Source organism: Bacteroides faecis MAJ27 (genome assembly GCF_900106755.1).
Classification (GTDB): Bacteria; Bacteroidota; Bacteroidia; order Bacteroidales; family Bacteroidaceae; genus Bacteroides; species Bacteroides faecis.
Map to the genome: position 1 here is coordinate 1 of NZ_FNNN01000025.1, position 57,671 is coordinate 57,671.

29 protein-coding genes and 1 pseudogene (1 of these 30 running past the window's edge) are annotated in these 57,671 nt (G+C 43.9%); 18 read left to right on the forward strand and 12 right to left on the reverse strand.

The window, feature by feature from the left end; genetic code table 11:
* Positions 1-120 precede the first annotated feature (120 nt).
* The 6 genes and pseudogenes from BLW31_RS18515 to BLW31_RS18540 form a co-directional block, all read right to left on the reverse strand.
* On the reverse strand, positions 121-3,717 hold the full coding sequence (locus BLW31_RS18515) for a beta-sandwich domain-containing protein (RefSeq protein WP_022301019.1): 3,597 nt from the start codon (positions 3,715-3,717) through the stop codon (positions 121-123).
* 328 nt (positions 3,718-4,045) lie between these two features.
* The gene (locus BLW31_RS18520; protein ID WP_010536423.1) at positions 4,046-5,197 is read right to left on the reverse strand and encodes a beta-1,2-mannosidase; all 1,152 of its coding nucleotides are present in this window, start codon (positions 5,195-5,197) and stop codon (positions 4,046-4,048) included.
* 431 nt (positions 5,198-5,628) lie between these two features.
* Positions 5,629-6,951: pseudogene (locus BLW31_RS18525) on the reverse strand (glycoside hydrolase family 125 protein); the annotation flags it as partial.
* A 168-nt stretch (positions 6,952-7,119) separates the two neighbouring features.
* On the reverse strand, positions 7,120-8,283 hold the full coding sequence (locus BLW31_RS18530) for a glycoside hydrolase family 76 protein (protein ID WP_022301020.1): 1,164 nt from the start codon (positions 8,281-8,283) through the stop codon (positions 7,120-7,122).
* A gap of 34 nt (positions 8,284-8,317) precedes the next feature.
* The gene (locus BLW31_RS18535; protein WP_010536426.1) at positions 8,318-9,265 is read right to left on the reverse strand and encodes an endonuclease/exonuclease/phosphatase family protein; all 948 of its coding nucleotides are present in this window, start codon (positions 9,263-9,265) and stop codon (positions 8,318-8,320) included.
* A 58-nt stretch (positions 9,266-9,323) separates the two neighbouring features.
* Positions 9,324-11,606 (reverse strand): GH92 family glycosyl hydrolase, encoded by a 2,283-nt coding sequence (locus BLW31_RS18540; protein ID WP_010536427.1) that lies wholly within the window; start codon positions 11,604-11,606, stop codon positions 9,324-9,326.
* A gap of 209 nt (positions 11,607-11,815) precedes the next feature.
* On the opposite strand from BLW31_RS18540, the gene BLW31_RS18550 reads away from it, so the two are divergent.
* The 8 genes from BLW31_RS18550 to BLW31_RS18580 all read left to right on the forward strand — a co-directional run bounded on the left by BLW31_RS18550 (position 11,816) and on the right by BLW31_RS18580 (position 27,025).
* The gene (locus BLW31_RS18550; RefSeq protein ID WP_010536428.1) at positions 11,816-15,856 is read left to right on the forward strand and encodes a hybrid sensor histidine kinase/response regulator transcription factor; all 4,041 of its coding nucleotides are present in this window, start codon (positions 11,816-11,818) and stop codon (positions 15,854-15,856) included.
* Between the two features lie 431 nt (positions 15,857-16,287).
* Positions 16,288-17,652 carry an IPT/TIG domain-containing protein gene (locus BLW31_RS18555; RefSeq protein ID WP_010536429.1) on the forward strand — a complete coding sequence of 455 codons (1,365 nt, stop codon included), beginning with the start codon at positions 16,288-16,290 and terminating at the stop codon, positions 17,650-17,652.
* Between the two features lie 23 nt (positions 17,653-17,675).
* Positions 17,676-20,780: a SusC/RagA family TonB-linked outer membrane protein gene (locus BLW31_RS18560; protein WP_010536430.1), complete on the forward strand. Its 3,105-nt coding sequence runs from the start codon at positions 17,676-17,678 to the stop codon at positions 20,778-20,780.
* A 17-nt stretch (positions 20,781-20,797) separates the two neighbouring features.
* Positions 20,798-22,777 (forward strand): RagB/SusD family nutrient uptake outer membrane protein, encoded by a 1,980-nt coding sequence (locus BLW31_RS18565; RefSeq protein WP_010536431.1) that lies wholly within the window; start codon positions 20,798-20,800, stop codon positions 22,775-22,777.
* Positions 22,778-22,799: 22 nt separating this feature from the next.
* Positions 22,800-23,768 (forward strand): BT_3987 domain-containing protein, encoded by a 969-nt coding sequence (locus BLW31_RS18570; protein ID WP_010536432.1) that lies wholly within the window; start codon positions 22,800-22,802, stop codon positions 23,766-23,768.
* 23 nt (positions 23,769-23,791) lie between these two features.
* Positions 23,792-25,216 (forward strand): LamG-like jellyroll fold domain-containing protein, encoded by a 1,425-nt coding sequence (locus BLW31_RS18575; RefSeq protein ID WP_010536433.1) that lies wholly within the window; start codon positions 23,792-23,794, stop codon positions 25,214-25,216.
* Complete coding sequence (locus BLW31_RS24920; RefSeq protein WP_010536434.1) at positions 25,186-25,428, forward strand: hypothetical protein; 243 nt, start codon at positions 25,186-25,188, stop codon at positions 25,426-25,428. Before BLW31_RS18575 ends, BLW31_RS24920 begins: the two co-directional genes overlap by 31 nt.
* A 19-nt stretch (positions 25,429-25,447) precedes the next feature.
* Positions 25,448-27,025 (forward strand): glycoside hydrolase family 76 protein, encoded by a 1,578-nt coding sequence (locus BLW31_RS18580; protein ID WP_010536435.1) that lies wholly within the window; start codon positions 25,448-25,450, stop codon positions 27,023-27,025.
* A 131-nt stretch (positions 27,026-27,156) separates the two neighbouring features.
* Here the strand turns inward: BLW31_RS18580 and BLW31_RS24515 are convergent, their stop codons facing one another.
* From BLW31_RS24515 to BLW31_RS18605, 5 genes are all read right to left on the reverse strand, one after another.
* Positions 27,157-27,426 carry a hypothetical protein gene (locus tag BLW31_RS24515; protein ID WP_010536436.1) on the reverse strand — a complete coding sequence of 90 codons (270 nt, stop codon included), beginning with the start codon at positions 27,424-27,426 and terminating at the stop codon, positions 27,157-27,159.
* 484 nt (positions 27,427-27,910) lie between these two features.
* Positions 27,911-29,467: a sulfatase gene (locus BLW31_RS18590; RefSeq protein WP_010536437.1), complete on the reverse strand. Its 1,557-nt coding sequence runs from the start codon at positions 29,465-29,467 to the stop codon at positions 27,911-27,913.
* Between the two features lie 17 nt (positions 29,468-29,484).
* Complete coding sequence (locus BLW31_RS18595) at positions 29,485-31,569, reverse strand: Sip1-related alpha-galactosidase (RefSeq protein WP_010536438.1); 2,085 nt, start codon at positions 31,567-31,569, stop codon at positions 29,485-29,487.
* A 9-nt stretch (positions 31,570-31,578) separates the two neighbouring features.
* Positions 31,579-32,961 carry an alpha-L-fucosidase gene (locus tag BLW31_RS18600; RefSeq protein ID WP_010536439.1) on the reverse strand — a complete coding sequence of 461 codons (1,383 nt, stop codon included), beginning with the start codon at positions 32,959-32,961 and terminating at the stop codon, positions 31,579-31,581.
* Positions 32,962-32,974: 13 nt separating this feature from the next.
* The gene (locus tag BLW31_RS18605) at positions 32,975-34,435 is read right to left on the reverse strand and encodes a sulfatase family protein (protein ID WP_022301025.1); all 1,461 of its coding nucleotides are present in this window, start codon (positions 34,433-34,435) and stop codon (positions 32,975-32,977) included.
* Positions 34,436-34,669: 234 nt separating this feature from the next.
* On the opposite strand from BLW31_RS18605, the gene BLW31_RS18610 reads away from it, so the two are divergent.
* On the forward strand, positions 34,670-38,779 hold the full coding sequence (locus tag BLW31_RS18610; RefSeq protein WP_010536441.1) for a hybrid sensor histidine kinase/response regulator transcription factor: 4,110 nt from the start codon (positions 34,670-34,672) through the stop codon (positions 38,777-38,779).
* Here BLW31_RS18610 and BLW31_RS18615 read toward each other — a convergent pair.
* On the reverse strand, positions 38,769-40,142 hold the full coding sequence (locus BLW31_RS18615) for a sigma-54-dependent transcriptional regulator (RefSeq protein WP_010536442.1): 1,374 nt from the start codon (positions 40,140-40,142) through the stop codon (positions 38,769-38,771). The two genes, BLW31_RS18610 and BLW31_RS18615, sit on opposite strands and share 11 nt — an antisense overlap.
* A gap of 89 nt (positions 40,143-40,231) precedes the next feature.
* Here BLW31_RS18615 and BLW31_RS18620 point away from each other — a divergent pair, with 89 nt between their 5' ends.
* The 9 genes from BLW31_RS18620 to BLW31_RS18660 all read left to right on the forward strand — a co-directional run.
* Positions 40,232-41,071 carry a peptidylprolyl isomerase gene (locus BLW31_RS18620; protein WP_010536443.1) on the forward strand — a complete coding sequence of 280 codons (840 nt, stop codon included), beginning with the start codon at positions 40,232-40,234 and terminating at the stop codon, positions 41,069-41,071.
* A 5-nt stretch (positions 41,072-41,076) separates the two neighbouring features.
* The gene (locus BLW31_RS18625; protein WP_010536444.1) at positions 41,077-42,315 is read left to right on the forward strand and encodes a M16 family metallopeptidase; all 1,239 of its coding nucleotides are present in this window, start codon (positions 41,077-41,079) and stop codon (positions 42,313-42,315) included.
* Between the two features lie 85 nt (positions 42,316-42,400).
* A complete protein-coding gene (locus BLW31_RS18630; RefSeq protein ID WP_010536445.1) occupies positions 42,401-43,759 on the forward strand; it encodes an MATE family efflux transporter in 1,359 nt (452 codons plus the stop codon).
* Positions 43,760-43,779: 20 nt separating this feature from the next.
* Entirely contained in the window at positions 43,780-46,212 is a 2,433-nt protein-coding gene (locus BLW31_RS18635) for a hybrid sensor histidine kinase/response regulator (RefSeq protein ID WP_010536446.1), read from the forward strand.
* 252 nt (positions 46,213-46,464) lie between these two features.
* Complete coding sequence (locus tag BLW31_RS18640; protein ID WP_029425262.1) at positions 46,465-50,976, forward strand: translocation/assembly module TamB domain-containing protein; 4,512 nt, start codon at positions 46,465-46,467, stop codon at positions 50,974-50,976.
* 2 nt (positions 50,977-50,978) lie between these two features.
* Positions 50,979-53,345, forward strand: coding sequence for a translocation and assembly module lipoprotein TamL (gene tamL, locus BLW31_RS18645; RefSeq protein ID WP_010536448.1), 2,367 nt, complete (start codon positions 50,979-50,981; stop codon positions 53,343-53,345).
* 128 nt (positions 53,346-53,473) lie between these two features.
* Entirely contained in the window at positions 53,474-54,385 is a 912-nt protein-coding gene (locus tag BLW31_RS18650; RefSeq protein WP_010536449.1) for a nucleotidyltransferase family protein, read from the forward strand.
* Positions 54,386-54,527: 142 nt separating this feature from the next.
* Positions 54,528-56,483: an ABC-F family ATP-binding cassette domain-containing protein gene (locus BLW31_RS18655; protein WP_010536450.1), complete on the forward strand. Its 1,956-nt coding sequence runs from the start codon at positions 54,528-54,530 to the stop codon at positions 56,481-56,483.
* A gap of 13 nt (positions 56,484-56,496) precedes the next feature.
* On the forward strand, positions 56,497-57,671 hold the 5' portion of the coding sequence (locus BLW31_RS18660; protein ID WP_010536451.1) for a M13 family metallopeptidase. 862 nt of this gene lie beyond the right edge of the window; the window shows 1,175 of its 2,037 coding nt (coding positions 1-1,175); its start codon is at positions 56,497-56,499; the stop codon falls past the right edge of the window.

Below are 57,671 nucleotides of genomic sequence, written 5' to 3' on the forward strand. Positions count from 1 at the left end.
CAAATGAATCAGAAAAAAGCATCATAAGCAAAAGAAAATATAGCAGGACTGTAAAACGTAAAAAAAAGGTTGTGCCAACGTTTTGACACAACCTCCTCTTTTTGGTTGGGTATGGAGGTATTAGTATACCTCCAATTCATAGATTCTTGCAGCCTTCAGACTGTTGTTCTGTGTAGACTGTGTTACCAATAGTCTGACGTAACGTACTGAAGTCGGCTTAAATTGGCGAACTACCGTATTCTTCTTGTTATTACTCAGCTCATCAATTGTTTTCCATTCTTCGTCCGGACTGTTTTTACCTTGTAAGAAACAAGTATGGGTGATGAAGACACTGCCTTCGTTTCCGGCATTCACTAACTTCCATCCACGAATCGTCTGTTCTTTTCCGAAGTCAAAGTCAATGTAGTTGGGAGCCGTGTTTGTGTCGCACCATTTAGTCTTTACATCACCGTCTGTGGCATATTGGGCGGCTTCGTCTGCATTAGTCTCACCGGAACATTTAATCAGCTTGGCCTGTTTCAGCAGATTCGTTTTAGCCGTGGCTTCTTCTCCGTTACCAGCTTTCAGAGCTGTGCGGAACAATTCCGAAGCCGGAGATATGGCAGGATACTTTTCGTTGACCAGTGTTGCGGCAAATAATACGATAGAAGAGTTGTCCGGCAACGTGACTGTAGTAGCTCCTTTAGGAATATCCATACCAAATTTGAACATATATGTGAACTCGTAGGCTTCGTCTTTATCGGCAGAATGGCGATGGGTACCGACATAAGCAATCTCAGCATCTTTCAGGAAACCTTCCGTATGTCCCAGATGTTCCCACTGGCCGATGAATCCGGTGTATGAAGGTACGGTGACTTCCTGCGAGTTGTTACCGATACGGAAAGTCGCAGTAGCATCTTCGCCGGCAGAAGCTGCCAGGAAATAGATACGGTTGTATGAATGTCCGGTCGGTAATTGAAGCACATTGCCTTTACAAGTCAGTCCATTCGCTATTTCTTTCTCTCCCAGGCGGAAAGAAATGCCATCAGCTTCCAGAATGGAGTCGGGGAGAAGTTCTGCTGCGTAACTGTTGCCCGACTCGAAGTTTCCTTCGTGGCGGAAAGCATTCCAACTGAAGCATTTGCGGTCATAATCCAGCGGCAGACAGGCATATTGCGGAGTCTGGACAGTTGCTTTCTTCTTCAGTTTCACTTTAAATGTCTGTATGCTGTAGGGTTCGATAGATACATTCAACTGATTTTTGTTGAAGTCTGCGCTTCCTATTTCTTTTTCCGTACCGTCTGCAAGCACTGCCTGCTCTATTTCACCGGCAAAGGTGATGGCTGCCTGCTGGGCAGTTGCGCCTCCGGTTTCATATACGCGTACTACATATTCATCCGATACTTCCGCTTTTTTCAGTGCTTTGATGACAACCCGGTCATTGCTTGAACGGACGAAAGCGAATTCCTTGCCTAGTGTTCCGGCATGTTTCGGACTGCTGAAAGCTTTGATCGGTTGATTCAGAATTTCCGCTTTAATGGCGGTGGCAGGTTTGTCCAGTGCTCCGTCATGTCCTGTGATACTATAGGTAAATGTATGGAAACCAAAATCCTGACGGTCCTGATAAGCATAATTACCTTTAGTTTCGGGAGTATGAAGCAGAGTCAGGCGGATGGTATTATGATCCGGTTTATCCCATCCATATTTACTGTCGTTCAGGATAGATACGCCGTAACTGTTATTTTTATCTGTCAGGTCTGCCCATTGCTGTGCGTACACTTCATAAGCGGTCTGTACATTATTTCCTCTTTCCACGCTGCCGATTCCCAGATCGTAGGTTGCCTTTTCATTTTCTATATTCAAAGGAAATTCCGCTTTCAGTAAGGTGTTTGTTGACTGCCAGTCTATTTCATTGTAGAAGTCTATGCGGTCGGCACGGCTGCCTTCGTAGAGGCGGATATATTGTTTGAAGAGTGATTTGCCATACTTCTTCTCGATACAAAGCGCTTTCCGGAGTGCTCCGTTTTCCACTAAAGTGACTTTAGCGTCATCTGTGATTGAGACAGGCTCACGATCAATCGTTTCTTTCAGAATTTCCCAGGCCGGCCATGAATACGACTTGTTTTCGGTGAAGAGTGCCAGACGAATCGCTTTTCCGTCTTTCACGAGTTCTTTGTTGTTACGTTTATCGGTCAGCGAGATGATGTCTCCGTTTTTATCCAGTGTAATTTTGTAAACAGAGTTTTCAATGGCAGAAGCAGGTGAGGGAGTTATTGTCTTTTCCGATCCCCCGTTGCGGACATCGTAGACTGCATAACCGTTTGCCGGCAATGATGCTGCAACCAATATGTGAGCGCGTCCGTTTTCGTAGCCGATCAGTTGAGAAGCGACTTTCTTGCCCTGCGCATTGTATACAGTGAATCCTTTCGGAGCTTTGGGTTGTTCAAGGATGATCTCAGTCAGGTCGGATACGGGGAAAGCATTGGCGTTATAAAGAATGACAGGCGTTCCTTTCACACGTGTATCCATCTGTCCGGCAATGGCGTTGACGGAAGAAGTCAGCACTTGTGAGAATTGCTTCAGAGAGATCAGTTCATCGTTCCATGAGAATTCATAGGCACGGGGAATACTCGTTCCTGTCAGGTCATCATGGAATTGATGGAAGATGAAGCGTTTCCATGCTTCCGTCAGTGTATGTTGCGGGTAGCTGGCTGTACCCAACCATTCGGCAGCGACAGCCGCTCTTTCTGCTGCATCGCCCAGCTGTTCGTTTTGTCGGTTGTACAACTTCATGGCTGCCTGCGAAGTGTAGCAACCTGTTCCGTGAACATCCATCAATAATTCTCCGTCGAATACAGGCAATTCGGGGTGGTTATTGAATGGCAGATAATCTTTATACAACTGATCGCTGGTGGCGCTGATCACTTCCACCGGTCCGTCGCCCTTGATTCCTTGCTCTACAGAACGTACCGAACCCAATGTCGGTGAACCGCCGATATCTCCTGTTCCATAGTAGCGATAGACCGTATTCAGCGGAGTACGTTTGGCCAATCCTTCCAGATATTTGTTCTTCGAGAGGTCTTCGTTGTTCCATCTGCGTCCGTAGTCGTACCCGTGGGCTAACATTACCTGTTTGCCATCGATACCCTTCCAGAGGCCGATAGTAAATGGATGTTTGCTTTTTCCATAAAAGGGATGATTGCGCCAGTCCAGTTTCTGTGAAGAAAAACCAATCAGTCCGCAGTGTGCGGCAATGGTAGGAAGTGTCCATCCGAATCCGAAGCAGTCCGGCAGGAAGATGTCCGTTCCTTCTTTTCCAAACTCTTGCCGGTAGTACGTCTGTCCGAGCATGATGTTGCGGATGGAGGCTTCGACGGAAGGAACCAATACATCGCTGGCTTCCCAGCTGCTTCCGGCAATGTGCCAGCGTCCTTCTTCGATGAATTTCTTCATCTCTTCGTACTGCTCGGGATAGTATTCTTTCATCCAGGCATATTTCACTCCCCCTTCAAAGTTGAAAATGTATTCCGGATATTTCTTTAGCAGAAATAAGTTCTGACTGATGGTATTCCATACATATTCGTTGATTGTTGTCTGGATGTCCCAGTTCCACTGGGTGTCGAGGTGGGCGTCCGACACCATATAGGCTTTCACCTTTTTCCCGGAGGCATCGTTTTGTGCATAGCCGCCTCCTGCCAAAACAAGGGCGAGGGCTACGGCAATTACTTTTTTGTTCATCATGGTTTATTTTAACAAGTTTAGTAGTTTACAAATTGGTTCTTATTCAATATGTTTACAAATGTAGTGATTCGGAAATGGATATCTGTTCTCTGTCGTGACAATATTTAAGCAAATGTATATTGGCAGGTCAGAGTACTGGCTGATCAATTAGAGTATGACGTAATTGTTTGTATATCACCGGATAACGTCTCAGTCTGTACAATTGAAGTACATATTGTGGCAGAGATGATAAAAGGAGCTGCAAGGAATGAACAATCCGTATTCATTTTGAATGGTAAATTCCTTGCGGCTCGTATCCAATCAAACAGAAAGAGTTTGTGAAATGTTAGGGCAGCGGATCTGCGGCGGCAGGTTTCTTCGGATTGTAAATGGCCGTACCTACTTTGGAGTCTGCGCAACCATAATACAGATACCATTTATCCTTGTAATAAACCATTCCTTCGATGAACACTGTTCCGTCTACATACTGGCCGCTCTTTTCGAAACTATCCATCGGGCGGAAGAACGGTTCGTCCAGACGGGTGATGAAACGGGTTGGGTCATTGGCATCAAAGAGAGCTTGCCCGGCAGCATATACATTAGCTGTATAGCGTTTGTCACCTCTGCTTGCACTGTTTTTACCATTATACAGAAGCACAATTCCTTTCGGAGTATAGATAGCCGGAGGACCGCATTCGGTCAGATGACTGTCGAAGTATCCGTCACGTGGAGAAAACAACTTTCTCAGGGAGCCGTCTGTATTTACATAAGGAGTCCAGTTGATTAAATCTTCGGAGGTAGCGGCAAACACATGTTCCTCTCCCCAGTACATGAAGTATTTTCCGTCGATTTTCTTGATTACCTGCTTCCCGTCGACAACTTCGGTCAGAATAGAGCCGGACTTACATCCTAAATTAAAGAACTTGCCGTCATAAGCTTTGGCAAAAGCAGGACCGTGTTTCGTCCAGTCTTTCAGATTGCGGGAAGTAGCGATTGCCAGGCGTGGAATGTGGCGGTTCCATTGAGTATACGTCATCACGTATAGTCCTTCTGCTGTGACGGCAATACGAGGGTCTTCGCATCCTCCCGGCCATTCCAGCTCTTTTTGGGTGTCGTTATCCGGATAAAATACCGGAGTCTTTTCCCGCTTGAAGTGAATACCATCACTGGAAGTGGCATATCCGAGACGCGAGGTACGGTGACCGATGCCGACACCGGATTTATCTTCTGCCCGATACAGTACAACAATCTTGCCGTTATAAAGAGTAGCTGCCGGATTGAAAGTGTCATTGGACTCCCATGCAACGTAATCTTGTGTCATCGGACAATAGAATTTCGTACTCTCTATAGGAGAAATCACCGGATTGGCCCCTTGCGGACGTTCAAAACCTCCGAATGCCCAATCGGGTAATACGTTCTTTTTGTCGTTGGAGGACTGTCCCAAAGCGGTACAGGTCATCATGGTTGTAGCAACTAGAAATAAAAAGGTTGATTTCATATTATATAAATTATTATTGGGGGAGTAATATATACTCTCTACATTTAAAATAAAAATAAATATTTGCTGTCATCTGTCACATAAACAAGGGTAAAAGGCTGAGTATGTGTAAGTTTTGAGGTGACGGCACGGTGTGATAGCAGTGTGACAGTATTTCTGCTGTCACTGTGGCGAGAAGAGTTGGTTTCCTCGCCTTGATACCAGAGTTTCATCGGTACGAAACTAAAGTTTCATCGGTGCGAAACCAAAGTTTCATCGGTGCGAAACCAAAGTTTCATGGGCGGGAAACTCTAGTTCCAACGGTGTGAAACTTTAGTTTCAAAGGCATGAAACTCCTTGTTTCATACAATGAAACGATTGGTTCCAATGCATGGAACCATCGGTTTCACCGTATGAAGCAGTTATCTTGCAAGTAAGGGGCGAGGTAGAAACTACTGAATACTGTTCAGTAAGTCTGCCTTTCCTTCATTGACCAGTTTGAGGATGAGTTCTCCGAACAGTGTGTTTTGCCATGCAAACCATGCACGGGTAAAGTTTTTCGGATCGTTTTTGTTGAATGATTCATGCATGAAGCCGGTGCCTGCATCGGTATCCATCAGCATCTTGATACAAGTCTTGATTTCTGCATCATTCTGGCTGGTAAACGCTTTCATCATAATGCTCATAGGCCAGATCATGTCGTATCCGATGTGCGGACCGCCGATACCTTCTCCGGCAGTGCCTTTGAAGAAATAAGGATTGTCTTCGCTCCACACAAACTTGCGGGTATTTTGGTAAATCGGATCGTTCACTTTCACGTCGCCCAGATAAGGTAAAGCGATGAGGCTCGGCACGTTGGCATCATCCATCAGCAGTTGGTTGCCGAATCCGTCTACCTCGAAAGCATAGATTTTACCATATTTCGGGTGGTTGTAGACAGCATATTTCTTCAATGCTTTTTCAACTTCATCCGCCAATGTGGTACATTCTTTGGCCAAAGCCGGTTTCTTGTTCACTGTGTTCAGTATTTCGGCTGCTTTGCGCAGAGAAGTTACGGCAAAGAAGTTGGAAGGAACGAGGAACTGGAAGGTTGTAGCGTCATCCGAAGGGCGGAAAGCGGAAGCGATCAGTCCGACAGGTTTCACCGGATTACCCCAGCCGTCGTTGGTCATGGTGTCGAGTGCGCGTTCGGTTTTGCGTTGGAATCTGTACGGACCTTTCGCATCGTCCTTGCGCTGTTGTTCCTTGAATGTTTTCAGTACGTTTGCAATAGCCTGCAGCCATTCGTCGGAGAAGACGCTGGCATCCCCCGTTGTTTTCCAGTAATGGTAAGCCAGACGGATCGGATAACACAGGGAGTCGATTTCCCATTTGCGTTCGTGAAGTTCCGGTTTCATGTCCGTCAGGTCACTCATCCATTCGCCTCCTTCGGAGTTCATATTGAAGGCGTTGGCGTATGGGTCGATATTGATACATTTGAATTGGCGGTTGATGACTCCTGCCAGCATTTTTTTCAGTTCGGGGTCTTTATTGGCAAGCTGCACATACGGCCATACCTGGGCACCGGAATCGCGAAGCCACATGGCGTGGATGTCTCCGGTGTATACGAAAGTATCCTCTTTTCCGTCAAAATGAACGGTCGTATCCAGTGTGTTCGGGAAACAGTTTTCGAACATCCAGGCCAGTTTCGCATTCGTCAGTAATTGCTTGATGCGGGCAATTTGTTGCTCCACTTCCTGCGATACGAACAGGCGTTTGGATACTTCGGGGCGGTTGGTCTGATAAGTGTTGACCCGCGTGTTGTCTTGTTTGGTGACAAGTTCGCAGTTTTCCATTGCTTGTATGCCGGCAGCGCCCGAAAGTGCCGCGCAAAGGCAAAGTGTTTTGGTTATATTCATGGTGATTGTTTTCTTTAATTCATGTAATGGTTAATAATCAAAGTTTCATTTCTCGATCTCGGCGAATAACTCGATCAGGCAGGCATTATCCAGCAGCCATTTGTAAGGTTCCTCGTTATGTCCCGACCAGTCTCTTCCCAGCAATCCGTTGGCATCCCGGTAATTTCTCCATGCATGGAGAGCATTCTCCGCCATCGCATTGACATAAGTCGGGTTGTGGTCAATCTTCTCCAGCGCCTTGAAGCCTCTGAACAAAATCACATTAAACCATGACATGTCTTTGTGTACCTTGACTGACGGATCTTTCTTATCGGCTTTCGAACGGAAAAAGGCATCGGTCCCTGCGGCTGTCTTCTGGGCATCGCGCAAGTATTGTTCGTCTCCTGTTTCCTCGTACAGCAATACGCCTGCCTGAATCATTTGTCCACTGTTGTAGGCATATTTATCTTTAGAGACGCTTCCTTTCAGGTTGATATTGTCCCAGTAAAGGAAATCGGTGGGATCACATAAGTTCTTTCTGGTCCATGCGTAAGTTTCCTTTGCTTTGTCCAGATACTTTTTGTCCTTTGTTAGGCGGTATAGCTTGACACCGAGTACTGTTGACGGAGCATTGGAACAGGTATGCTTCGCTTCTTTCTGCTGTTCACACCAGAAGATTCCTCCGCCGAGTTCGTCGCTCCATCCGCTGTAGATGTATTCGTACAGTGCGATGGCTTTTTTCAGATAGTCGGCTTTGTGGGTGAGACGATAATAATCACAATAATCCAGTGCAATCCAGATGTTGTCATCGTAGTAGCGTCCATGCTGGCCGTATTTGGCGGGGTATGACTGATAGCATGCCGGAAGGCGTTCCCCGTCCCAGTACTGTTCCAGTCCGGGCAGGATGCGCTTTTCCAGTATCTTCTTGTACTTTTTGTCTCCGGTGGCCTGGTACATGGCCACGCAACCGGACATCATTCCGGAATAGGGCCACAGGAAGGAGGCTTTCAGCGTTCCGTTCTGTTGGGCTCCACCCGCCAGATAAGTGATTTTCTGGTCGGGATTCACGGGATATGTTTCGGTAAGCAGTCCGTCCTCCGTCTGATATAAATTCAGGACATTGTCGAGAATGGAGTCGGCAATGGATATGAAGGGATGATTCTTAGCCGTTTTTCCGGAAGCGGAAACAAGGCACAAGAACATGCAGGCTACAAAACATATATTTCTCATATCAGTATCAGATTATAAAATGAAGTATTCGGGTTTATTTTTGCTGACGTTGGTCAAACTCCAGTTCCACTTTTACAGGGAAATGGTCGGATGGCGTACGTGCTTCATAAGCCTTAATGGTGATCTCTTCCGGACAATCTCTCACGTCCTCCTTTTTACTGTTTTCCCGTACACTCCGATAGGTATCGGTCAGTACACCGTATCTCTTGACGTGGAAAGAAGGGGAAACGAAGATATGGTCGATGCGGCTTTCGGTAAAACTGTTCGGATCGAAATCGTTGAAAGTACCGTTGGTCGCATATCGGTAGTCACATTTCTCATAAGAATCACAAAGTACTCCTTTGCTGACAAATGCATCGTATGACTGGTGAGTCTGGTCGACATTGAAGTCACCCGTCAGGATGACCGGCAGATTTTTGCCTCTTCCCAGCTCCTTCATCTTTTCCTGTACGAGGAAAGCGCTCTCCACACGGGCTTTCTTGCCGATATGGTCCATGTGGAGATTGAAGAACAGGAACTCAAAACCGGTATCTTTGCATTTGAAATGTCCCCAGCTGCAAATACGAGGCAATACGGCATCCCAGCCTTTGCTCGGGACATCCGGAGTTTCCGACAACCAGAAATCTCCTTTCTCTACGATATCGAATTTGTCAGTGCGGTAGAAGATAGCAGAGTGTTCACCTTTATCTTTACCGTCATCGCGTCCTACGCCGATATAATCATAACCGGGGAGGGCTTCTTTCATATCTTTCAATTGGTGAAGGAAACATTCCTGTGTGCCGAAAATATCGAAGTCATGGTATTGCACAATCTGGGCAATCACCGGATAACGCTGTCCCCAACCGTTTCCGCGGGCGGAGTCGGAACCATTGGCATTTCTCAGGTTGTAGGAGGCAACAGTAAGCGAAGTAGGCTGATAGCTCTGGCAGTTGCAGAAGACTATGGCCGCAAGGACGATAAATAAAAGGTTTCTTAGTTTCATGTTTTCTTTAGTTTGTTTGGATTAGATCATTCTTTAAAGCATCCAAAAATACGACATTTTATTCAAATGAGAGGGAATAGGGAATATCTTTTTCAGTCGTTCCCCGTTGTTTGTTCGGAGTCGGACTCATCTGGTACTGGATATTCGCACCCTTCAACAATTGGTCGTGTGTCAGATAATTGCGTGTGAATGTTTTGCCATTTACCTTCATATCCTTCACATAACGGTTGTCGGCGCTATTGTTGTTCGCTTTAATGGTGACGGTTTTCCCATTTTCCAGATGCAGTTTGGCTGACTTGAAAAGAGGAGTTCCCAGAATATATTGATCTGTTCCCGGACAAACGGTGTAGAATCCTAAAGCCGAGAAGACATACCAGGCAGAAGTCTGACCGTTGTCTTCGTCGCCGCAGTATCCGTCGGGACCTGCTGTATACAGCTTATCCATGATTTCGCGTACCCAGTATTGAGCTTTCCAGGGTTCTCCCGAATAGTTGTAAAGGTAAACCATGTGCTGGATGGGCTGATTGCCATGAGCGTATTGCCCCATGTTCATTACTTGCATTTCGCGCATTTCATGAATCATGCCACGGCTTTCCATGCCTAGTTTACCCGGAATGATAAAGACGGAATCCATCATAGTATTGAACTCTTTCTTGCCTCCCATCAGATTGATTAAGCCTTCCGGATCGTGGAATACGCAGAAACTCCAGTGCCAGCTGTTACCTTCGCAGAACTCACCGCTCCAGTCTACTGCATCAAATTTCGGGTTGAATACCCCCTTGTCGTCCTTACCTACCATCAGTTTGCGTTCCGGTTGGTAAACGTTCTTGTAGTTGAGGGCACGTTGCTTGAAGATATCGATTTCGCTTGCCGGTTTGCCCAGTTTCTTTCCTAATGTGTAGATAGTCCAGTCGTTGTAAGCATATTCCAGCGTGCGGGCAACATTCTGACCTACACCGATATTGTTGGGGACATACCCCAGTTGGTTGTATGCTTCGTAAGCTACACGTCCGGAGGCGGTGCCGCGAAGATGGGCGTTTGCATCGTGTTTCAATGCTTCCCAAAGCGTTTCGATGTCATATCCGCGGAGCCCTTTTATATAGGCATCGGCTACAACAGAAGCGGAGTTGTTGCCCACCATGCAGTCACGGTGTCCGGGACTTGCCCATTCCGGTAGGAAGCCGCTTTCTTTATAAGCATTGACCAGACCTTCCTGCATCTTCTGGTTCATAGACGGATACATCAGGTTCAGGAACGGGAACAGGCAACGGAAAGTATCCCAGAAACCGGTATCTGTGAACATATAGCCGGGCAGTACTTTGCCATTGTAAGGGCTGTAGTGCACTACTTGACCTTTGGCATCTATTTCATAGAAACTGCGTGGGAACAGCATGGAACGATACAAGCATGAATAGAAAGTACGCAGGTTGTCGATATTGTCATCTTCTACATCAACTTTGCTCATTTCACGGTTCCAGATATCTTTTCCTTTAGTGACTAACTGGTCGAAGCTGTTGTTGCCCAATTCTTTGAGATTCAGTTCCGCCTGTTCGTAGCTGATAAAGGAAGAAGCTACACGGGCATGAACGATTTCTCCTTTCTTCGTGGCGAATCCGATGATTGCTCCGGTATGATTGCCCTCAACTTCTGTTTCGTTCGGGAGGATGTTATTCTCTTTTACACCGGAAGTAAAGGTAAACGGCTTGTCGAACTTGATGACAAAATAATTCTTGAAGTTCTCCGGCACCCCGCCGCTATTCCTGGTGGAATAACCGATGATTTTGTTCTCTTCCGGAATCACCTTTACATACGAACCTTTATCGAATGCATCGAGAATGACATAAGCATTCTTGGTTTCCGGATACGTGAAACGGAACATAACGGCACGCTCCGTGGGTACAAGTTCCGTAGTAACGTCGTGGTCTGCGAGATACACCTTATAATAATAAGGTTTGGCAACTTCCGCTTTGTGCGAGAACCAACTGGCACGTTGGTCTTGGTCGAATACGAGTCCGCCGGTGATTGGCATGATGGCAAACTGACCATAATCGTTCATCCACGGACTAGGCTGGTGTGTTTGTTTGAAGCCACGGATTTTGTCGGCATTGTAAGTGTATGCCCAGCCGTCGCCCATTTTGCCGGTTTGCGGTGTCCAGAAGTTCATTCCCCACGGCAATGCCGTAGCCGGATATGTATTTCCGGTCGATAACTCAAACTTGGATTGCGTTCCTACCAGCGTACTGACATAGTCTACCGGATTCTTGACGGCAGAAATATGCATGCTGTACAGCACCGCACCCCCAATAAATAACAGGTGTTTAAATGAAAGATGTGTTTTCATGAACAAATGAATTTATGTATAAAATTAGTTTCTGTGACGAAAATAGAGAGAAAAGGAATGCATCTGCAGGAAGTGGAAATACTAAATCGCTCCGTGGCGCTGTAATTAACCAAACTGGCACGCATTTTTACATATATTCTGCGCCAAAAAAGTGCTGGATAGTTTTTTTGTTTACCTTTGTCATATTGCAAATCTAAGGATTCTATGCCATGAAAAAACATTGTATTTTACTTTTCTTCTGCTGCCTTAATATACTGATGAATACAGCCGGCGCCTATAATCTGAAACAGGTTGCTGACAAAGAATATATGTCTAACAGTGCTATAACTTCGCTGTGCCAGGACGACAAAGGACTGATGTGGATTGGCACTTGTGATGGACTCAATGTCTATGATGGCCGGGCGGTCGAAGAGTTTAAGATCTGTGACAAGGAAGGTTACTTGTCCGGCAATCAAATTGATAATATTATCTATACCGGTGACGATACTTATTGGTTTCAGACTTATTATAGTTTGATTCGTCTTGACCGTAAAACGAATTCTATTACACGTTTTTATGAATTTCAGAAACTGTTTCCGATGAATAAGGATAATCATGGTACCTTATTTATTATTAAGGATAGCGACTGCGTTTACTATTTTCATAAAAAGGAAGGGGTCTTTAAAAAAATCAATGTTGCTGGTATTCCGATTTCAGATGTTATTACTTTCTTCTTTGATAATAATAATCGCATGTGGGTAATAATGAGAGGGTATAATCGGTGTTACGATCTTCAGCAGGATTCCGTTACTGGTAATATTACGTTGACGTCACAAAAAAGTGGTTTGGAACACCACACACCGTTGATTTATTGTACTCATGATGACGGGACTATCTATTATGTAGATAAGGAATACAATCTTTATACATTTTATATTGAAAGCAAGCAGAAAGAGTTTGTTGTTAATTTGGGGACGAAAATACAGGCACATGACAGAATTTCCACGATTATTAAATATCATGATAGCTTCTTTGTCGGATTAATGATTGATGGTGTTCTTATATTGGAAAAACCAAAAGGCAGCAATGAATATCAGATTCAGCCGTTACCTATAAACAGCGGAGTGTTCAGCTTGGTGAAAGATCGCTTTCAGGATCTTATCTGGATAGCTACAGATGGGCAGGGTGTTTATCTTTATTCGAATCCTCTTTATTCTATAAAGTCGGTTGTGTTGAGTAACTATACCGAAAAGATAGAACGTCCCGTGCGTGCGCTGTTGCTTGACAAAGAACGTACTTTCTGGATCGGCACTAAAGGAAATGGTATACTTAAGATCTATGATTATGAGGTAGATAAGGATATTTCAGACTGCCGTTCGGAGGTCTTGACAATATCTAACAGTGGTTTGGGTAGCAATGCGGTCTATTGTATCAAGGGAAGTAACCGTAACTTACTATGGATTGGTGATGAGGAAGGATTGAATTTTTATTCGTATCGTGAGCGACGTATTAAGAAAATTCCTCTCTGGATTGATAACGAGGAGATTAAATATATACATGATATTTATGAAACGGAAGATTCGGAATTGTGGTTGGCTAGTGTGGGAATGGGAATAGTAAGAGCGCGTATCGGAGGCACACCGGATCATCCGGTTCTTGAAAATATGCAGCGCTATGTGGCTAATGCCGGAGAGTTCGGTTCCAATTGTTTCTTTACCATTTGCAAAGGAGACAGCTTGGGGTTACTATTCGGCAATATGGGGTCTGGAGTATTTCGTTTCAATGAAATCAGTAATGGATTGGAGCCGTTGACCACTCATAAGTATGAGAATATGAATTTGAACAAGGTAGTGCCCATTGTTAAAGATGACGCAAACAATTATTTGATCGGTACTACTTATGGAGTAATCAAGTATACTTCAGAAAACTCTTATAAACTGTTTAATGCGAAAGACGGTTTTCTGAATAGTACTATTCATGCCATTCTGAGGCACTCACCTGATAACTTCTGGCTGAGTACAAATCAAGGCTTGATTAATTTTGATACCAAAAGAGATGTATTCCGTTCTTATGGTTTTGGTGACGGGCTTAAAGTTGTTGAATTTAGTGATGGTGCTTCTTACAGAGATCCGCAAACAGGCACCTTGTTCTTTGGAGGAATCAACGGATTTGTAGCCATTCAGGCAGACGGACGTCCCGAACAGCTTTATATGCCTCCCATTTATTTTGATAAACTCTCTATCTTTGGAGAACAATACAATCTGGGAGAATTCATCACCCGGAAAAAGGAGAATGAAGTGTTGAACCTGAAATATGACCAGAACTTCTTTGCAGTTTCATTCACTTCTGTCGATTACTTGACCGGAAATAACTGTACCTATTCCTATAAGTTAAAAGGCTTGAGTGACCAATGGATCAATAATGGAAAAGAAAGTTCTGTCTCCTTTACGAATATGGCCCCCGGCGAATATACCTTATTGGTGAAATACTACAATAGTGTATTTGATAAAGAGAGTGATGTCTATTCTTTGTTAATCCGGATAGGTGACCCGTGGTATGCTTCTTGGTGGGCATATCTTATTTATACTTTATGTCTGCTGCTGATGGTCACTCTGCTGGTACGCTCATTTATCCTCCGTACTAAGCGGAAAAAGCAGGAACTGCTCAATGAAATAGAGCAGCGCCATCAAAAGAATGTATTTGAGTCGAAACTTCGTTTCTTCACTAACATAGCTCATGAATTTTGTACTCCATTGACCCTTATCTATGGTCCTTGCGGGCGTATTCTGTCATCGAAAGGACTCAGCAAATTTGTCATTGATTACGTTCAGATGATTCAGACGAATGCGGAACGCTTGAATAACTTGATTCACGAACTGATCGAGTTCCGCCGTATCGAAACGGGGAATCGGGAAGTGCGTATAGAGACTTTGAATGTATCTTCTTTAATGAAAAATACGGCAAAGATCTTTGTTGATATGGCTAAATCCCGAAATATCACTTTCTTGAGTAAGATACCGGAGCAAGTTTCCTGGAACTCAGACAAAGGTTTTTTGAATACCATTATTATCAATCTGATATCCAATGCTTTCAAATACACCCCGGATGGGAAAAGTATTAAAATAGAAGTGGATACCAATGATGAAAACCTGCTGGTCCTCCGGGTTGCCAATGAGGGAAGTACAATCAAGGAAGAAGACTTCCAGTATGTATTCAACCGTTATGCTATTTTGGATAGCTTTGAAAATCAGGATGAAAAGAACTTCTCCCGCAATGGTCTGGGGCTTGCTATCTCTTACAATATGGCCCAACTGCTGAATGGAACGTTGAAAGTGGAAAATACTCCTGACGGCTGGGTTTTGTTTACGTTGTCATTACCTCCATTGAAAGTGAGCACTGGTGTATCATCTTCTAAACGAATAACTTCGGAGTATATCCCTAAGATAGAGTCGCAACTTGCCTTGAAACTTCCTCACTATGAATTTGACAAGATGAGGCCAACGCTACTGGTTATCGATGATGAACTGGAAATGTTGTGGTTCATTGGTGAAATCTTCTCTAACGATTTCAATGTGGTTACTTTGCAAGATCCGGAGCGGATTGAACAGGTCATGAATGAAGTCTATCCCAATGTGATTATCTGTGATGTCATGATGCCGGGAATTGGAGGCATTGAACTGACGAAGCGAATTAAATCAGTGAAAGAAACGGCTCACATTCCTATTATCATGGTATCCGGACGGCATGAAATGGAGCAGCAGATGGCTGCACTTTCTGCAGGGGCAGAGATGTATATCACCAAACCGTTTAATGCGGAATATCTTCGCATTTCCGTCTGCCAGATGCTAGAGCGTAAGGAGGTGCTGAAAGACTATTTCAGTTCAGCGATCAGTTCTTTTGAAAAAACGGACGGAAAACTGACACATAAAGAATCAAAGAAATTCCAGCAATCTGTTTTGAAGATAATCAATGACCATATTCAGGAAAAAGAACTGACTCCTCGTTTTATAGCCGATCATTTGGCAATCAGTGTCCGCAGCCTTTACCGGAAAATGGAAGAAATTGGTGAAGAAAGTCCTACGATTTTGATAAAGGAGTGTCGTTTGCATGTGGCCAAGGATTTATTGTTGAAGACCCAGAAGACGATTGATGAAATAGTCTTTGAATCGGGCTTCTCAAATAAGGTTACTTTCTTTAAAGTATTTCGTGAAAAGTATGGATGTACGCCAAAAGAATTCCGAATGAAAAACTTGGAGGAAGTCCGGAAGTAGACCGGATGATAATATGTCTCCTGTTCTGTTGGAAAGGAAGGGTGAAAAGCCTGAAACGTCTGTAGTAAACGTTGGTGCCAGAAAGGTAAATATGAGGCATAATGCCTTTTCATCATTCCTGTTGATTTAATCTCTGTTTTATTGGCGAGGATTTTGATTCTTTAATTGAGGTAGAAATATTATCAAATCATGCCAAAATAGTAAATATCCCTGCCGTGTGAAGCAAAAGATAATGGTCGAAATATAAGAAATCTGGCAAACATACTAATTTTGCTGCTGCATTAGAAAAGCAAGAATATATAATTTGTATAACTAAATATCTTGAGAACTATGAATCAACCACACGATCCTCCTCCACTCATCTTATCTTTTTGTATGTAGTGTTTTCCTTTATCTTTTATTTTTTTTGTTTGAATTAAATTTAATAACTTATGAAAATTGAATTATTAAAGAAGCGCAAGCTTGAAATCGGATTATCTTTATTTATAGGGATGTCTGTATTTTGGGGGTGTAACAATGATTTGACCCCAATAAATCAAAGTAAAACTTTTCCTCCTGATTTGAATGCACCATCAGTGTTTGAAAGTTTCTCTCCTGACAGTGGTGGTATTGGCACCCAATTGATTATCCGCGGAAAGAATTTTGGTTCGGATCCCAATTATGTGAAAGTTACTGTTAATAATAAGGAAGCGGCTATTGTAGGAATGGACGATGAGGTAATCTATGCCATTGTCCCTGCACGTGCAGATACAGGCTATGTTCGTCTGTTTATAGGTAAAGACGATAATATAGAAGAGTATGCTTCTGAGACAAAATTCCGTTATCAGTTTAAACGTAATGTGACGACTATGGTGGGACAACACGGTATGAATGGCCGTGAAGATGGTAGCTATGCTAATTCTAAGCTGCAAAGGACGTGGTTCTTGCTGACTGATAAAGACGGAACGGTATTTTTTGTAGATGAAGGTCGTGGTCAGACACAGAATGGTGCTTTGCGCCGTGCTCGTAACGGTGAAGTGGAAACATTGGTGCAGTGTTCTAGCGGTCCGTTCCAATCGCCTACATGTTTGGCTTTCAGTCCGGATCAGGATACACTGTATATTTCTCAGTATTCATATACAGATGAGGAAAATACGAAAACAGACTTCAACATTATTTATGTGACACGAGAAGGTGGTTTTGTGGATGTAAGAGGACTTTGTAGAGCAAAGAAAGTCGGAACTACAGGGCTTGCCGTACATCCGAAAACAGGAGAAGTATTCTTTTGCAATAAAGGAACTGGTTATATCTATCGTTATGATGGTCCGGAGTATGAGGATTTCACTCCTCTTTTCAGAATAAACAATGCAATGGAAATAGAAACCCGCATGACTTTTAACTCCGAAGGTACTATTCTTTATGTAGCGGTGTGTAATCGTCATTGTATCTATCAGGTTCCTTATGATGCTTCTACTCGTACTTTCGGTGTACCGGTTCTTTTTGTCGGAGCATGGGACGAGAGTGGTTATGTAAATGGGACAGGAGCTACTGTGCGTTTGAACAAGCCGGAACAAATGGCATTTGATGAGGATGGCAATATGTTTGTACCTGAACGTAATAACCATATCATTCGGAAAATTACTCCTGCAGGTTCTGCTACTTTATATGCCGGGCGACCGGAGCAAAGTGGTTTTGGAGACGGACTGCCAGAAGAGGCAAAATTCAATCAGCCGGAATGTGTAACGGTGTATCCGGATAACTCAATATATGTGGCTGACCGTGATAACCATGTCATTCGTCGTGTGACAGTAGAATAAATAATTTATTAAAAGAATTATCCATGAATAATATTCAAAAATATATCGTATTACTCTTGATGGTAATGCTGTTTGTGCCGAATACTGCATGGGCACAAACGAACAAGCAAGAATTTGTAATCAAGGGTGTAGTAGAAGATAATCTTGGTCCTGTTGCCGGTGCGTCGATTATTGCTAAAAATCAGCCGGGTGTGGGTACGGTTACTAATCTTGATGGAGAGTTTTCTATTAAAGTGGGGCCCTATGATGTGATTCAGGTGACTTTCATTGGTTACCAGACAGTTGAGATTCCTGTATTATCCATTAAAGATCGAAACAATTTAAAGATAAAGATTGTAGAAGATAATACAAAGATCGATGAGGTTGTGATAACATCTAGCGGTGTTCAGAAAAAGAAGACACTGACAGGAGCTATTACTAATGTTGATATCAAACAGCTGAATGCTCCGGGTGCTAATCTTTCCAATGCGTTAGCTGGTGTTGTACCTGGTATTATAGCTATGCAGAGTAGCGGTGAACCGGGTGAAAATATGTCTGAGTTTTGGATTCGTGGTATGAGTACGTTTGGTGCAAAATCGGGTGCTTTGATTCTCGTAGATGGTGTTGAACGTAGCTTTAATGAGATTCCGGTAGAAGATATTGAATCATTTTCTGTTTTGAAAGATGCGTCGGCTACTGCTATTTACGGACAGCGTGGTGCAAATGGAGTGGTTCTGATTACTACCAAGCGCGGTGAAAAAGGAAAAGTAAAGATAAATGTGAAGGCAGGCTTCAACTGGAATACTCCTGTAAAAGTGCCTGAATATGCCAGTGCTTATGATTGGGCGCGTTTAGCAAATGAAGCGAGAGTAGGACGTTATGAGTCTCCATTATATACTGACGAAGAAATGTCTATTATTCAACACGGGCTCGATTCAGATTTATATCCGAATATAGACTGGAGAGATTTGATGTTGAAAAGTGGCGCACCGAGTTATTATGCGAATATAAGTTTTTCAGGAGGTAGTGATAATGTACGTTATTTCGTATCGGGGCAATATACAAGTGAAGACGGACGTTATCGAACTTCCAGTTCAGAAAATAAATATAATACTAATTCTACATACGAACGTTATAACTACCGCGCTAATGTAGATATGAATCTGACTCGTACAACTGTTTTGAAAGTAAATGTCGGTGGATGGCTGGTAAATCGCAATTCTCCTTCTAGCAGTTCGGGAGATATTTGGGAATCTTTTGCTGCTTTTACTCCGCTTTCGTCACCGCGTAAATGGTCTTCTGGTCAGTGGGCAAGTGTGAATGGGGCAAAAACTCCAGAATATCGGATGACGCAAACGGGGTACCGCACCATTTGGGAGAATAAGATTGAAACTAGTGTGGCTTTGGAACAAGACTTAAAGTTTATTACAGAGGGGTTGAAATTCTCCGGGGTCTTTGCATTTGATACATATAACAAAAATACGATAGTTCGTTCTAAGGAAGAAGAACTTTGGGAAGCAGAGTCCTATCGGGATGAGAAAGGCCAGTTGGTTTTGAAAAGATTGCAGAATGCTTCCGCAATGAGTCAAAGAAAAGAGGTGAGTGGGGACAAACGCTATTATTTGCAAGCGTCATTAGACTATAGTCGACTGTTTGCACAGAAACATCGTGTTGGTGCGTTTGCCATGGTTTATCAACAGGAAACTTCAGATATAAACTTTGATGAGAGTGATTTGATAGGGTCGATACCACACCGTAATTTAGCTTATTCTGGCCGCTTTACGTATGCTTTTAAAGATAGATACATGGCTGAATTTAACTGGGGATATACTGGTTCGGAAAACTTTGAGAGTGGTAAACAATTTGGCTTTTTCCCTGCCGTATCTGCCGGATGGGTCGTTTCGGAAGAATCGTTTATAAAGAAGGCCGCTCCTTGGTTGGATATGTTCAAAATCAGAGCTTCTTATGGTGAGGTGGGTAATGATGAATTGCAAGGGCGTCGTTTTCCCTATATTTCTTTGGTAAGTACGGATGATGGAGGTTCTTATTATTTTGGTGAATTTAGAACTAATAGAGTACAAGCTTATCGTATTAAAACTTTAGGAACTCCGAATTTGACATGGGAGGTAGCCAAAAAGTATGATATAGGAGTTGATTTCAGCGTTCTCAATGGGAAATTCACAGGAGCTGTAGACTATTTTGTGGATAAACGTGATGATATTTTTATGCAGCGTAACCAAATGCCATTAACGACCGGACTTGCTGACCAGACTCCAATGGCAAATGTGGGTAAAATGAAATCTTTCGGATGGGATGGTAATATAGCTTTCACTCAGCAAATAGGTCAGGTAAATCTACAACTCCGAGCTAATTTTACTTATCAGACTACTGATATCCTTGATAAGGATGAGGCTGCTAATGAGTTGTGGTATAAAATGGATAAAGGTTTTCAGTTGAATCAAAGTCGCGGTTTTATTGCCTTGGGACTGTTTAAGGATCAGGAAGATATAGACCGTAGTCCATCACAGGCAGGATTGGCAAATAAAGCAGTCCTTCCGGGTGATATAAAGTACAAGGATGTAAACGGAGACGGAATCATTAATGATGATGACATTGTGCCTTTGGGATACAGACAGCAACCAGGACTTCAATATGGTATTGGTCTGAGTGCAAACTGGAAAAACTGGAATCTCAGTATGTTATTACAGGGAACAGGAAAATGTGACTTTTTTGTGGGAGGTAACGGACCGCATGCTTTCCATGATGGTCGTACCGGTAATATTCTGCAAGTTATGGTAGAGGGGAATCGTTGGATTCCAAAAGAAATTTCGGGAACAGAAGCTACGGAAAATCCGAATGCCGATTGGCCACGTTTGACGTATGGCAATAATAAAATGAATAATCGGGCTTCTACATTCTGGTTGCACGACAGAAAATATCTGCGTTTGAGAAATGTAGAACTATCTTATGATTTTCCTCAGTTATGGACACGGAAATTCTATGTAAACAACTTACGTATTGGATTTATCGGACAGAACTTATTGACTTGGGCTCCATTCAAATGGTGGGATCCGGAAGGAACTAGAGAAGATGGAAGTAACTACCCAATCAATAAAACATTCTCATGCTATCTCCAATTTAGCTTTTAATTTTAAAATGTCGAATTATGAAGAAATTATTATATACCATATTGTTGTCCTTAGGTACGTTTTTATTTACTGCATGTACCGATTATATCAATGTGGATAAATATTTTTATGATCAGGTATCATTAGATTCTGCTTTTTCCAAGCGGGTGTATGTAGAAGGATGGCTGTCAAGTGCATATAGTGTAATGGATAATATTGGTGAGTATCGCGAACCGTTTCGCTGGGCAAGCGATGATCTTTATCATCCGGATATGAAAGAGTATGTGGAAGGAAATTACAGTGCCGACCATCAGCTTAGTGATGATGATAGAAATAACTCACGCTTGTGGAAATATTATGAGGGAATCCGTAAAGCGTCTACTTTTATAGATAATGTAGATCGTTGTCCGGAATTGACGATGGATGAAAAAACGGATTTGAAGGGACAGGCACGTTTCCTACGCGCTTATTGTTACTGGGCATTAATACGTGTTTATGGCCCGGTGCCTTTAATCCCGACAGAAGGGTTGGATGTGAATCTTTCCTATGAGGAACTGTCATTACCCCGTGAACCTTTTGATAATGTGGTTGATTTTATAGACGCAGAATTGGCTGAGACTGCCCGCTCGCTGCCAATCAAAAGGACAGTCAACAATTTGGGACGTCCCACCCGTGGTGCTGCATTAGGGCTTCGTGCCAGAGTTTTGCTTTATGCTGCCAGTCCGCTTTTCAATGGAAATATCGACTTTTTTGATGTGAAAGATTGCTATGGAAATCAATTGGTATCTCAAACTTATGATGAGACTAAATGGGCGAAAGCGGCAGCTGCAGCTAAGGATGTGATTGAATTGGCTAAGGCGAGCAATTTGTATGAACTTTATGTTATAGCTCCGAAAGCTACGGTTTTACCTTCTCAGCGTCCACCTTATAATGAACTTTATTCGGACAAGAACTATCCGGAAGGTTGGGCAGATGTCGATCCGTTGCTTTCTTATAAATCAATTTTTGATGGTACGATACTTGGATCGAAAAATCCTGAGTTGATATTTACTAGAACAAGGGAAGGAACTGCGTATATTAATGACTGGGCGTATCAGTCGACTCCTAAAACATTGAGAGGAAATAATCGTTTGGCAGTTACACAAAAGCAAGTCAATGCTTATGCAATGAATGATGGACGTTCAATTACAGAGGCTGCTAGTACGAATGACTATGTGACAGAAGGTTTTACAACACAGGCTTATGCCGCAGAAAATCCATTCTTACCGGCTAAAGTTAATCTGATGTATAATAATCGTGAACCTCGTTTCTACGCATCGATTGCTTATAACGGATCAGTTTGGGAAGCTTCCAGTGCTTCCGAGTCCGATTATCGTGATAAACAAATATTTTATTATCGTGGTTTGAACGATGGTAAGCAGGGATTTAAGGAAGAATGCCCTTTGACGGGAATTACTTTAAAGAAGTTTTATAATTCGGAAGATTCGAGAACGGAAGGCGGATATCTCGTTGATAAGACAGAGATGACAATACGTTATGGTGAAATACTGTTGATTTATGCTGAAGCTTTGAATGAGCTGACTTCCGGACAAGTATATCATCTGACGACTTATACAGGAGCTGATGTTGAAATTCAGCGTAATGTCGATGAAATGCGGTATGCTATAAAGCGTATCCGTATGCGTGCCGGAGTACCTGACTATACTGATGAGACCTATAATAATCCGAATGATTTCCGTGTGAAACTGAAGAGAGAGCGTCAGATTGAGTTATTGGGAGAAAACAGTATGCGTTATTTTGATTTACGACGTTGGAAAGACGCGATGACAGAAGAAAACCAGTTGTTGCAAGGATGCAACATAAATATCAGTGATGACGAAAAGCGTGTAGCTGATTTTTACAAGCCGACTATTATCACTTCGGTGCATAAGGTGTTTGAACAAAGGATGTATTTGTGGCCTTTCCCCACTTATGAACTGAAACGCAATGTAAATATGACACAGAATCCCGGATGGTAATACTTACTAAATTTAGCATGTTATGAAACAAAAAAGATATATATATGGAATCGTGGGATGCCTGCTGATTTCGATGATGTTAGGAATCTCCTCATGTGACGGACTGGAAGACGAATTGTTTCAGAAGAACTCGTATATTGTCCACAATGGATGGCAAGATTATGCTTTAGAAGTGGCTGAGGATAATACGACTATACTTCCGATTTATTTTGGTGTGAATGGCACTTCTGCTAATGACAAGGACATTTGTCTGACCATGGAGATAGACCCTGATACATTACAGAAATATAATTGGGAGAAATATAAAAATCAGTCGGACTTATACTATAAGATATTGCCGGCAGGTACTTATACATTTGATGCAGACTCATGGACTATTCCGAGTGGGGAGCTGAATGCGACGGCTGCTATTAAAATCGATTTGAACAAGATAGAGGAATTAGGAAGCTTGTATGATGATTATGTACTTCCACTTCGCATCACTTCTTCGACTGGTGAACCTATGGGGCAGAACAAATATACCAAAGTGCTGGCACATATCGGGTTTAAAAATGATTATTCTGGTACGTATAGTGGAAAAGGTATTATTACGCAGCAAGGAACTACATATACGACTGAGATTACCAGTACACAGCTTTATGCAATTAACAATGATATTTGCTATATGTTTGTTGGTGAGAAAACTCGTGCAAATACCCCAGACTATTTGAACTATGTGGTTGAAATAAAGCGCGATGAATGGGGAGGTATTACATTATCAAGTGAGGTAGGTAGCTTAGAGTTTAAGTCGTATAATAGTAAACTCAGTCGTAAATATACTTATAATTATAACGACCAGCGATATTATACTGAGATTACCACCGTTGAGCTTGCTTATGAGTATCTGGATAAAACTCAGAGTGAAGATTTGCGAATGACATTCGAAGGATCTTTCTCTATGTCAAGAGATGTGTTGAGAGTGGAATATCCTAATGTAGATGTAGAAGAGTAATTTACCTTAGTTATAATATATATATGAAAGTAATGAAATATTTCGTTTTCGCGTCATTGCTTTGTCTTTGTGCATGTAGCGATGATAACGATAACAAAAATAATGAGATACCCCAAGACCTGGTGGAATTGAAAGTTGACGCCAGTGAAATCAGTATTGCACAGGGGGATACCAGAACTGTAAAAATAACGTCAGGTAATGGCGAATATGTGGTAACTTCGGCAAACGAAGAAGTGGTAACGGCGGAAGTGAATGGCGATCTGGTGACACTGACAGCTGTAGAAGGGCAAAATAATGCTCAGGGAGTAGTGTATGTGAGAGATAAATACTACCAACGTGCTAAAATTTTGGTTAATACGGCAGCAGAGTTCGAATTGAAACTGAATAAGACATTATTTACACTTTATTCGCAAGTGGAAGGCGCAGATGAGGCTATAGTCAAAATCTATACAGGAAATGGAGGTTATTCATTGGAAGTGGTCGACGAAAATAATTGTATTGAGGTCGATCAGTCTACACTTGAAGATTCGGAATCATTTATAGTGAAAGGTATCGCACAGGGAAATGCAGAAGTTAAGATAACAGATCGGAAAGGAAAAGAAGCTTTTGTCAATCTGAATGTGATTGCTCCTAAGCAGATAACGACTGATGCTGATGAAAAGGGTGTGTTGATTAATGCTAATCAAGGTTCTCGGCAAGTGAAGATTCTTACAGGGAATGGAGAATATCAGATTCACGATGCTGGTGACTCGAAAATAATTCGTCTGGAAGTTTATGGTAATATCGTGACTGTTACCGGAAGAAAGGCAGGAGAAACTTCGTTTACTTTAATCGATGCCAAGAAACAGATATCCCAACCTATTCATGTAGTAATAGCGCCGGAAAAGCGTTGGTATATGAATTTAGGCAGAGATTATGCAGTTTGGACTCACTTTGGTGAGATGACCGGTGATGGATTAGAAAGCATCAAGGCTGCTACTAATGATTTCAAATTGAAAAAGATGACCTGGGAGTTGGTAACTCGTATTGATGGAACGAACTGGTTACAGACTTTCATAGGTAAGGAAGGCTATTTCATTCTTCGTGGTGGCGATTGGGAAAACAATAAGGGCAGACAGATGGAACTTGTCGGTATAAGTGATAAACTTAAACTTAGAACAGGACATGGAGCTTTCGAACTTGGAGCATGGACGCATATAGCCTTGGTTGTGGATTGTTCGAAAGGAAAAGATGACTATAATGAAAAGTACAAGCTTTATATTAATGGTAAACAACTTCAGTGGACTGATACTCATAAAACGGATATAGATTACTCTGAGATAGACCTTTGTGCAGGCAATGATGGTGGAAGAGTATCTATCGGAAAAGCTAGTGACAATAGACGTTTCCTTGATGGTGCTATACTCGAAGCACGTATATGGTATGTTTGTCGTACGGAAAACAGTTAAAGGCTAACGCATGGAATCTTGAAGAAGTCAATCCGGAAGGATTATTGGCTCGCTGGGATTTCTCAGCCGGTGCACCGGTTGCTTATATTGAGGATGGCACTAATTCCGACCATGAATTATTAATGCATATCTCTAAGTACGATAGTTGGAATGCTACGGAATTCCCAATGAGCAGATTCGGGGAAGCTCCTATCGAAGTACCTTTTAAGTAATCTCTAAATTTGAAGAAAAATGAAAGCAATATTCAAACTGTTTATATTGAACCTCTTGGCTTTGGCATTACTTCCATCTTGTAGTGATGATGATCAGTCAAACTCAGAACAGAATGATCCGGTCAGTGGCAATATTTCTCCGGTAGGTTCATTTTCCGTAGAAGCTACCAATAACGAGAATGAACTTCTGGTGAAATGGACCAATCCCAGTAATCGCGACGTGGATATGGTAGAACTCTCTTACAGGGACGTGGAAACGAGCTTGTCTCGTGCTACCGACTTCTCACCGGGACATATCATCATACAGGTAGAACGTGATGTTACACAGGAATATCTGTTGAAAGTTCCTTATTTTGCTACTTACGAAGTTTCTGCCGTAGCTATCAGTAAAGCCGGCAAGCGATCGGTACCCGAAAGCCGTATTATGATGCCTTATCATGAAAAGGTGGATGAGCCGGAACTGAAACTGCCGGAGATGCTGGACCGTGCACATTCTTACATGACTTCTGTCATTGGATATTATTTCGGCAAGAGTTCCAGAAGCTGCTGGCGTGGTAATTATCCTTATGATGGAAAAGGTTATTGGGATGGTGATGCGTTAGTTTGGGGACAAGGTGGCGGTCTTTCGGCATTTGTCGCTATGCGTGATGCAACCAAAGAGAGCGAAGTGGAGAATCTTTACGGTGCAATGGATGATATGATGTTCAAAGGAATACAGTATTTCTGCCAGTTGGATCATGGAATTTTGGCTTATTCCTGCTACCCGGCTGCCGGTAACGAACGTTTTTACGATGATAATGTATGGATCGGGCTCGATATGGTCGACTGGTACATGGAAACGAAAGAGATGCGTTATCTGACACAGGCAAAGGTGGTGTGGCGCTACCTGATTGATCACGGTTGGGATGAGACCTGTGGAGGAGGCGTGCACTGGAAAGAGTTGAACGAACATACTACCAGCAAGCACTCTTGCTCTACCGGACCTACTGCTGTGATGGGCTGTAAGATGTATCAGGCAACTCAGGAACAGGAATATCTGGACTGGGCGATCAAATGTTACGACTATATGCTCGATGTATTGCAAGATAAGTCCGACCATTTATTTTATGACAATGTGCGTCCGAATAAGGATGATCCCAATTTGCCGGGTGACCTTGAAAAAAACAAGTATTCCTACAACTCCGGACAACCATTGCAGGCAGCCTGTCTCTTATATAAGATTACCGGCGAACAGAAATATCTGGATGAAGCGTATGCGATTGCTGAAAGCTGTCATAAGAAATGGTTTATGCCCTATCGTTCCAAAGAGCTGAACCTTACTTTCAATATTCTTGCTCCGGGACATGCCTGGTTCAATACGATCATGTGCCGCGGATTCTTTGAACTTTATTCTATAGACAATGACCGTAAATATATCGATGATATCGAAAAGTCAATGATTCATGCGTGGAGCAGTAGCTGTCATCAGGGCAACAACTTGCTGAATGACGATGATCTGAGAGGGGGGACTACCAAGACCAGTTGGGAAATACTCCATCAGGGAGCATTGGTTGAATTGTATGCCCGGTTAGCAGTATTGGAACGTGAAAACCGATAGTTGAATGATTCCCGTTCAGGGAAAATAAGAAAATAAAAAAGCCATCCCCGGAATAGACGAAGTAGGGATGGCTTTTTTGTAGTGTGCTTACTATTGTTCGGCAGACTATGTTCCGTGAGTTTTTGGAAAGGTTATTCCTTGACAGGCTCAGCCGGTTTGTCTTTGGATGCAGTGTCAGTAACGACTGTATCGTTGACAATAGCGGTCGGTGCACTCAGTTCTGTCTTAACAGGTTCCTCGCTCTTGGTTACAGTATCTTTTACTACTGTATCATTAACGATAGCTGTTGCATTAACTTCTGTCAGGGCTGTCGCAGCTTCTGCAGAGTTCTGAGCCTTAACAAGGAATGAACCACCACAAACAAACATAAACATTGCTACTACTAATACTAATTTTTTCATAATCGTTTGCTTTAATGATTATTAAACATATATTTTCAATTCTCTCTTATGTGTTAGGGAATCGGTTGTTACGTTATCTAACGGCTAATTAAAGGTCAAAGTGTGTGCCAAAGACTGATGCATGCTGTTAATGCGTTGATTATAAGTGAAATATGTAGATTGTGTACATTGTCTATAGTGTGGAAACGTATGGGAAATGTGTGGAAAATGGGGCAGGGAGTGTGGAATATTTCTACAGTAATATACTTTGCTAAGTAACGATAAATAATGCGAGAATGGTTATGATACAATCAATAGCTATTCTATTTTTCTTTCGTATCACCTAGGTTGAACAATTGAATCACCTAGGTAATACATTCGTCACCTAGGTACTACGAAATAAAATAACTAATAAAAATGAAAGTTTCGGCAAATAGAATGCTTGTTTAGCGGTAACTTACCCTAAACGGCATGGAAATGAAATACCTGACTAAACAGTTGAAAACTATTCGATTTCATCCGGCCAAGGACAGGGCTTACCTGTGGCTTTGACAGTCGGACGCTGGGCATTTACTTTTCTCAAATAGGTTCCTAATTCTTTAGAAAGGTGTCTGACAATATCCGGATGTTGCGTGCTGAGGTCATGACTTTCGCCTATATCATCGGGAATATTGAATAGCTCTTTTTTGCCTGTGCCATAGTAATAGATCAATTTCCAGTCACCATTGCGTACGGCACAATTAAAGTTGATTCCCGGACCGTCGTTTCCCCAGTTGTTGGGCATGTTCCAAAAGAGGCTGCGCCCTTTGGAAGGATTTCCGGTTTGTTTCAGCAGAGGCAGGAAACTGATACCATCGATAGGCTGAACCGTTTGGTATTTTTTGATACCTGCCATTTCGAGGATAGTGGGATAAAAGTCTTCTATCAGCAGATAATCATTGCATTTGCTGTTAGGCGCTACGACACCGGGCCAGCTGACGATCATCGGCTCACGGATGCCACCTTCATAGGTGGAGCCCTTACCACTATTCAGTGGATGGTTTTGTGTATGGAGTTTGCCGTCACGCCAGTATGATTCGGCGGCAAGTCCTCCGTTGTCGCTCATAAAGATGATGATGGTGTTGTCAGCTTCTCCGCTTTTTTCCAGCCAGTCCATTAAATCACCCAGACTCTTATCCATACCTTCTATCAGCGTGGCATAAGCGGCTTCGTGATCGGTCATGCCTTTTTTCTTGTATTTGTCGTAGAAACGTTTGTCCTTGTCCAATGGGACATGGATGGCGTATTGAGACATATACAGGTAGAAGGGTTGGTTGTACTTCTTGGCTTTGTTCAATGCTTTGATGGCTTCCAAGGTTAATGCTTCGGTAACGAAGGTTTCCGTTCCCCAGTACTTCTCAAGTCCGGGAACGGCCATGAGCGATATCGGTTTTCCGTTTTTGTTGTGACCATAATTTTCTTCTCCCAGATAGCTGGCAAGTCCTCCGGCTGCGTGTCCGGCTATGTTTACTTCGAATCCCCAGTGGTGCGGGTCTTCTCCCGGAGTATCTATGGCGCCGAAATGTGCCTTTCCGCAATGAATCGTATGATAGCCGCTGTCTTTCAGCAGTTGTACGAAAGAAGTTCCTACGAATGTATTGTTGGTGCCAGGCACCTGACTTACTCCGTTATAGTTCCAGTCTGGTACTTCCAGCACTTTATCTTTACGGTCTGTTTTTATATTCTTTTGCAGTGTCCAGTTGGTTACTCGGTGACGTGCCGCGTTCGTTCCGGTGATGAGGCTGCATCGGGTGGGAGAACTGATACTGCTCGCATACGCTTGTGTAAACATCATGCCCTGTTTGGCAAGTCGTTCCATGTTGGGTGTTTCATACAGCTCATTGTAGTCTGTCTTTTGTGTCCAGAAGGGGAGCGAAGTGTCCTGCCATCCCATGTCATCTACCATAAAGAGGATGATGTTAGGACGTTTGTCCACCCGTTGTGTCTGAACGGACTTCTGTGCTTGCAGACTGGTACTAACCAGTGGTATGAGCGTGAGGGGGAAAAGTATTTTTTTGTTCATCGGTTGATTATTTAGTGTTATTTCTTTATTTCAATTCTACCGGTCTTTCTTATGGGTATACTCCGTAATTCCTGCTTTTTGCCGGAATCAGCCCATATTCTCAATGTGCCGGTACAATGGACGTCCAGTATCAATGTATCTGCACTACGTTCAAGTATCTGCACGGTAGCAGGCGACAGATATTTCTCTTGTATGCCGATAACTGCCCAGCCTTTGCGGATAGGACAAAGGTGGAACAGGCAATCTGTGAATCCGGATAGCTTTATTTTTCTTTCGGATGCGGTCAATACTTCTGCGCTTTGTTTTTCCCAGTTGAATGCGAGAATGCTATCGGAAGAAAAACGAGCGGATTCTTCGATATTTTCCCGTAAAAAGTAATCTTCCCGCTTGATGAAGCTTTCTACTTCTTGGTAAGAGGGGGAGGTGTTCAGATTGTAACAAATGACTGAGGTGGCTTCGTCCCCTGTAGGTGCAAATACCCGGTAGGCTTTGCCGCTTTGCAATGGATTGGTCAGTATGCATTCCGGAGTTGGAACGGCTGGGGCTGAGGGACGGAATATCTTTCCGGCTTCATCAATCAGGGGACGGATATTAGCTGCAATAAATTCAGTTGGTGAGTCTGATAGGTAAACAGGTCCACCGGAGATGGCCTTTGAACGTGCCATCAGACTACCGCAAATGGTATCACAAGAGTGAAACATGTCGTGGTCAGGCCAGACGGTTTGTCCCTGCATGAGTGTATTGGTATACGACTGGAACAGATGTGACTTTGCCATATTTTCGTCATATTTCTTGTAATCTATGCTGACACGCGTCACACTGCTGTACAGGGTGTGGTCCATGTTCAGAACATTCTGTGCCATGCAGTTCATTAGTCCCATTTGCAGGCGGTGTGTCTGGTGCTCCAAAGCAAGGTTGCAGTCTTTTGCCTGACGGATAACCTGTGTGCCACCCATGTAGAGTGGGAGAGTGAATGACTGATTGTCTATCTTTAGAAAATCAAATCCATATTCTTTCATCGTACGGATATGATATTCGTACCATGCTTCTATCTTGTCCGTGCTTGTGCCGGGCAGTAGGCTGCCATTGTAGGCATATAAGGTTTGCCGGATTTCCGGTGGAAAGTCATTATCGGCAGAGATTCCCAGCCAATAGCCGGAAAGACTGTACCATAAGCCTATCCATCGGATTTTGTCTGCTTGTTTGCGGTTCATGATACGCATCCATCCGTTAGGGAAACGTTTTTTATCGGGAACGAGACTGGTCAGTTGGCGGTTCTTATTCGCAATGTGACCATCGTCAATTAATATGTAACGTACAGGTATGCCCGATGATTCAATGGCGTCGATATCATTGAGTATTTTTGTTTCATCGATATCAAAATGATAATGTTCCCAAGTACACCACCCCAAATAGTTAAAAGCATCGAAATACTGTTTGTCGGTTCTTTTACGGAGAGTGGGCACTGCTGCATTATCTGCCGTTAACGAATGGTAGGCATCGCTGAATACATGATATACAGATGAAGATTTCCGGATAAGAAGGAGAGGGAGTTGTCCGTTTAGTGCGTCTTCTCCCAACGTGGAGATATACAGCGTGATTGTCCCGTCCTGATTAACTTGAAACCAGCTGAGGCTGTTGTCGCCAGCAATGGCCTTGGCGAATAAGTACTCTCCATCAGAGAGTTCAAAGAGTAGTGCATCACCCGATACGGACGGTAGAGCATTGGAAGGGATACCTTCATAATCGCTTCGTGTAAGGTCTTCCAGGCGGCTGAATACCCAAGGAAGTAACCGGTTCGTGTTATTCGGCCATTGATAGTCGTCGGGACGGGAATCACGACTGAAGAATATTCCACGAACATACAAAGGAAGTGCAACTTTATACGAAAGTGTACCCTGATGTTCCGGTACTTGCTGTTCGTATATTATGGGGGTAGATGGAGTATAGGTATTCAGGTCGATATTTTTTTCCATCCGGTAAGCTGCAACATCTTTGTATGTTTTTCCTTTATGGTAGGTAAACGGGTTCTGGGCAGACAGCGATGCTGTAGCAAAGATGCCCGTCAATGTCCATAAACAGATGTGGATAAATCTTCTCATGCCTCTTGTCTATTTTACAGAATATGCGCTGAAATTAATAATATCCGGCAATGCGATCGATTCGGTTACAGTCAGTTTTAATGCAGTGGCTTCTACCGGTTCAAACTTTTCGATCCGTTTGTGTCCTACCGATTCTCCTGTGCAGACGGTTTGCCATTTTCCGTCCACTTTGGCTTCTATTTGATATTGTCGGATGCGTTCTCCGTTTTTAATGTTTTCCTGGATAATACAATAATTGACCGGTTGCTTCTTTTCAAATTTCAGTGTCAGGCTTTTCTTTTGTCCCGAAATGCGGGCTATCGGAGAGGAAAATCGACGATTGATTTCGTCTCCCATTTCTTTCAGGCGCTGTACATCTCCGACAGGGATTAACCCGGTCGGGCCAGGAGTTAATCCGAGAATGAGGGTAGCGTTTCTTCCTACTGACTTTTCATATTTGTTCATCAGAGTGTTTAGCGGATAGATATTATTTTCGTCATCCGGTTCCCAAAACCATTCATGGCGACCGTTTGCTCCTCGTAGCGGAGTGTCTGCCATTGCAGGTACCCAGTATTTGCCGTTCTTGTCACCGTGCTTTAAGAGTTCGATCTGATCGATGTTACTTTCAATGCGTTTATGATGTGAACAGGGAACGGGAAAGGTAGACCAGCAAGGATATTCTACTGTACCTGTTTCCGAACCTCCCCATCGGAAGTCGGCACGGTCGATGTTATGATAGAAAAGACAGTTGGGCTGATACTTATTAACAATCGGTTCTACGTCCGGACCGTCGCCACGTGGATCATCGGCTCCGCCGTCAAACCATATCATATATAAATCTCCGTAGCGGGTACAGAGTTCTGTAACCATCTTCTCGCACAGACGCTTGTACCATGACTGGCGGTTGCGGGCGAATTCTCCTTCTCCTTCGGCTTTGAAGTTATGAATACCTAGCAGTGAGTTCCAGCGGATGCCGATGTAGATGCCCGGTTGCAGCCCGTATTTGCGACAGGAATTTACGAAGTCGCGGACAATATCTCCTTTTCCGTCTCTCCATTTCACAGCTTTCAGGCAATAAGGGTTGACATCGCTTTGCCAGAGTCCGAAACCTGTCTCGTGGGTGGCTGTCAGTACGGCAAATTTACATCCGGCAGCTTTAGCGGCCTGTACCCATTGGTCGGTGTTCAGTTCTGTCGGGTTGAAGATATTATAATCTTCGATAGGATTGATACGGTTGTTGCCTTGCCCGTAGCGGATGCCGTCGAACACATGCAGGTCATAATGGAAGACAGCACCCATTTCAGCTTCATGCCATTTGAGTTGATGAGGCTTGGGGGTGGGTATGTCCTGCTGTTGGGCGAAGCTGTAAGCTGAGCATAAGATAAAGAGGGAGAGATAGCAAAGTTTTTTCATGGTGTTTCTTTAGTTATGGTTTCAGATAATGGGCAAATGAATCATTGGTATGGAGTAGCCATGCCTTGAGTTGTTTGTTGAATTGCCGGACCAGATGGGGGGATTGTCCGGCAATATTATCCATTTGATATGGGTCTTTGGTTCGGTCGAAAAGAACTGTTTCGTCTATTTTTCCATTGGTTGCGTGAACTGCGAATGTGTGGGTTGCCGTACGTAGGCCGCGATATCCGGTAGCGTGATTGTCAAACTGTACATAATAATAAGGTTGCACAACCTCTTTTTTACTCTTTCCCAGAATCTGACGGGATAAGTCGAAAGTTTGTACGGTTTCGGGTATTTCCTTTCGAAATCCCATCAAGGATAAGAGAGAAGGATACAAGTCGGCAAAAGCAATCATTAAACGGTCGTCTTTGCGCGGCTTTATCTTTGCCGGCCAAGAGATAATCATGGGGATACGCATGGATTCTTCGTAAAAGATATCCTTTCCGGCAGCATTGTGAGCTCCCATGCAGATACCATGATCGGACGTAAATACAACGATGGTATTCTCAAAAAGTCCATTGCTTTTGAGCGTTTCGATGATACGTCCTACGTTCTCGTCTACTCCTGTGATACAGGCGTAATAGTTGCGTATATTATTTCTGAAATAGTTTCCCATTTCGGTACCTTTGGCGGGTATGTCCGGTCGATTGGCACAGAGAGCTTCCACATCCATATCCTTATATAAGGCTTTGTATCTGTCAGGAACCAGTTCGTAACCGGTATGTGGAGGGTTCATTGAAACGACCAATGCGAAAGGCTGTTTACTCTCTTTTTGTGCCTGAATGTATTCGATGGCTCTGTCTGCTTCATAAGCAGGTCCCCATTGGTTGACATAATAGAAACTGTCACGTGGGGCAGTGGCGTTCCAGTACATTGGTTTCAGATGATAATCGTAGGTTCCGTATGCTATCCAGTGTTCGAATCCATGACGGCGTTCGGGAGGACACCATTCGTTCCATGCTACTTTACCATGATTGTTGTAGGTATCTACATAGGGTTTATAAGGAGAATCCAGATGCCATTTTCCTATATATCCTGTACGGTAGTCCATGTCTTTTAGTACATCACTCCAGCAGCGTGCCTCCTGCGGAAGTTCTACTCCGTAAGGTGCTGTTTGTGAGTTACAGTTTCCTACCACTTTGTTATGGAGAGGATACATGCCTGTCATCAGCATGGCCCGGGCAGGCGATGAAACAGGATAACTGCTGACAGCATTGGTGAATAGCACTCCTTCGGAAGCCAGATTATCCAGGCAAGGGGTCTTTACAGGTTCTCTGCCCAGGCAGCCTAGTGCGTCACCCCGATATTGGTCTGCCATGATGAAGACAAGATTCGGAGGTGTCTGGGCGGCAAGCGGAAGAATCGGAACGACGAATGTAGCTCCGATCAACCATTTATGATAATATTTAGTCTTTGGTATGTGCATTATCATAAAAATAGTTTTTTTGTGTCTGACAAGTTAAGATCAACTAAGGTCATCGTATGTATTATTTAAAGGTGTACATGAAATTGTTATACGGTTGCAAATGTATGCAAACAATGTGGTTCCGAGTATACCTGTTTCTTTCATTCAACATACATGTTTAATTCAGAAGTCCATTTCTTCATTCTATTTTTTGTATGTTTTGACTTAATTTCGTTTATTTGCTATAAATTGATTAATAGAATGAAGCACTTAAATCTAATTCTGACACTTCTGATTCTGATCTGTTATCCGCTGCATCCTGCTTATGCTTTTTTTGATAAAGATATTCAATTGCTGACGATGAGGGATGGATTGGCAGATAACACGATTCCTTGCATATATAAGGATGAAGACGGATTTATGTGGTTTGGTACGGATAACGGATTAAGCCGTTATGATGGAAAAACGATTCAGAACTTTAAGCCTGCTGAGGCTTATGTCTCAGTTTCCGGTATTGTGAGGTTGTCAGATGATCTTTTAGGTGTCGTATCTGATGGATTTCTTTATTACTTCAACCGAAAGCTGGAAACTTTTCTTCCGAAATGCGTTGATTCTGCTATTTCGACAGGTGTTACTCATGTCTTAGTTGCTGATGATTCTTCCTATTGGGGAATATCAGGAAGCAGGCTGATACTTTATCAATGGGAGATAGAACAAGGTGAGGAAGAGGGAGAATATGCTGTTCGGGTAAACATACAAAAGGAGTTTCAGTTATTAGAGGAAAAAACGGAGCTCTTTTCTTCTATCTGTTATCGTGAAGAAGATAAGAACGGGATATGGCTGACTACTAATCGGGGGAATCTGATTCTGTTTCATCCGGATACTCCGGAATCGTATCAAAAGATATCGTTGGCAGACGGAAAACCGTTACAAGTTACTTCCATTTTAAATAAAGACGGTATCGTCTGGATTTCAACCATTGCCAAAGGTATTGTACGCTATCATACGAAGTCGGGACATATTGACCGAATTTCGTTTGGTGGAACAGGAAAGGAGAATCTCCTTTCCCATACAGATGTTTATCAGATTGTATTTGTTGGTAACAATCGATATCTGGCAGTGACATGGGGTGGCTATACACTATTGATGCCGGATGAAAAGCAGCCGGAAGAATTGACATCAGAGATTTATAGCAATACACATACGCAGATTTACCGGAATCTGGAAACGCGTATGATTTCTGCTTATTATGATCCGAATGGCCTTCTTTGGATTGGAACTAATGGGGGAGGGGTGATGTATTCGGATTTGAGGTCACAGTTCTATGACCGTTATTATCAGGACAGACATAACGAAATATGCAGTATCCTTCTGGATGATAATCATCGAGTGTGGTTAGCGACCTATCATAAAGGAATCATGCGAAGTGACATGCCATACGTACAAGGGAAAAAACTTAGTTTTTCTAAAGTAGATACAGGAAGTGGAAAATCCGAAGAAACGATGTTATGTGCTCTGGAAGACGCAGACGGAAATCTGTGGTTTGGCAATATAGACGGCACTTTGACTGTCTGCCACATCCGGACCGGTCGTTTTGTTGTTCATTCATTGTTGGTGGATGGTGTTGCCAACAGGGCTTCGGTATGGGCTTTATATATGGATAATAAGAACAGGCTCTACGTAGGTACGGGCGATGGGCTGCTGTTGTATAATCATCAGGAGAGTACATGCGTCAAGTTATCTGCTGAACGGTATTTGAATGAGAAAAGACAACCCTTTATCCGTGCGATTGTTCAGACCAAGGATGGGACAATATGGCTGGGGACAAGTAATATGGGAGTTTGCAGATTGGTTGAATCTGCTTCCGGAGATATATCCGTAGAAAACGGATATGAGGGAAGAATGAATATGGAATATCGTTCGGTACGCTCATTACTGGCATCTTCGGATGGAAATTTATATATAGGTTATACGGATGGCTTTGCTGTCCTGTCTCCCCGAGAGAATTCAATCAGCGCGCATTATACAACGAATAACGGATTGTGCAGTAACTTTATCGGCTGTATGGCAGAAGACAACGAGGGGCATGTCTGGCTGGGAAGTAACTCCGGCATATCGCGTTATGGCCGTCGCCAGCATCTTTTCTATAACTACTACATAGCGGGTAGTAACCGTTCTGCTATATTCAGTGATAAGACTTTATTCTTCGGGAATAATCAGAGCCTGACTTATTTCAATCCGGAGGAAATAAATGCTTATCCAACGAATGAGCGTGTATTGATAACTGGTTTGGAAGTTGATAACCGTCCTGTTGGGATAGGGGAAAAGGTAAATAATCAGATTATACTCAATCAAATAATCTCTTCTGCAGAGCGGATTGTACTGGATAATGATAATAGGGACTTCTCCTTGAGTTTCAATAACTTGTCCTATTCGGATGAACGACAGAAATATAACTACCGGCTTTTACCTTATCAGGGGAATTGGCTGATCTCTGATGAGGGAGAGAGAGCTTCGTATACCAATCTCCCTGCCGGAGATTATGTGTTTGAAGTGAGGAATATTTATCCGAATGGTGAGACTGGGGAGGTAACTTCATTGAAGATTGTTATTCTCCCTCATTGGAGCCAGACTTTTGTTTTTCGGCTTTTCGTCTCTCTGTTATTGTTGGGAGGAGTAGCTTATGGAATGCGGTTGATAAAACTTCGCCAAAAACGAATGGAACACGAAATGCAGATGAAGCATGAACTGCTGACGGTCAGCCTGGAGCGTGAGAAAGAACATCAGATACGTGTGGAACGTGAGAACTTTTTTACGGGAGTTGCCCATGAACTGCGTACACCGCTGACTCTGATTCTTGCTCCGGTGCAGGAACTGATGAAACGGTATAGTCCGTCGGAGGACTTTTATAAGAAATTGCAACTCATATATAAGAATGCGACTTCACTGCATACTTTAGTCGATCAGTTGCTTTATATACAAAAGATAGAGGCTGGAATGGTCAGGCTTCAATTGTCAGAGACTGATTTGGTGCAGTTGGTTCGTAATGTGTCGGAACCGTTCCGGCAGATGTCCGAAATTAGACAACTGCACTTTGATGTTGATTTACCCGATGAGAGGCTTTTGTATTGGGTAGATGAGGGAAAGATTACTTCGGCTGTGCAGAATCTTCTTTCTAATGCCTTTAAGTATACGCCTCCGGGAGGACATGTTCTGCTCTCCGTATCTCCTGCCATGAGAAACGGTCAAGGCTATTGCCGGATAACGGTTTCGGATACGGGTGCGGGGATTCCGGAAGAGTTGCAGAAACATATTTTTGAATCGTTCATAACAGGCGATAATAGACCGGAAATGTCAACAAAGGCAGGAGTGGGACTACATATTGTGAAGACTACGATGGACTTGCATCATGGATTGGTTACTTTAAAGAGCGTGCCTGATGAAGGGAGTACCTTTGCCCTTTATATTCCCGAAGGAAAAGCGCATTTTGCAAAAGATACTTATGAGCTTGTAGACGCTCAGCAGGAAAAAATAAAGGATGAGGATTTGGAACCAGAGTCGTTTTCTCCGGCGTCGGAAAATAATGTGCAGGAGGCGGGAGTTAAAAAGAGTCTGCTGATAATAGAAGATAATGAAGATGTCCGTGAATATATCCGGAGCTTATTTGCTTCCAGATATACTGTCTATGAAGCCGGGGATGGGGAGGAAGGAGTGCGGGTGGCAAAAGAACAGTTGCCCGACCTTATAATCTCGGATGTGATGATGCCCGTAAAAGACGGTTTTACTTGCTGTCGGGAAATTCGTAGGCAGCAGGAGACTGCTCCTATTCCTATTCTGATGTTGACCGCTAAAGCGGAGGATATTGATATCATGCAGGGCTGCAATAGCGGAGCGGATGATTATATGATGAAACCGTTTAATCCGGAGGTATTAAAAACAAAAGTGGATAACTTGATTTTGCAGCGTGAGCGATTGAAACGGATTTATACAAAAGCTCTGATGCTGAAACGGAAGTCAGAAGAAGGAGAGAAAGAAGATGCCTTTTTGCAGCGGCTTATCTCTATAATAGAAGCCAATCTTTCTAATGTAGACTTTAATGTAAAGATGTTGGCGGAGCAATTGAACATGAGTCAGCCAACCTTATACCGGAAGGTGAAACAGCGCAGTGAATTGTCGGTTATTGATATGATCCGCAGTATACGTATAAGCAAGGCGGCAACATTAATTCTGGAGAACCACTATTCAATTCAGGAAATCTCGGAAATGGTTGGGTATTCCGACACCCGTACTTTGCGTAAGCACTTTATGGAACAGTTTGGCGTATCCCCCTCTAAATATATAAATAGCGCTGATTTATATTCTATAGGTTGATATTATATAGTTTCAGTTTATTATATAATGTCTTCCGGTCGATATTGAGCAATTGTGCTGCCTTACTTTTATTATTTCCGGTCTGGCGCAATGCTTCCAGAATGTGTTCTTTCTCCGTCTCTTCATTGCGTAGCGCCATACTTGCCGGACAAGCAGTAGTCGTCTCCAGCAATTCGGTTCCTAATTCAAGAAGAGTGATGAAACTGCCTTGTGCCAGTAAAGTAGCTCTTTTAACGATATTCTTCATCTGGCGTAAGTTGCCCGGCCAGTGATAGTTGAGCAAAGCTTGTGATGCTTTCGAGTCGAAACCGATCAGGTGTTTGTCAAGCTCCTTGTTTGCCTGGTCGAGGAAGAAATTGGCAAACAGCAGTATGTCTTCTTTTCGTTCTTTCAGGTCGGGCATCCGCAGGGTAAATTCGTTGATACGGTGGAAAAGGTCTTCACGGAAAGTTCCCTTTTCGATGGCCTGTTCCAGATTCTCGTTGGTAGCAGAAACCAGACGGATATCAACCGCTACTTCCTGTGTGGAACCGACCGGACGGATCTTTCTCTCTTGCAGGGCACGGAGAAGTTGTATCTGCACCTCATAGCCGAGATTGCCTATCTCATCCAAAAAGATAGTACCGCCATTGGCTGCAACAAACGCTCCTGTTTTGTCAGTCAGTGCTCCTGTAAAAGAGCCTTTCACGTGACCGAAGAATTCGGATGCGGCTAATTCTTTGGGAATCGAACCGCAATCTACCGCGATAAACGGTTTATCGTTTCGTTTACTCAGTTGATGGATACGGTGTGCCACATACTCTTTTCCCGTTCCGCTGGAGCCGTTGATCAGTACGGACATATTAGTTGGAGCGACCAGACCTACATAATTATAGAGTTGCTTGGCGGCATCACTTTCTCCTTCCAGATAAGCATGATGAGTCTCGGCATTATTGGAGGATACGGCAGAAGTACTTTTTTTTGCAGGGGCTTTGGCAGTGTTATGAACGGCTGAGGTTTCTTTCGCTTGCAAAGCTTCCGACATTTTTTTCAGCAATTCTTCCGGGTTCACCGGTTTGGCAACGTAGTCACGTGCTCCCAGTTTCATAGCCTGCACTGCCGATTGGATATCGGCATAGCCGGTCATAATAATCAAAGGTATATCGATTCCCTTTTCGTTCATCCACTTCAGAAGATCGATACCATCGTGATCGGGTAAACGCAAATCGGACAGGATCAAGTCTGCTCCTTGTCCTTCAATGTGCTTCTGGGCACGGGCAATGTTACTCACTGACGATACTTCAAACCCTTTTTTTCCTAGCCAGGTTTTCAGCATCATTCCGAAAGTGATATCGTCTTCAATAATTAATATGGATTTCATCATACTCTCTTTTGCCTCTTTTTAATGCTGCAAAGGTAAGAGGATTTGGGCGAAAGTAGTATATTTGCAAACTTAAATTAAATAAAAGTGTTATGAAAAAGATTGCATACTTACTATTAACCATATCGTTTTGCGGACTTACAGCCTGCAAAACCGGAACAAAAAAAGGAGGAAATATGGACAACGAAACGTTGGTTAAGATTGAAACAACCTTGGGAGACATCAAGGTTAAGTTGTATAACGAGACGCCTAAACATCGTGATAATTTCATTAAACTGGCGGAAGAGGGTGTTTATGAAGGAACGCTGTTCCATCGTGTTATCAAAGATTTCATGATTCAGGCAGGTGATCCGGATTCAAAGAATGCACCGAAAGGAAAGATGCTGGGAGCAGGAGATGTGGGTTACACACTTCCGGCTGAGTTTGTATATCCGAAGTATTTTCACAAAAAAGGTGCTTTGTCGGCTGCCCGTCAGGGAGACAATGTGAATCCGAAGAAGGAATCTTCCGGTTGCCAGTTCTATATTGTAACAGGTAAAGTCTACAATGATTCCACTTTGCTGGGCATGGAAAGCCAGATGAATGAAAATAAGATCAATGTTATTTTCAATACATTGGCTCAGAAGCATATGAAGGAAATCTATAAGATGCGGAAAGAGAACGATGAAAACGGTCTCTATGAATTGCAGGAAAAACTTTTTGCGCAGGCTCAGGAAGAAGCTGCCAAGCAACCGGAATTTCATTTCACACCGGAGCAGGTCGAGGCTTACACGACAGTAGGAGGTACTCCGCATTTGGACGGCGAATATACGGTCTTCGGCGAAGTGGTAGAAGGGATGGATATTGTGGATAAAATCCAGCAGGTGAAAACCGACCGTAGCGACCGCCCCGAAGAAGACGTGAAAATAGTAAAAGTAGAAGTACTAGATTAAGTAGAATGAAGATTAACAGGCATATTCTGGATAATGGGTTGCGTTTGGTACACTCGCAGGACGAAAGTACACAGATGGTAGCTCTTAATATATTATATAATGTGGGAGCACGCGACGAACATCCCGAACATACCGGCTTCGCCCATTTGTTCGAACACTTGATGTTCGGAGGTTCGGTGAATATCCCCGATTATGATATGCCGCTGCAACTGGCAGGCGGTGAGAATAATGCCTGGACCAATAATGACATCACCAATTACTACCTCACTGTACCCCGGCAAAATGTAGAAACCGGTTTTTGGCTGGAATCTGACCGTATGCTGAGCCTCGATTTCAGTGGGCGGAGTCTGGAAGTACAGCGTGGAGTAGTAATGGAAGAATTCAAGCAACGTTGCTTGAATCAGCCTTATGGAGATGTTGGTCATCTTTTGCGCCCTTTGGCATACCGGACACATACTTATCAGTGGCCTACCATTGGGAAAGATTTGTCGCATATAGCCAATGCGACACTGGAAGAAGTGAAAGCATTCTTCTTCCGTTTCTATGCCCCGAACAATGCAATCTTGGCTGTAACGGGGAATATTGCTTTTGAAGAAGCAGTCGCATTGACGGAGAAATGGTTTGGGCCTATCCCTCGCAGGGAGGTTCCTCAACGGAATCTTCCGCAGGAACCGGAGCAGACGGAAGAAAGGCGGTTGACGGTAGAGCGAAACGTACCCCTTGATTCTTTATTCATGGCGTATCATATGTGCAGCCATGATCATCCGGATTATTATGCTTTTGATATATTGTCGGATTTGTTGAGTAACGGTCGTTCCAGTCGTTTGAATCAGCATCTGGTGCAACAAAAGCAACTGTTTTCAAGTATTGACGCTTATATCTCCGGTAGTGTGGATGCCGGATTATTCCATATCTCCGGCAAACCTTCGGCAGGTGTATCGCTGGAACAGGCGGAAGCGGCTGTGCGTGAAGAACTGGAGCGTTTGCAACAAGAACCTGTAGACGAACAGGAACTGGAAAAAGTAAAGAATAAATTCGAATCGACACAGATATTCGGCAATATCAATTATTTGAATGTCGCTACCAATCTGGCATGGTTCGAACTGTTAGGCAGAGCGGAAGACATGGAAAAGGAAGTGGACCGTTATCGCGCTGTTACTGCCGGACAGTTGCAAAGAGTTGCCCAGTCTGCTTTCCGGCAAGAGAATGGAGTGATACTTTATTATAAAAAACAAGTGTCCTGATTCTCTCCTTTGGAGTGGGACATTTTATAGAGGCAACATCGGGATGCAAAGTTGCCGGGATATGCGATTAACTACGGAAAAATAAATGAGAAATATCTATAGTATATATAAGGAACATTACAAGGCACTGCTCTCTCTCGGATTGCCCATTGTAATCGGGCAAATAGGAGTTATCGTGCTTGGTTTTGCCGATACGTTGATGATTGGACACCATAGTACGATAGAACTGGGTGCTGCCTCCTTCGTTAATAATGTATTCAATCTGGTGATTATTTTCAGCACAGGTTTCTCGTATGGGCTGACTCCTATTGTAGGAGGCTTGTATGGAACTCATCAGTATGCTCCGGCAGGACAGGCATTGCGCAACAGTTTGCTGGCAAATTTATTGGTAGCACTCTTACTCACAATTGCTATGACTGTCCTTTACTTCAATGTGGAGAATCTGGGGCAGCCGGAGGAACTTATTCCTCTGATTAAACCTTATTATCTGGTTCTGCTGGCTTCACTTGTCTTTGTGATGCTTTTCAATGGCTTCAAGCAGTTTACGGATGGAATTACGGACACTAAAACTGCCATGTGGATATTACTCGGTGGAAACGTACTGAATATCATTGGTAATTATATCCTGATATACGGAAAGCTGGGCTTGCCGGAAATGGGTTTGCTGGGTGCCGGTATCAGTACGCTGTTCTCGCGTATCGTGATGGTGATCGTGTTTGTTATTATCTTTATGCGGAGTCCGCGTTTTCTTCGTTTTAAACTCGGCTTTTATCGTTTGGGATGGTCTAAAACTATCTTCGGACGTTTAAATTCTCTGGGCTGGCCGATTGCTTTTCAGATGGGGATGGAGACAGCTTCGTTCAGTTTGAGTGCGGTGATGATTGGCTGGTTGGGCACGATTGCACTGGCTTCTCATCAGGTCATGCTGGCCATTTCTCAGTTTACTTTCATGATGTATTATGGGATGGGAGCTGCTGTAGCTGTCCGTGTGAGTAACTTTAACGGGCAGGGCGATATACTCAATGTACGTCGTTCGGCTTATGCCGGTTTTCATCTGATGATGGCGTTGGGTGTTGTGCTTTCTTCTATTGTATTCCTTTGCCGCAATTATTTGGGAGGCTGGTTTACCGACAGCACCGAGGTGGCGGCTATGGTGACTTCACTGATTTTCCCATTCTTGGTATATCAGTTTGGCGATGGATTGCAGATTACCTTTGCCAATGCTTTGCGTGGAATCTCAGATGTGAAATTAATGATGCTGATTGCCTTCATTGCTTATTTCCTCATTTCGCTTCCGGTCGGTTACTTTTGCGGATTTGTGCTGGAATGGGGGATAATAGGTGTCTGGATGGCATTTCCTTTTGGGTTGACCAGTGCCGGTCTGATGTTATGGTGGCGTTTCCATCAGAAGACGAAACTTCCGTCCCCGATTCAAAATAAATAATTCAAAATCTTTATTTGCCTATGGCTTCCTTCCGCTTCACCAAACTGAAAATAACCATTGGCTATATTTTGCTGTTGGCGATTCTTCTCTTTTCTCTGGTGTTTGTGCATCAGGAAATGGAAACACTGTCGGCTGCAGACGATCAGCAGAATCTGAGAACAGACAGTCTGCTGACCCTTCTTCACGAAAAGGACCAGAATACCCTTCAGATGCTGCGGGTATTGAGCGAGGCGAATGACAGCTTGCTTTCCGCTTCAGAAATTGAAGAAATCATCTCCGAACAGCAGGATTCGGTGATTACCCAGCAACGGGTACAGCATCGGGTCATTACCAAACGCGATTCTTTGATAACTACCCCCAAAAAGAAAGGCTTTTTCAAACGCTTGGGGGAAGTGTTCGCACCTTCTAAAAAAGATACTGCCGTGTTGGTCAACACTTCTCTGGAAGTGGCTACCGATACAATTCTGGAACCTGTTAAGTCGGCGGATTCTCTTCAGCATAAGATTCGCATGGCTACCGAAGAGAAACGCTTGCAACGGCGAAGAACGATCCGGCGTACCAGTACGAGGTATCAGCGGATGAACACACAGTTGACCGCAAGAATGGATAGCCTGATTAAGGGGTATGAGGAGAAAATGACTGAACGTGCCCGTCAGGATGCGGCACTTCAGCAGGAGGTGAGGATGCGTTCGGCAAGCATCATTGCAGGCATCGCTATTGGTGCTGTATTCCTGTCTGCTTTTTTTCTGATTCTGATCATGCGGGATATCACTCGCAGCAATCGTTATCGAAGCCAGCTTGAAGAAGCGAATAAGCGGGCGGAAGATTTGCTTGTCGCCCGTGAAAAGCTGATGCTTGCTATTACCCATGACTTCAAGGCACCGTTGGGCTCTATCATGGGATATACGGAACTGTTGTCCCGGCTGACCGAAGATGAACGGCAACGATTCTACCTGGACAATATGAAGAGCTCTTCGGAACATTTACTGAAGTTAGTAAGCGACTTGCTTGATTTTCACCGTCTCGATCTTAATAAGGCAGAAGTGAACCGGATTGTTTTTAATCCGTCCCAGCTATTTGAGGAAATCCGTGTTTGCTTTGAACCGCTGACAGCGGCAAAAGGCTTGGTATTGCAATGTCATATTGCTCCGGAGCTATCGGAGAAGTATATCAGTGACCCTTTGCGCATTCAGCAGATTGTGAATAATCTCTTGTCCAATGCTGTGAAATTCACTCAGCAGGGTGAGATAACGTTATCTGTCAGTTATGATGCTTCGAAGCTGACCATTGCGGTCTCGGATACCGGAAAAGGCATGGCGTCAGAAGATCGGGAACGTATTTTTCAGGAATTTACCCGCCTTCCCGGTGCGCAGGGAGAAGAAGGATTCGGGCTGGGATTGTCTATCGTACATAAGTTGGTTCTTCTGCTTGAAGGTACCATCGATGTGCAAAGTACCTTGGGAAAAGGAAGTTGCTTCACTGTCGTGTTGCCACTCTTTCCGGTAGGTAAGTCGATTGTGGAGAATAAGCCTTTTGGAAGCAGAATCAGAAAAATACCGGCAGGTGCAGAGGTTCCCGGAGAGGATGCTTCTTCTGAAGAGAATACATTGAATGAAGAAACAGACGCTATCCCACCTATGAAGGTTATCCGTGTGCTTCTGATTGATGATGATAAGATTCAGCTGAACCTGACTGCTGCCATGCTGAAGCAACATGGCATTGATGCAGTCTGTTGTGAACAATTGGAGGAACTGACAGAACAATTGCGTTCTTCAACTTTTGATGTACTGCTGACTGATATACAGATGCCTGCTATCAACGGCTTTGATCTGGTAAAATTATTGCGTGCCTCTAATATCCCTCAGGCCCGTAATATTCCGGTAATTGCTGTCACGGCACGCAGTGAAATGGATGAAAAGGCGTTGCATGAACATGGCTTTGCCGGATGCCTGCACAAGCCTTTTACAGTAAAAGAACTGTTGCTGACCTTGAATGAAGGTCAGATGGCGGCTGATGAGGCACATATAACACACGATATGCAACTGACAACAGATGCACTACCTGAAGAGAATCCCTCGACAGAGATTGATTCAAAGCGTGAAAGTGCTCATCCTTCATTCAATTTCTCTGCACTTACCGCCTTCTCGGAAGATGACCCGGAAGCAGCACGTTCCATTATCCGGACTTTTGTCGAAGAGACCGGAAAGAATGCCGAACGGATGCAGCAGGCATTGGTTGACAGGGAGGTGGACGGAATTGCCGCCATGGCTCATAAACTGCTTCCTCTTTTTATTTTAATAGGTGTTTCTGAGTCAGTTGCTCCATTAAAATGGCTGGAGTCTTGTCGTGGAGAAGCGTTCTCCGATGATATAGAAAAGACTGCGTTGGAAGCGCTGGAGGCAGTTCGCAAAGTGATTCGCGCTGCTGAAGATTATGGTCTGGAGGCATGTTAGATCTCAGCTACTATGTGCTTCAGGTTAAGCTCCCGGTGTACGACCTGTGCCACTCCGTTGTCACACTTGTGCCAAGGGCTTGGCACGGTTGTGCCAAAGGCGTGGCACAGTTGTGCCAAAGGCGCGGCACAGACATAGGCTAGTAGTAAAAAGAGAAGATGTCGCTGGTTTTCTCACATTTTAGCTCTTCGACAAACCTTTTTTCAAAGTAATTTGTTTACTTTGTATCACTTTTACACTGACACATCCTGCATGAAACGAAAATGGATAAGACGGGTGAGCTGGATATTGCTTACTCCTATAATACTTTTTGTAATACTAATGGTATTACTTTATATACCGCCTGTTCAGAATCTTTTGCGACGGGAGGTTACTGCGTATGCTTCTAAGGCAACCGGAATGCAGATTCAGGTAGAACGGATAGACCTTCGTTTCCCGTTAAATCTGTTGGTACGGGGAGTGGAAGTCATACAGCAGCCGGATACTTTATTGTCTTTGGAAAGCCTGAATGTTCGCGTACAGGCATGGCCGTTATTAAAGGGAAAAGTAGAAGTGGACGATGTCACTTTGAGTCAGGTGGCGGTTAATTCTGCCGACCTGATAGAAGGAATGCAGATAAAAGGCGTTCTGGGACGTTTCTTCCTGCAAAGTCATGGAGTCGATTTATCTAATGAAACAGCAGTTGTCAACCGGGCGGAGTTATCCGATACCCATATACAACTCTTGATGAATGATACCACGACTACTCCCAAAGATACGACGGCGTCCGCGCCTGTGAATTGGAAGGTGGACCTTCATCAGCTGAAGTTGAAGAATATATCATTCGATATGCAACTGCCTGCCGATTCCCTGAAGATGGCAGCCTATATAGGTGAAGCGACTGTTGACGATGCCAAAGCGGATTTAAAGAACCAGTTCTATGGGTTGAGGCAGTTTCTTTTGTCGGGTGCCTCTGCCAGTTATGATACCGGAGAAGCCGGTCCGGCAGAAGGTTTTGACGCTTCCCATATGGCAGTCCGGAACATCCGTATCGGTCTGGACTCGTTGCTCTACGAAGGCAGAAACATGAATGCCGTCATTCGCGAAATAACCATGGAAGAACGTTCGGGACTGAGCATTACGTCGCTGACAGGACGACTCTTTTCTAATGATTCTATTATCCGTATTCCTGATTTGAAGCTGCAAACTCCTCATTCAGAGATCAATTTATCCGCCCAGACTTATTGGGAACTTGTGAACATTCCGACGACAGGCCGTTTATCCGCCAATTTTAGTGCCTATATAGGCAAGGAAGACGTCATGCTTTTTGCCGGCGGATTGCCTCAGACGTTCAAAGAAGCATATCCGTTCCGTCCGTTAGTGGTGCGTGCCGGTACGGATGGAAATCTGAAAGAAATGCAGATTTCACGTTTCACTGTAGATCTGCCGGGTGCTTTCTCGCTGAAAGGAGGAGGTATTTTGGAGAACCTGACAGACAGTTTGAGGCGTTCGGGTACTATTGGTCTGGATATGGTCACTCAAAATCTGAACTTTCTGACGGGACTGACCGGAGTGACACCCGATGGCTCTCTGGTGGTTCCAGATAGTATGAGCCTTAAAATGAAGATGGAGATGAACGGGCCTCAGTATAAGGCAAAGCTTGACCTTAAAGAAGGTAAAGGCAGCATGAATGTAAATGCTGCATTAAATAGCTTGACAGAGGTCTATACAGCTGACTTAAAAATAAATGACCTGCAGCTTCATAATTTCCTTCCGAAAGACTCAATCTATGAACTGTCTCTTTCGGCAGATGCCGCTGGTAGAGGATTGGATGTTATGTCTTTCCATTCTTTTGCCAAGCTGAATCTCTCCTTGGATCAACTTCATTATGCCCGCTACCATCTTTCAAATGTCCATTTGACGGGAAATCTCAAAGGCGCTTTGGCGACGGCTCAGCTTACCAGTGACAATGAGCTTCTGAAAATGACTGCTAATGCAGAATATAATTTAGCTCACAGTTATCCGGATGGAAAAGTAACCGTTGACGTCACCCAGCTTGATTTGCACGAACTGGGGCTTATACCGAAGCCGATGAAGCGTCCGCTGGCATTCAATTTAAGCGGAGAGGCACGGCAGAACCGTGTTTTCACCTATTTCACATCCGGTGATATGAAACTGAATCTGAGTGCCCGTGCCGGTGTATATCCGCTGATTCGTCAGTCTACCCGTTTTGTCGACGTGCTGATGAAACAGATAGATGAAAAGTTATTGGATCATGCTGCTTTGCGTGAGGCATTGCCGTCCGCCATTTTCTCTTTCTCGGCAGGGAAGGAGAATCCGTTGGCATATTATATGGCAATGAAAAATATATCTTTCCATGATGCCTCCATGAAATTTGGCACAGCCCCCGATTGGGGAATCAATGGAAAAGCAGCCATTCACGCCTTGAAAGTGGATACCTTGCAGTTGGATACTGTCTTCTTCACGGTCAAGCAAGATACCACCCGCATGAACCTGCGTGCCGGAGTCATTAACGGACCGAAGAATCCCCAATTCTCTTTCACTACGATTCTGACAGGAGAGATTCGTGACCGTGATGCCGAACTGATAGCAGAATATAAGAATGGAAAAGGAGAAACCGGTGTATTGCTTGGTGTCAATGCCCGTCCGCTGGTTGGAGGACGCGGGAAAGGAGACGGACTGGCTTTTACGCTGATTCCGGCAGAACCGATTATTGCATTCCGTAAATTTCATTTCAATGAGAATCACAACTGGATATATCTGCATAAGAATATGCGTGTCTACGCCAATGTGGATATGTGGGATGATGAAGGCATGGGATTCCGTGTCCATTCGGTAGAGGGGGATACGGTTTCTTTACAGAATATTGATGTTGAAATCCGGAGAATCCGTCTGGATGAAATAACGAGCGTACTGCCTTATTTCCCCGAAATAACCGGATTATTCTCAGCCGAAGCACACTACATACAGACGGAAAAAGACCTTCAGCTTTCTGCGGAAGCATCTATTGATGAACTGACTTATGAACGCCAGCGTATTGGTGATGTCACTCTGGGAGCTACGTGGTTACCGGGTGAGCAGGGAAAGCAGTATCTGAACGCTTATCTGAATCATGATAAAGTAGAAGTACTGGTAGCAGACGGTAAGCTGCTCCCTACTTCGACGGGTAAGGATAGCCTGGAAGTAAATACGACGCTGGAACACTTCCCGCTGCATATAGCCAATGTCTTTATCCCCGACGAACTTGTTACGCTTGCCGGTGATATGGACGGAGAACTGAGCATTACGGGTAGTACCGAACAACCTTTAATCAACGGCGAACTGATACTGGACAGCGTATCTGTCCTGTCACGCCAGTATGGTGCTAACTTCCTGTTTGATAACCGCCCTGTACAATTGAAGAACAATCGTCTGATCTTTGATAAGTTCGCCATTTACACCACAGGAAAGAATCCGTTTACGATTGACGGTTATGTCGATTTCCGGGATATGTCCCGCCCGATGGCAAGTCTGAACCTGTTGGCGGAGAACTATACCTTATTGAATGCAAAGCGCACCCGTGAGAGCCTTGTCTACGGAAAGGTATTCGCTGATTTGCGGGCAACTATAAAAGGACCATTGGACGGATTGAATATGCGTGGCAATCTGAATCTGTTAGGCAACACGGACGTTTCCTATGTGCTGACCGATTCACCGTTGACTGTGCAGGACCGTCTGGGAAGTCTGGTGACATTTACTTCATTCAGCGATACCACCACAGTTGTCCGCCAGGAAGTGCCTACGGTGTCTTTGGGGGGGCTGGATATGGTAATGATGGTTCATATTGACCCTTCTGTCCGCGTGAAAGTGGATTTGGATGCAAGCAATGATAACCGTGTCGAGCTGGAAGGAGGCGGTGATCTTTCGATGAAGTATACTCCGCAGGGCGACCTGACCCTGACCGGACGTTACACCCTGAGCGGTGGATTGATGAAGTATTCCTTGCCTATCATTGCTGTCAAAGAATTTGCCATTGATAACGGCAGTTACGTAGAATGGACCGGAAACCCGATGGACCCCATGCTGAACTTCAAGGCGACCGACCGTATCCGTGCTTCCGTGTCCGAAGGAGAGAATGGAGGAACGCGAATGGTTAACTTTGATGTTTCCATTGTCGTGAAGAACCGGCTGGATAATCTTTCTTTTGCGTTTGATGTAGCAGCTCCGGAAGATGCGACCATACAGAATGAACTGACTGCTATGGGAGCAGAAGAGCGGGGAAAACAGGCGCTTTATATCATGTTGATGAAAACTTATCTCGGCACCGGACCGATTGGCGGCGGAGGGGGCGGCCTCGGCAAGTTGAATATGGGTTCTGCCCTGAATTCCGTGTTGAGCAGTCAGATAAACTCGCTGATGGGTAACCTGAAGAATGCAAGCGTTTCTGTAGGTGTCGAAGATCATGATGCCTCGGATACTGGCGGCAAGCGTACGGACTATAGTTTCCGTTATTCACAACGCCTCTTTAACAACCGTTTCCAGATTGTGATCGGCGGTAAGGTATCTACAGGAGAGAATGCGACGAATGATGCCGAGTCCTTCATTGATAATATCTCTTTGGAATATCGTCTGGATCGTACGGGAACCCGTTATGTCCGTTTATTCTATGATAAAAACTACGAAAGTGTACTCGAAGGGGAGATTACGGAAACCGGAGTCGGTCTGGTACTTCGCAAGAAACTGGACAAACTCAGTGAACTGTTCATCTTTAAGAAAAAGAAGTAAGAATGAAAGATATACGTATTAACATATTAGCAGGCTGGCTGATCAGTGTAGTCTTGTTTTCGGCTTGTTCGGTGACGAAACATCTGCCCGAAGGTGAAATTCTCTATACCGGAGGAAAAACGGTGGTTGTCAATAAATCATCGACACGGGTTGGCGAAACAGCTTTGACGGAAATCAATGCAGCTTTGGCCAAAACTCCCAGTACTACCTTGCTGGGAGGCTTTCTGCCTATTCCTTTTAAAATGTGGATGTATAACGACTTTGTGAAGTATAAGAAAGGATTCGGCAAATGGATGTTTAACCGCTTTGCCGCCAATCCTCCCGTGTTTATTTCTACGGTCAATCCCGAAGTGCGTGTCAAGGTAGCTACCAATCTGCTCCGTGATTATGGATATTTCAATGGAAAGGTGACTTGCGAAACATTGGTTGATAAGAAAGACAGTCTGAAAGCAAGTCTTCTCTATACGGTAGATATGAAGAATCCTTATTTTATTGATACCGTTTATTATCAGCGTTTCACTCCCCAGACTCTGAAGATTATGGAACGTGGGCGTCGTATGTCCTACATTACCCCCGGCGAACAGTTTAATGTGGTCGATTTGGATGAAGAACGTTCCCGCATCAGTGCTCTTTTGCGTAACCGCGGATATTTTTTCTTCCGTCCGGATTATATGACTTATCAGGCGGACACCACTTTAGTGCCCGGCGGTCATATCAGCCTTCGCCTGATTCCTGTTCCGGGTTTGCCTACTGCTGCCCAACGTGCTTATTATGTGGGAGACGCTTCGGTATATCTTTTCGGAAAGAATGGAGAAGCTCCTAACGACAGTATCTTGTATAAGAATCTGAATATTCACTATTATGATAAGTTGCGGGTTCGTCCTAATATGCTTTATCGGTGGATGAATTATCAACAATTTGTGCGGAGCAAACAGATGAGAGCTTCCAACCGTACTCGCCTTTATAGCCAGTACCGTCAGGAACAGGTTCAGGAGAAACTGAGCCAGCTGGGTATATTCAGCTATCTTGATATGCAATATGCTCCCAGAGATACGACAGCCGCTTGTGATACGCTGGATGTCACTATGCAGGCTACGTTTGCCAAACCGCTGGATGCAGAACTGGAACTGAACGTGGTAACGAAGAGTAATGACCAGACTGGCCCCGGTGCTTCTTTTGGTGTCACCCGTAATAATGTATTCGGAGGTGGCGAAAGCTGGAATGTCAAATTGAAAGGATCTTACGAATGGCAAACCGGAGGCGGAGAGAAGAGCTCGCTGATGAACAGTTGGGAAATGGGACTTTCTACCTCTCTGACTTTTCCGAGAGTCGTTTTCCCGCATTTGGGTAAACGGGAATTTGACTTCCCCGCTACGACGACTTTCCGTTTGTATATCAATCAGTTGAACCGGGCTAAATACTATAAACTGCTGTCCTTCGGGGGCAATGCTACATACGATTTCCAGCCTTCCCGTACCAGCAGGCACAGTATTACCCCTTTTAAACTGACATTTAATGTCTTGCAGCATCAGTCTGAGGATTTTAAAGAAATAGCTGAAGCTAATCCTGCACTGTATGTCAGTCTTAGGAACCAGTTTATTCCGGCGATGGAATATACGTATACGTATGACAATGCTTCGGTCCGCCGGATAAAGAACCCTATCTGGTGGCAGTCTACCGTCACTTCGGCGGGTAATATCACTTCCCTTATTTACCGTGCTTTTGGCAAGCCGTTCAATGAAGAGGATAAGAGTTTGCTGGGGGCTCCGTTTGCACAGTTTGTGAAGTTGAATACGGAGTTGCGTCATTTGTGGAACATAGATAAGAATAATGCGATAGCCAGCCGCATGGCAGTAGGTGCACTGTTTACTTATGGCAATGCCACGATAGCTCCCTATAGTGAACAATTTTATGTAGGTGGTGCCAATAGTATCCGTGCTTTTACAGTGCGCAGCGTCGGTCCGGGCGGTTATCATCCGGAAGAGGGAAAATATTCCTATCTCGATCAGACAGGAACCTTCCGTTTTGAGGCGAACGTGGAATATCGTTTCCGCATTTTCAAGAGTTTTTGGGGAGCCACTTTTCTGGATGCCGGAAACGTGTGGTTATTGCGTAAGGACAGGAAACTTTTAGCTGATGGAACAGAAGCACGCCCCAATTCACAACTTCGTCTGAAAACTTTTCCTAAACAAATCGCTTTGGGAACCGGTGTCGGTATCCGTTATGACATGGATATTCTTGTATTCCGTCTCGACTTTGGTATTCCTCTGCATCTGCCTTATGATACGGACCGTAGCGGTTATTATAATGTAACCGGAGCTTTCTTAAAGAATTTGGGAATACATTTTGCTATCGGTTACCCGTTCTAATGAATGATTTTTGTACGATATTAGTGAAGAATGATTGATATTTGTCCTGTTGGATTCAACTATTTTCGTAAATTTGCAACGAAATCTGATGCCGTTGACATCACTAACCTTTTAATATTACACAATTTATGAAACCAACTTTATTCTTATTGGCTGCTGGTATGGGTAGCCGTTATGGAGGCTTGAAACAATTGGACGGACTGGGTCCGAATGGCGAAACTATTATGGATTACTCTATCTATGATGCTATCAATGCCGGTTTTGGTAAGCTTGTATTTGTAATCCGCAAAGATTTTGAACAGGATTTCCGCGAAAAGATTATTTCTAAATACGAAGGCCATATTCCTTGCGAATTGGTATTCCAGTCTATCAATGATCTTCCGGAAGGCTTCACATGTCCGGCAGACCGTACAAAACCATGGGGTACAAACCATGCGGTAATGATGGGAGCTGATGTGATTAGTGAACCGTTTGCGGTAATCAACTGTGATGACTTCTATGGTCGTGACTCATTTCAGGTAATGGGCAAATTCCTGTCTGCTCTTCCCGAAAACTCCAAGAACGTTTATTCAATGGTAGGCTTCCGTGTAGGAAATACCTTGAGCGAAAGCGGTACGGTATCTCGCGGTATCTGCGGTACAGATGCCAACAACTTGCTGACTTCAGTTGTTGAGCGTACGAAGATTCAACGTATGGACGGAGAAGTAAAATATATCGATGATAACGGTGAATGGACCGCTACTCCTGATACAACTCCGGTAAGTATGAATTTCTGGGGCTTTACTCCCGACTACTTTGCCTATAGCCAAGAGTTCTTCAAAACATTCCTGAGCGATCCGAAGAACATGGAGAACCTGAAGAGCGAATTCTTTATCCCATTGATGGTGGATAAATTGATCAATGACGGAACTGCAACTGTGGAAGTTCTGGATACTACCAGCAAATGGTTTGGTGTGACTTATCCGGAAGACCGTCAGAGCGTAGTAGATAAGATTCAGGCATTGGTAGATGCCGGTGAATATCCTGCTAAATTGTTCTAAAGAAAAGCTTTTGATAAAGATAGGAAGCAGTCATTCATAGGAATGACTGCTTTTTTTGTCTGTCATAACGGATAATACTACCCTTTTTCCAATAATTATTCATTATCTTTGCAATCCAAAATCTTATAAATCAGAGACAGAAGTGATTTCAGTAGAAGGACTATCAGTAGAATTTAATGCGACACCGCTCTTTGCGGACGTCAGCTATGTTATCAATAAAAAAGACCGTATCGCGTTGGTCGGTAAAAACGGTGCGGGCAAATCGACTATGCTGAAAATATTGGCAGGTCTGCAAAACCCGACTCATGGCGTAGTAGCCGTTCCCAAAGATGTAACGATTGGTTATCTGCCACAGGTGATGATCCTTTCGGATGTCCGTACGGTGATGGAGGAAGCAGAGCTAGCCTTCGAGCACATTTTCGAACTTCAGGCAAATCTAGAACGGATGAACCAGCAGCTTGCCGACCGAACCGACTATGAATCCGAAGAATACCATCAGTTAATAGACCGCTTCACACATGAAAACGACCGCTTCCTGATGATGGGCGGAACCAACTTTCAGGCGGAAATAGAACGTACCCTGTTGGGATTGGGGTTCAGTAGAGAAGACTTTACTCGTCCGACTTCCGAGTTTTCCGGTGGATGGCGTATGCGTATCGAGCTTGCAAAGCTTTTACTTCGCCGTCCGGATGTACTTCTGCTCGACGAGCCGACCAACCACTTGGATATCGAAAGTATACAATGGCTGGAAAATTTCCTGTCTACCCGTGCCAATGCCGTAGTACTGGTCAGCCATGACCGTGCATTTCTCAATAATGTAACTACTCGTACCATTGAGATTACTTGCGGTCAGATTTACGACTATAAAGTGAAGTATGATGAGTTCGTCGTATTACGCAAAGAACGTCGTGAACAGCAACTCCGTGCTTACGAGAATCAACAGAAACAGATACAGGATACGGAAGACTTTATCGAACGTTTCCGTTATAAGGCAACCAAAGCCGTACAGGTACAAAGCCGTATCAAACAACTGGAAAAAATAGACCGCATTGAAGTGGACGAGGAAGACAACTCTTCCCTCCGTTTGAAATTCCCCCCTGCCAGCCGTAGCGGAAATTATCCGGTTATTTGCGAAGATGTACGTAAGGCATACGGACATCATGTTGTTTTCCACGATGTGAATCTGACGATTAACAGAGGAGAAAAAGTAGCATTTGTCGGAAAGAACGGAGAAGGTAAGTCCACACTGGTAAAATGTATTATGGGCGAGATTGATTTTGATGGCAAACTGACGATTGGGCATAACGTACAGATCGGCTACTTTGCACAGAATCAAGCGCAGATGCTGGATGAGAACGTGACGGTATTTGATACGATCGACCGGGTGGCGACGGGGGATATCCGGTTGAAGATACGTGATATTCTGGGTGCTTTCATGTTTGGCGGTGAAGCTTCGGATAAGAAAGTAAAAGTGCTTTCCGGCGGAGAACGTACCCGTCTGGCTATGATTAAGCTGTTGCTGGAGCCGGTGAACTTCCTGATTCTGGACGAACCTACCAACCATCTGGATATGCGTTCCAAAGATGTATTGAAGGAAGCTATCCGAGAATTTGACGGAACAGTGATACTTGTCAGCCATGACCGTGATTTTCTGGACGGACTTGCGACTAAAGTATATGAGTTCGGAGGTGGAACAGTGAAAGAACATTTGGGTGGCATCTACGATTTTCTGCAAAAGAAGAAGATCGATAGCCTGAATGAACTTCAGAAAAGTGCTTCTCTTTCAGCTTCTCCTACCGCGTCTGCCAAAGGTAACGAAGCGGATTCGGAGCAGCCTTCAGAGAACAAACTTTCGTATGAGGCGCAGAAGGAACTTAACAAAAAGATAAAAAAACTCGAACGGCAGGTAGCCGATTGTGAAGCTTCGATAGAAGAAACAGAATCTGCCATCGCTATTTTGGAAGCAAAGATGGCAACTCCCGAAGGAGCATCAGATATGCAACTGTACGAACGGCATCAGAAGTTGAAGCAGCAATTGGATACCACTGTTGAAGAATGGGAACGTGTTTCGATGGAGTTGGAAGAAGTGAAAAACTAATTTATTATACAATATGAAAGTAACCAAGTATTTACCAATTCTTGCCGTATGCCTTATGACAACAGGATGTAATAGCAAGAAAGAGGCCGTACTAACGTCCGGTATCGACCTTGCTAATCTGGATACCACGGCAATGCCGGGTACAAGTTTTTATCAGTATGCCTGTGGTGGATGGATTGAAAGTCATCCGCTGACAGACGAGTATTCACGTTTCGGCTCTTTCGATATGCTTCACGAGAAAAGCCGTGAACAGTTGAAGGAACTGATTGCCGAACTGGCTGCAAAGACGGATAACGCTCCGGGCAGCGCTGCTCAGAAAGTGGGTGATCTTTATAATATCGCTATGGACAGCGTGAAACTGAACAAAGAAGGAGCGGCTCCGATCAAAGAAGAAATGGAGGCCATCAATGCACTCAAAGATAAGGAAGAGATTTATACCTACATCGCCGAAAGTCAGAAGAAAGGAATACGTCCTTACTTTACCATGTTTGTAAGTGCGGATGATATGAACAGTTCCATGAATATGGTTCAGACCTATCAGGGCGGTCTCGGAATGGGACAGCGCGATTATTATCTGGAAGATGACGAACAGACTAAAAACATCCGCGACAAATATAAGGAACATCTCGTTAAAATGTTCCAGTTGGCTGGCTATGACGAAGCTACCGCACAGAAAGCAATGACTGCCGTAATGAATATCGAAACACGTCTTGCCAAAGCTGCCCGCTCACAGGTAGAGTTGCGTGACCCGCATGCCAACTATAATAAGATGGATATGGAAACGCTGAAAAAGAACTTCCCTACTTTCAACTGGGATGTTTACTTCACTACTTCCGGGCTGAAAGACCTGAAAGAAGTGAATATCGGTCAGCCTGCAGCCATGAAGGAAGTGGCCGATATCATAAACACAGTACCTCTTGAAGATCAGAAGTTCTATCTTCAATGGAATCTGATCGATGCAGCAGCCTCTTTCCTGAGCGATGATTTTGTAGCACAGAACTTTGACTTCTATAGCAGAACCATGTCCGGCAAGAAAGAAATGCAGCCTCGTTGGAAACGCGCGGTAAGTACCGTAGACGGCTCTTTGGGCGAAGTCGTAGGACAGATGTATGTAGAGAAATATTTCCCTGCCGCTGCCAAAGAACGTATGGTTGCACTGGTGAAGAACCTGCAGAGCTCTTTGGGTGA

Coding starts and splice junctions, on each gene's coding strand:
- BLW31_RS18515 (WP_022301019.1), bottom strand. CDS start 3,717: ATGAACAAAAAAGTAATTGCCGTAGCCCTCGCCCTTGTTTTGGCAGGA.
- BLW31_RS18635 (WP_010536446.1), top strand. CDS start 43,780: ATGGCTTCCTTCCGCTTCACCAAACTGAAAATAACCATTGGCTATATT.
- BLW31_RS24920 (WP_010536434.1), top strand. CDS start 25,186: ATGGTATGTTTGTCGTACGGAAAACAGTTAAAGGCTAACGCATGGAAT.
- BLW31_RS18530 (WP_022301020.1), bottom strand. CDS start 8,283: ATGAGAAATATATGTTTTGTAGCCTGCATGTTCTTGTGCCTTGTTTCC.
- BLW31_RS18570 (WP_010536432.1), top strand. CDS start 22,800: ATGAAACAAAAAAGATATATATATGGAATCGTGGGATGCCTGCTGATT.
- BLW31_RS18550 (WP_010536428.1), top strand. CDS start 11,816: ATGAAAAAACATTGTATTTTACTTTTCTTCTGCTGCCTTAATATACTG.
- BLW31_RS18520 (WP_010536423.1), bottom strand. CDS start 5,197: ATGAAATCAACCTTTTTATTTCTAGTTGCTACAACCATGATGACCTGT.
- BLW31_RS18600 (WP_010536439.1), bottom strand. CDS start 32,961: ATGAAAAAACTTTGCTATCTCTCCCTCTTTATCTTATGCTCAGCTTAC.
- BLW31_RS18565 (WP_010536431.1), top strand. CDS start 20,798: ATGAAGAAATTATTATATACCATATTGTTGTCCTTAGGTACGTTTTTA.
- BLW31_RS18630 (WP_010536445.1), top strand. CDS start 42,401: ATGAGAAATATCTATAGTATATATAAGGAACATTACAAGGCACTGCTC.
- BLW31_RS18595 (WP_010536438.1), bottom strand. CDS start 31,569: ATGAGAAGATTTATCCACATCTGTTTATGGACATTGACGGGCATCTTT.
- BLW31_RS18650 (WP_010536449.1), top strand. CDS start 53,474: ATGAAACCAACTTTATTCTTATTGGCTGCTGGTATGGGTAGCCGTTAT.
- BLW31_RS18540 (WP_010536427.1), bottom strand. CDS start 11,606: ATGAAAACACATCTTTCATTTAAACACCTGTTATTTATTGGGGGTGCG.
- BLW31_RS18555 (WP_010536429.1), top strand. CDS start 16,288: ATGAAAATTGAATTATTAAAGAAGCGCAAGCTTGAAATCGGATTATCT.
- BLW31_RS18615 (WP_010536442.1), bottom strand. CDS start 40,142: ATGATGAAATCCATATTAATTATTGAAGACGATATCACTTTCGGAATG.
- BLW31_RS18575 (WP_010536433.1), top strand. CDS start 23,792: ATGAAAGTAATGAAATATTTCGTTTTCGCGTCATTGCTTTGTCTTTGT.
- BLW31_RS18620 (WP_010536443.1), top strand. CDS start 40,232: ATGAAAAAGATTGCATACTTACTATTAACCATATCGTTTTGCGGACTT.
- BLW31_RS18625 (WP_010536444.1), top strand. CDS start 41,077: ATGAAGATTAACAGGCATATTCTGGATAATGGGTTGCGTTTGGTACAC.
- BLW31_RS24515 (WP_010536436.1), bottom strand. CDS start 27,426: ATGAAAAAATTAGTATTAGTAGTAGCAATGTTTATGTTTGTTTGTGGT.
- BLW31_RS18535 (WP_010536426.1), bottom strand. CDS start 9,265: ATGAAACTAAGAAACCTTTTATTTATCGTCCTTGCGGCCATAGTCTTC.
- BLW31_RS18560 (WP_010536430.1), top strand. CDS start 17,676: ATGAATAATATTCAAAAATATATCGTATTACTCTTGATGGTAATGCTG.
- BLW31_RS18640 (WP_029425262.1), top strand. CDS start 46,465: ATGAAACGAAAATGGATAAGACGGGTGAGCTGGATATTGCTTACTCCT.
- tamL (WP_010536448.1), top strand. CDS start 50,979: ATGAAAGATATACGTATTAACATATTAGCAGGCTGGCTGATCAGTGTA.
- BLW31_RS18610 (WP_010536441.1), top strand. CDS start 34,670: ATGAAGCACTTAAATCTAATTCTGACACTTCTGATTCTGATCTGTTAT.
- BLW31_RS18605 (WP_022301025.1), bottom strand. CDS start 34,435: ATGATAATGCACATACCAAAGACTAAATATTATCATAAATGGTTGATC.
- BLW31_RS18580 (WP_010536435.1), top strand. CDS start 25,448: ATGAAAGCAATATTCAAACTGTTTATATTGAACCTCTTGGCTTTGGCA.
- BLW31_RS18590 (WP_010536437.1), bottom strand. CDS start 29,467: ATGAACAAAAAAATACTTTTCCCCCTCACGCTCATACCACTGGTTAGT.